The 57,671-nt window shown below is 35.1% G+C and carries 52 protein-coding genes and 3 tRNA genes (1 of these 55 running past the window's edge); 14 read left to right on the top strand and 41 right to left on the bottom strand.

The annotated features are described in order from the left end of the window. Positions 1 to 535, top strand: partial view of an elongation factor G gene (locus R2782_RS01620; RefSeq protein ID WP_371266314.1) — the 3' portion only. 1,595 nt of this gene lie to the left of the window's left edge; only the last 535 of its 2,130 coding nucleotides appear in the window; its start codon lies off the left edge, out of view; it ends in the stop codon at positions 533 to 535. 77 nt (positions 536 to 612) lie between these two features. On the opposite strand, the gene hemN is transcribed toward R2782_RS01620, so the two are convergent. Further along, on the bottom strand, positions 613 to 1,971 hold the full coding sequence (hemN, locus tag R2782_RS01615) for an oxygen-independent coproporphyrinogen III oxidase (protein ID WP_371266313.1): 1,359 nt from the start codon (positions 1,969 to 1,971) through the stop codon (positions 613 to 615). 237 nt (positions 1,972 to 2,208) lie between these two features. Here hemN and R2782_RS01610 point away from each other — a divergent pair, with 237 nt between their 5' ends. After that, positions 2,209 to 3,072, top strand: a complete 864-nt coding sequence (locus tag R2782_RS01610; RefSeq protein WP_371266312.1) for a hydroxymethylglutaryl-CoA lyase — start codon at positions 2,209 to 2,211, stop codon at positions 3,070 to 3,072. A 53-nt stretch (positions 3,073 to 3,125) separates the two neighbouring features. On the opposite strand, the gene rimK is transcribed toward R2782_RS01610, so the two are convergent. Further along, positions 3,126 to 4,502: a 30S ribosomal protein S6--L-glutamate ligase gene (rimK, locus tag R2782_RS01605; protein WP_371266311.1), complete on the bottom strand. Its 1,377-nt coding sequence runs from the start codon at positions 4,500 to 4,502 to the stop codon at positions 3,126 to 3,128. Positions 4,503 to 4,587: 85 nt separating this feature from the next. Continuing rightward, positions 4,588 to 7,137 carry an ATP-dependent Clp protease ATP-binding subunit gene (locus R2782_RS01600; protein ID WP_371266310.1) on the bottom strand — a complete coding sequence of 850 codons (2,550 nt, stop codon included), beginning with the start codon at positions 7,135 to 7,137 and terminating at the stop codon, positions 4,588 to 4,590. Between the two features lie 259 nt (positions 7,138 to 7,396). Between R2782_RS01600 and gyrA the strand changes: the two genes are divergently transcribed. Next, positions 7,397 to 9,958, top strand: coding sequence for a DNA gyrase subunit A (gyrA, locus tag R2782_RS01595; RefSeq protein ID WP_371266309.1), 2,562 nt, complete (start codon positions 7,397 to 7,399; stop codon positions 9,956 to 9,958). Between the two features lie 26 nt (positions 9,959 to 9,984). Further along, the gene (locus R2782_RS01590) at positions 9,985 to 11,256 is read left to right on the top strand and encodes a tetratricopeptide repeat protein (protein WP_371266308.1); all 1,272 of its coding nucleotides are present in this window, start codon (positions 9,985 to 9,987) and stop codon (positions 11,254 to 11,256) included. Between the two features lie 50 nt (positions 11,257 to 11,306). Here R2782_RS01590 and R2782_RS01585 read toward each other — a convergent pair whose 3' ends face one another. Then, complete coding sequence (locus tag R2782_RS01585; protein ID WP_371266307.1) at positions 11,307 to 12,068, bottom strand: NlpC/P60 family protein; 762 nt, start codon at positions 12,066 to 12,068, stop codon at positions 11,307 to 11,309. An 18-nt stretch (positions 12,069 to 12,086) separates the two neighbouring features. Next, a complete protein-coding gene (locus R2782_RS01580) occupies positions 12,087 to 13,265 on the bottom strand; it encodes an acetyl-CoA C-acyltransferase (RefSeq protein WP_371266306.1) in 1,179 nt (392 codons plus the stop codon). A gap of 284 nt (positions 13,266 to 13,549) precedes the next feature. Between R2782_RS01580 and R2782_RS01575 the strand changes: the two genes are divergently transcribed. The 3 genes from R2782_RS01575 (at position 13,550) to R2782_RS01565 (ending at position 13,793) form a co-directional block, all read left to right on the top strand. Then, a tRNA-Ser gene (locus tag R2782_RS01575) sits at positions 13,550 to 13,633 on the top strand. Positions 13,634 to 13,639: 6 nt separating this feature from the next. Continuing rightward, a tRNA-Pro gene (locus tag R2782_RS01570) sits at positions 13,640 to 13,717 on the top strand. A gap of 2 nt (positions 13,718 to 13,719) precedes the next feature. Further along, positions 13,720 to 13,793 (top strand) — tRNA-Arg (locus R2782_RS01565). Between the two features lie 179 nt (positions 13,794 to 13,972). Here R2782_RS01565 and R2782_RS01560 read toward each other — a convergent pair. Together R2782_RS01560 and R2782_RS01555 are read right to left on the bottom strand one after the other, a co-directional pair. Then, positions 13,973 to 14,350 (bottom strand): PUR family DNA/RNA-binding protein, encoded by a 378-nt coding sequence (locus tag R2782_RS01560; RefSeq protein ID WP_371266304.1) that lies wholly within the window; start codon positions 14,348 to 14,350, stop codon positions 13,973 to 13,975. 68 nt (positions 14,351 to 14,418) lie between these two features. Next, a complete protein-coding gene (locus R2782_RS01555; RefSeq protein WP_371266588.1) occupies positions 14,419 to 16,179 on the bottom strand; it encodes an ABC transporter ATP-binding protein in 1,761 nt (586 codons plus the stop codon). A 205-nt stretch (positions 16,180 to 16,384) separates the two neighbouring features. On the opposite strand from R2782_RS01555, the gene R2782_RS01550 reads away from it, so the two are divergent. The 4 genes from R2782_RS01550 (at position 16,385) to yajC (ending at position 19,368) form a co-directional block, all read left to right on the top strand. After that, positions 16,385 to 17,488, top strand: a complete 1,104-nt coding sequence (locus R2782_RS01550; protein WP_371266303.1) for a Glu/Leu/Phe/Val dehydrogenase — start codon at positions 16,385 to 16,387, stop codon at positions 17,486 to 17,488. Between the two features lie 108 nt (positions 17,489 to 17,596). Further along, positions 17,597 to 18,508, top strand: a complete 912-nt coding sequence (nusB, locus tag R2782_RS01545) for a transcription antitermination factor NusB (protein WP_371266587.1) — start codon at positions 17,597 to 17,599, stop codon at positions 18,506 to 18,508. 19 nt (positions 18,509 to 18,527) lie between these two features. Continuing rightward, positions 18,528 to 19,091, top strand: a complete 564-nt coding sequence (locus R2782_RS01540; RefSeq protein ID WP_371266302.1) for a DUF1573 domain-containing protein — start codon at positions 18,528 to 18,530, stop codon at positions 19,089 to 19,091. A 1-nt stretch (position 19,092) separates the two neighbouring features. Continuing rightward, entirely contained in the window at positions 19,093 to 19,368 is a 276-nt protein-coding gene (yajC, locus tag R2782_RS01535) for a preprotein translocase subunit YajC (RefSeq protein ID WP_371266301.1), read from the top strand. On the opposite strand, the gene R2782_RS01530 is transcribed toward yajC, so the two are convergent. The 8 genes from R2782_RS01530 to R2782_RS01495 form a co-directional block, all read right to left on the bottom strand. Further along, positions 19,369 to 19,947 carry a YdeI family protein gene (locus R2782_RS01530; protein ID WP_371266300.1) on the bottom strand — a complete coding sequence of 193 codons (579 nt, stop codon included), beginning with the start codon at positions 19,945 to 19,947 and terminating at the stop codon, positions 19,369 to 19,371. A gap of 68 nt (positions 19,948 to 20,015) precedes the next feature. Then, complete coding sequence (pepT, locus tag R2782_RS01525; protein WP_371266299.1) at positions 20,016 to 21,260, bottom strand: peptidase T; 1,245 nt, start codon at positions 21,258 to 21,260, stop codon at positions 20,016 to 20,018. A gap of 149 nt (positions 21,261 to 21,409) precedes the next feature. After that, complete coding sequence (locus tag R2782_RS01520) at positions 21,410 to 21,934, bottom strand: GNAT family N-acetyltransferase (protein WP_371266298.1); 525 nt, start codon at positions 21,932 to 21,934, stop codon at positions 21,410 to 21,412. Between the two features lie 173 nt (positions 21,935 to 22,107). Beyond that, on the bottom strand, positions 22,108 to 22,503 hold the full coding sequence (locus tag R2782_RS01515; protein WP_371266297.1) for a GldM family protein: 396 nt from the start codon (positions 22,501 to 22,503) through the stop codon (positions 22,108 to 22,110). Between the two features lie 64 nt (positions 22,504 to 22,567). After that, positions 22,568 to 23,473, bottom strand: coding sequence for a retropepsin-like aspartic protease (locus R2782_RS01510; RefSeq protein WP_371266296.1), 906 nt, complete (start codon positions 23,471 to 23,473; stop codon positions 22,568 to 22,570). Positions 23,474 to 23,705: 232 nt separating this feature from the next. Next, on the bottom strand, positions 23,706 to 25,052 hold the full coding sequence (locus R2782_RS01505; RefSeq protein ID WP_371266295.1) for an exonuclease domain-containing protein: 1,347 nt from the start codon (positions 25,050 to 25,052) through the stop codon (positions 23,706 to 23,708). 183 nt (positions 25,053 to 25,235) lie between these two features. Further along, on the bottom strand, positions 25,236 to 25,562 hold the full coding sequence (locus R2782_RS01500; protein ID WP_371266294.1) for a TfoX/Sxy family protein: 327 nt from the start codon (positions 25,560 to 25,562) through the stop codon (positions 25,236 to 25,238). Between the two features lie 4 nt (positions 25,563 to 25,566). Beyond that, positions 25,567 to 25,956 carry a nuclear transport factor 2 family protein gene (locus R2782_RS01495; RefSeq protein ID WP_371266293.1) on the bottom strand — a complete coding sequence of 130 codons (390 nt, stop codon included), beginning with the start codon at positions 25,954 to 25,956 and terminating at the stop codon, positions 25,567 to 25,569. 100 nt (positions 25,957 to 26,056) lie between these two features. Here R2782_RS01495 and R2782_RS01490 point away from each other — a divergent pair, with 100 nt between their 5' ends. Continuing rightward, the gene (locus R2782_RS01490) at positions 26,057 to 26,464 is read left to right on the top strand and encodes a winged helix-turn-helix transcriptional regulator (protein WP_371266292.1); all 408 of its coding nucleotides are present in this window, start codon (positions 26,057 to 26,059) and stop codon (positions 26,462 to 26,464) included. A 450-nt stretch (positions 26,465 to 26,914) separates the two neighbouring features. On the opposite strand, the gene R2782_RS01485 is transcribed toward R2782_RS01490, so the two are convergent. The 7 genes from R2782_RS01485 to R2782_RS01455 form a co-directional block, all read right to left on the bottom strand. Continuing rightward, positions 26,915 to 27,631 (bottom strand): hypothetical protein, encoded by a 717-nt coding sequence (locus R2782_RS01485; protein WP_371266291.1) that lies wholly within the window; start codon positions 27,629 to 27,631, stop codon positions 26,915 to 26,917. Positions 27,632 to 27,845: 214 nt separating this feature from the next. Next, a complete protein-coding gene (locus R2782_RS01480; protein ID WP_371266289.1) occupies positions 27,846 to 28,244 on the bottom strand; it encodes a hypothetical protein in 399 nt (132 codons plus the stop codon). 5 nt (positions 28,245 to 28,249) lie between these two features. After that, positions 28,250 to 28,864 carry a hypothetical protein gene (locus R2782_RS01475; protein ID WP_371266288.1) on the bottom strand — a complete coding sequence of 205 codons (615 nt, stop codon included), beginning with the start codon at positions 28,862 to 28,864 and terminating at the stop codon, positions 28,250 to 28,252. Next, entirely contained in the window at positions 28,861 to 29,505 is a 645-nt protein-coding gene (locus tag R2782_RS01470) for a hypothetical protein (protein ID WP_371266287.1), read from the bottom strand. Before R2782_RS01470 ends, R2782_RS01475 begins: the two co-directional genes overlap by 4 nt. A 281-nt stretch (positions 29,506 to 29,786) precedes the next feature. Further along, complete coding sequence (locus R2782_RS01465) at positions 29,787 to 33,542, bottom strand: Eco57I restriction-modification methylase domain-containing protein (RefSeq protein WP_371266286.1); 3,756 nt, start codon at positions 33,540 to 33,542, stop codon at positions 29,787 to 29,789. A gap of 74 nt (positions 33,543 to 33,616) precedes the next feature. Next, positions 33,617 to 34,141, bottom strand: coding sequence for a hypothetical protein (locus R2782_RS01460; protein ID WP_371266285.1), 525 nt, complete (start codon positions 34,139 to 34,141; stop codon positions 33,617 to 33,619). A 277-nt stretch (positions 34,142 to 34,418) separates the two neighbouring features. Next, positions 34,419 to 34,904, bottom strand: coding sequence for a hypothetical protein (locus tag R2782_RS01455; RefSeq protein ID WP_371266284.1), 486 nt, complete (start codon positions 34,902 to 34,904; stop codon positions 34,419 to 34,421). A gap of 945 nt (positions 34,905 to 35,849) precedes the next feature. On the opposite strand from R2782_RS01455, the gene R2782_RS01450 reads away from it, so the two are divergent. Next, a complete protein-coding gene (locus R2782_RS01450; RefSeq protein ID WP_371266283.1) occupies positions 35,850 to 36,068 on the top strand; it encodes a hypothetical protein in 219 nt (72 codons plus the stop codon). A gap of 49 nt (positions 36,069 to 36,117) precedes the next feature. On the opposite strand, the gene R2782_RS01445 is transcribed toward R2782_RS01450, so the two are convergent. The 19 genes from R2782_RS01445 to R2782_RS01355 form a co-directional block, all read right to left on the bottom strand. After that, complete coding sequence (locus tag R2782_RS01445) at positions 36,118 to 36,864, bottom strand: hypothetical protein (RefSeq protein ID WP_371266282.1); 747 nt, start codon at positions 36,862 to 36,864, stop codon at positions 36,118 to 36,120. Positions 36,865 to 37,521: 657 nt separating this feature from the next. Next, a complete protein-coding gene (locus R2782_RS01440) occupies positions 37,522 to 38,271 on the bottom strand; it encodes an Asp/Glu racemase (protein WP_371266281.1) in 750 nt (249 codons plus the stop codon). Between the two features lie 83 nt (positions 38,272 to 38,354). Next, positions 38,355 to 39,266: a fumarylacetoacetate hydrolase family protein gene (locus R2782_RS01435; protein WP_371266280.1), complete on the bottom strand. Its 912-nt coding sequence runs from the start codon at positions 39,264 to 39,266 to the stop codon at positions 38,355 to 38,357. A 41-nt stretch (positions 39,267 to 39,307) separates the two neighbouring features. Then, positions 39,308 to 40,414: a cupin domain-containing protein gene (locus R2782_RS01430; RefSeq protein ID WP_371266279.1), complete on the bottom strand. Its 1,107-nt coding sequence runs from the start codon at positions 40,412 to 40,414 to the stop codon at positions 39,308 to 39,310. A gap of 138 nt (positions 40,415 to 40,552) precedes the next feature. Continuing rightward, positions 40,553 to 41,818, bottom strand: coding sequence for a DUF418 domain-containing protein (locus R2782_RS01425; RefSeq protein WP_371266278.1), 1,266 nt, complete (start codon positions 41,816 to 41,818; stop codon positions 40,553 to 40,555). A 45-nt stretch (positions 41,819 to 41,863) separates the two neighbouring features. Continuing rightward, the gene (locus tag R2782_RS01420; RefSeq protein ID WP_371266277.1) at positions 41,864 to 42,916 is read right to left on the bottom strand and encodes a proline iminopeptidase-family hydrolase; all 1,053 of its coding nucleotides are present in this window, start codon (positions 42,914 to 42,916) and stop codon (positions 41,864 to 41,866) included. Between the two features lie 17 nt (positions 42,917 to 42,933). Further along, complete coding sequence (locus tag R2782_RS01415; protein ID WP_371266276.1) at positions 42,934 to 44,193, bottom strand: MFS transporter; 1,260 nt, start codon at positions 44,191 to 44,193, stop codon at positions 42,934 to 42,936. A gap of 115 nt (positions 44,194 to 44,308) precedes the next feature. After that, the gene (locus R2782_RS01410; RefSeq protein WP_371266274.1) at positions 44,309 to 45,178 is read right to left on the bottom strand and encodes an ester cyclase; all 870 of its coding nucleotides are present in this window, start codon (positions 45,176 to 45,178) and stop codon (positions 44,309 to 44,311) included. A 20-nt stretch (positions 45,179 to 45,198) separates the two neighbouring features. Then, positions 45,199 to 45,639 (bottom strand): nuclear transport factor 2 family protein, encoded by a 441-nt coding sequence (locus R2782_RS01405; RefSeq protein WP_371266273.1) that lies wholly within the window; start codon positions 45,637 to 45,639, stop codon positions 45,199 to 45,201. A gap of 56 nt (positions 45,640 to 45,695) precedes the next feature. After that, positions 45,696 to 46,625 (bottom strand): NAD-dependent epimerase/dehydratase family protein, encoded by a 930-nt coding sequence (locus R2782_RS01400; RefSeq protein WP_371266272.1) that lies wholly within the window; start codon positions 46,623 to 46,625, stop codon positions 45,696 to 45,698. 61 nt (positions 46,626 to 46,686) lie between these two features. Continuing rightward, on the bottom strand, positions 46,687 to 47,196 hold the full coding sequence (locus R2782_RS01395) for a nuclear transport factor 2 family protein (protein ID WP_371266271.1): 510 nt from the start codon (positions 47,194 to 47,196) through the stop codon (positions 46,687 to 46,689). A gap of 123 nt (positions 47,197 to 47,319) precedes the next feature. Beyond that, positions 47,320 to 48,042, bottom strand: a complete 723-nt coding sequence (locus R2782_RS01390; RefSeq protein WP_371266270.1) for a hypothetical protein — start codon at positions 48,040 to 48,042, stop codon at positions 47,320 to 47,322. Positions 48,043 to 48,215: 173 nt separating this feature from the next. Further along, positions 48,216 to 50,105: a tetratricopeptide repeat protein gene (locus R2782_RS01385; RefSeq protein WP_371266269.1), complete on the bottom strand. Its 1,890-nt coding sequence runs from the start codon at positions 50,103 to 50,105 to the stop codon at positions 48,216 to 48,218. Between the two features lie 14 nt (positions 50,106 to 50,119). Then, the gene (locus tag R2782_RS01380; protein ID WP_371266268.1) at positions 50,120 to 50,848 is read right to left on the bottom strand and encodes a LytR/AlgR family response regulator transcription factor; all 729 of its coding nucleotides are present in this window, start codon (positions 50,846 to 50,848) and stop codon (positions 50,120 to 50,122) included. Positions 50,849 to 50,940: 92 nt separating this feature from the next. Then, positions 50,941 to 51,921 (bottom strand): carbon-nitrogen hydrolase family protein, encoded by a 981-nt coding sequence (locus R2782_RS01375; RefSeq protein WP_371266267.1) that lies wholly within the window; start codon positions 51,919 to 51,921, stop codon positions 50,941 to 50,943. Between the two features lie 24 nt (positions 51,922 to 51,945). Beyond that, positions 51,946 to 52,371: an acyl-CoA thioesterase gene (locus R2782_RS01370; protein WP_371266266.1), complete on the bottom strand. Its 426-nt coding sequence runs from the start codon at positions 52,369 to 52,371 to the stop codon at positions 51,946 to 51,948. Between the two features lie 32 nt (positions 52,372 to 52,403). After that, positions 52,404 to 53,981 carry an AMP-binding protein gene (locus R2782_RS01365; protein WP_371266265.1) on the bottom strand — a complete coding sequence of 526 codons (1,578 nt, stop codon included), beginning with the start codon at positions 53,979 to 53,981 and terminating at the stop codon, positions 52,404 to 52,406. A 48-nt stretch (positions 53,982 to 54,029) separates the two neighbouring features. Continuing rightward, positions 54,030 to 56,333, bottom strand: a complete 2,304-nt coding sequence (locus R2782_RS01360) for a bifunctional salicylyl-CoA 5-hydroxylase/oxidoreductase (RefSeq protein ID WP_371266264.1) — start codon at positions 56,331 to 56,333, stop codon at positions 54,030 to 54,032. A 39-nt stretch (positions 56,334 to 56,372) separates the two neighbouring features. Further along, the gene (locus R2782_RS01355; protein WP_371266263.1) at positions 56,373 to 56,978 is read right to left on the bottom strand and encodes a flavin reductase family protein; all 606 of its coding nucleotides are present in this window, start codon (positions 56,976 to 56,978) and stop codon (positions 56,373 to 56,375) included. Positions 56,979 to 57,235: 257 nt separating this feature from the next. Here R2782_RS01355 and R2782_RS01350 point away from each other — a divergent pair, with 257 nt between their 5' ends. Continuing rightward, a complete protein-coding gene (locus tag R2782_RS01350) occupies positions 57,236 to 57,655 on the top strand; it encodes a helix-turn-helix domain-containing protein (protein WP_371266261.1) in 420 nt (139 codons plus the stop codon). The last annotated feature ends 16 nt before the right edge of the window (positions 57,656 to 57,671 follow it).

Raw genomic sequence — 57,671 nt, 5'->3', positions numbered from 1 at the left:
AAAATTAATCTATTACAATTGTATTGTGGGTGGAGCTATCGACGCTCGTTTTCATCCGTCTATTTTAAAAGGAATAATGGAAAAAATGCAAGAAGGACCACTCACCGGTTCCCATGTGCAAGATGTGGGAGTTTTGGTATATGATGGAAAAATGCATGCGGTTGACAGCAACGATTTGTCCTTTAAAATTGCCGGAATGATGGCTTTTAAAGAAAACTTTGTTAACGCTAATCCGCAATTGTTAGAACCTATTTATGAAGTTATCATCGTTACTCCGGATGATATTACCGGTTCAGTAATGAGTGCGATTCAATCCCATCGTTCTATCGTGGAAGGCATGGATGCTGAAGGTCATTTTACTAAAGTTAAAGCCTTAATTCCTATTGCGGAAATGCATGATTTTATGGGCACTATTCGTTCGTTATCACAAGGTAGAGCTAAATTAAATATGGAATTTTCACATTATGAAAAAGTACCTTATGAGATCCAACAAAATTTAATTCATACTTTTAAAGAGGAATTACAAGAAGTATAATTTAATTGCTTGTACAGATGAAGCCCGATTTGCATCGGGCTTTGTTACTTCTATAATTAAATTATTCCAAAATTTTTCTAAACCGTCATCGAAAACAATTTGGTTTCCGGTAATTTTCGTGTCATGCGTAAATCAAAAGCCATACAAATGTTGCGAATAAAGGCTTTTCCTTTTTCTGTTACGGTGAGCGAGTGATTGGTGATGATAACTAATCCGTCGTCTTCCATTTCATGTAGTCGGTCTAAGACTTGATTGATTTCTGAAAAATAATAACCGTATTCATGCCATGATGTGTGCAACTGACACATGATGTTTAAAATGTGTTTGCGAATGATTAAATCTTCATCCGTTAGAAGATGACCTCTAAAAACGGGCAATTCGTTTTGTACCAAAGCATCATAATATTCCTCAAGTGTTTTGACATTTTGAGCAAAACTGTACCAACTATCACTTATTGAAGAAACACCTAAACCAATCATCACTTGGGTTTTAGAGGAAGTATACCCCATAAAGTTGCGATGTAGTTTTCGTTCATTAAACGAATGATATAAACTATCAGTTTCTAAGGCAAAATGATCCATGCCAATTTCATGATAACCATTTTCAGAAAGACGTTTTTTACCAATTTCATACAACAGTCGTTTTTCCTCATCTTTGGGTAAATCCTCGTCTTTGAATCCGCGTTGACCATTTCCTTTGATCCACGGAACATGAGCATAACTATAAAAAGCCAAACGATCAGGCTGAAGCGAATTGGTTTTGTCAATCGTATCAATTACATCTTCAACAGTTTGAAAAGGTAATCCAAAAATCAAATCATGGCCAATTGAAGTATAACCGATTTCTCTTGCCCAAAAAGTAACTTTTGCCACATTATGAAACGATTGAATTCGATGTATTGCTTCTTGCACTTTTTGCGAATAATCTTGAACACCAAAACTCACTCTTCTAAAACCTAAATCAAATAATTTTTGGAGGTGTGCTCGGGTGGTATTGTTCGGATGGCCTTCAAAACTAAATTCATGTTCAGGATGAATAGCTGCATTTTCAAATAAACCATTCATCAATCGCTCTAAATTCTCAGGAGAAAAGAACGTTGGAGTGCCACCTCCTAAATGAATTTCTTTGATAATCGGTTTTTTGGGTAAGAGTTCACAATACAATTCCCATTCTTTTAAGACGGCGTCGATATACGGATGTTCCACATCATGCCGTTTGGTGATGCGTTTATTGCAACCGCAAAACGTGCATAAGCTTTCGCAAAAAGGCAAATGAATGTACAGACTGATTCCTTCAGAAGAATTAGATTCAGAAAAGGAGTGCACCAAGGTTTCTTTCCATTTAGAAAGCGAAAAATCACTTTCATTCCAATAGGGAACCGTAGGATAGCTAGTATACCTTGGGCCGGGAACATTATATTTTTGAATTAAAGTCATCCTTTGTCGCTTTTTTAATCGTAAAAAGTTAAGAATGAATGAGGACATTTTCTTCTTATCTTCTCACTATCAAAGTAAAAACATAGGTCAAAGATATTGTCAAGAGTAAAAAAAAAAAATGATAATTATCATAAGCTTTCTTTTGCTACATTTTTTCCAAATTTCTATATCCGTGATTCCTCATAAACTTTTAAACCTTTTTAAATTTCCAAAATTCTTCCCTATATTTGACCTTCTATGCAACCAATAAAAATTATTGAATGTCCACGCGATGCCATGCAAGGCATCAAAACCTTTATTCCCACTGAACGAAAGGTACTTTATTTACAATCACTTTTGCGGGTAGGTTTTGATACATTGGACTTTGGTAGTTTTGTTTCGCCCAAAGCGATTCCTCAAATGGTTGATACAGCTGAGGTGTTAGCTCGATTAGATTTATCGCAAACCCGTAGCAAATTATTGGCCATCATTGCCAATACCAAAGGAGCAGAATTGGCAGCGGTGCACAAAGAAATTCGGTATTTGGGTTTTCCGTTTTCGATTTCGGAGAATTTTCAAATGCGAAACACGCACAAAACCATAGCGGAATCCATCATCACACTACAAGAGATCCTCGAAATTGCCGACCAATCGAACAAAGAAGTCGTGGCGTATTTGTCGATGGGTTTCGGAAATCCGTATGGCGACCCATGGAACGTGGAAATCGTGGGGGAGTGGACCGAAAAACTGGCCGGTATGGGGGTGAAAATTTTATCATTATCCGACACTGTGGGAAGTTCAACCCCGGAAGTCATTGATTATTTATTTTCCAATCTCATTAGCAAATATCCCGAAATTGAGTTTGGAGCTCATTTGCACACCACACCTGATAAATGGTTTGAAAAAGTAGATGCGGCCTACAAAGCCGGTTGCCGCCGTTTTGATGGAGCCATTCAAGGATTTGGCGGTTGCCCCATGGCGAAAGACGATCTCACCGGAAACATGCCTACCGAAAAATTACTATCCTATTTTACTACTCAAAAAGAAAACACCAACACCAGCCCAATGAGCTTTGAAAGTGCATACAATGAAGCCACAAAGGTGTTTGGGGAGTTTCATTAAAAGTGTGTCTTTTTTGAAATTTAAAAAAGAGTAGGAGTGGAATTGATTAATAGCTATATTCTTCTCAGTTTAAAATTTTTCTCAATTGCCTTAATCATTTCGCCTGCGATATCTTTGTTGGTGGCCCCTTCAATTCCTTCTAAACCGGGAGAGGAATTAACTTCTAATAAAAGCGGTCCTTTACTCGAACGAATAATATCTACGCCGGCCACTTTTAAACCCATGGCTTTGGCAGCTTTAACAGCAATAATTTTTTCTTCTTTAGTGGGCTTGATGACAGATGCCGTTCCGCCCAAGTGAATGTTCGCTCTAAATTCTCCCGCTAAAGCTTCTCGTTGAATAGTAGCGACTACTTTTCCGTCTATAACAAACAAACGCAAGTCTTTTCCATTCGCTTCTTTAATAAATTCCTGAACTAAAATGTTGGCATTTAAACTTTTAAAAGCATTGATTACGCTTTCTGCAGCTTTTTTAGTTTCGGCCAAAACAACTCCTTTACCTTGTGTGCCCTCTAAAAGTTTTACAATTAACGGAGTGCCACCCACCATTTTAATTAAATCATTGGTATCTAAAGGAGAATTGGCAAACCCGGTGGTAGGAATATCAATGCCATTGTTTAAAAGCAATTGTAAGGAATACAATTTATCACGTGATTGCGTAATAGCAGAAGAAGAATTCAAACAAAAAATCTTTAAAGCCTCAAATTGCCTGGTCAAAGCACATCCGTAAAAAGTGATATTAGGACGAATTCTCGGAATAATCGCATCCAAATCATTCAAAATCTTACCACCGCGATAATGAATTTCCGGAGTATCGGCATCCAATTTCATATAACATTCTTTGATGTTGAGAAAATGCATTTCGTGCCCACGGCGTTCACCGGCTTCCATGATTCGTTTGTTACTGTATAATTCGGGATTGCTTGCTAAAAGTCCAATTTTTAATCCTGATCGTTCTTTCAAGACATCAGGATATAAATTGTTTAACGTATCAGTAGAATTATCACCCAACAAATATTTTTGTTCCGGGTCAACCAATGCTCTTCCACTCATGGCTTCGCGACCTAATAACATTCTAAAACCCATAGAATCTCTGTTAGTCAATGTCATTTCAATCGTCCAATTAGATTCGCCTAATTGCAGCTGTGTCTGAATAACAAAACGTTGTTCACGAAATCCGCTGGAGCTTTTAACAATACGTTTATCAATTAAGGGAGCTTGGCAGTGAATAATTGTTTTTACATTATTTTGTATCGGATTAATGTCAAATTTTACCCAGTGTTCACCCTCTTTGATAAACGGACTGATATTGATAGCATGTAGGGCAGAAGTTTTGGCTCCCGAATCTACTCTTGCTTTAATAGTTGGAATGCCCAATTCCGGAAAAGAACACCATTCTTCGCTACCTAAAATTAATTTGTTGTCTAACATAAAATTCAATTGAGGATAAAAAATAACCACGAATTCACAAAAAACAATTTATTTAGTGAATTCGTGGCTAACCAATAGATATTATTTAATTTGTTGGTTTTTTAGCTTTTTTAATGACCACGTTTAATTCCTGAGCGTTGTCTTCAATATCCATAAAAATTTCATCTCCCTCAGCTATTTTAGAGGTAATAATTTCTTCGGCTAATGAATCTTCCACATATTTTTGAATTGCCCTTTTCAAAGGTCTTGCACCAAATTGTTTATCAAAACCTTTTTCTGCAATAAATGCTTTGGCTTTATCTGACAAATTCAATGAATAACCTAAATCTTTAATTCGGGCATATAATTTCTTTAGTTCAATTTCTATAATTAAATTAATGTGCTCTTGTTCTAGCGGATTAAATACAATTACATCATCGATACGATTTAAGAATTCCGGAGCAAATGTTTTTTTCAACGCGTTTTCAACCACACTTTTAGAGTGTTCATCTGCTTGAGAAATTTTAGCAGACGTTCCAAAACCAACACCTTGGCCAAAATCTTTTAATTGTCTTGCACCTACATTGGAAGTCATAATGATAATAGTGTTTCTAAAATCAATTTTTCTACCTAAACTATCGGTTAAATAGCCATCGTCCAATACTTGTAACATCATATTAAAAACATCCGGATGAGCTTTTTCAATTTCATCTAACAAAACAACACAATAGGGTTTACGACGAACTTTTTCGGTTAACTGACCACCTTCTTCATAACCAACATAGCCCGGAGGAGCACCAACCAATCGGGAGATGGCGAATTTTTCCATATACTCACTCATGTCAATTCGAACCAAGGCATCTTCTGAATCAAATAATTCCTTGGCCAAAACTTTTGCTAGTTGTGTTTTTCCAACACCGGTTTGTCCTAAGAAAATAAATGAACCAATGGGTCGGTTTGGGTCTTTCAAACCGGCACGATTGCGTTGAATAGAGCGGGCTATTTTTAATACGGCCTCGTCTTGTCCAATTACTTTTCCTTTAATTAAATCAGGAAGGTGTGCTAATTTATTGCTTTCCGTTTGAGCAATTCGGTTAACCGGAATTCCGGTCATCATTGAAACGACATCGGCAACATTTTCTTCCGTAACAGTTATTCTATTATTTTTAGAATCAATTTCCCATTGCTCTTGGGCAATAGCCAATTCTTTTTCAATGCGTTTTTCATCATCTCTAAGTTTAGCCGCTTCTTCGTATTTTTGCTTTTTAACAACGGTGTTTTTAGATTCCCGAACATCTTCCAATTGTTTTTCTAGTTCCAAAATTTGTTTAGGCACTTCGATGTTAGTGATGTGAACTCGGGAACCGGCTTCGTCTAAAGCATCAATCGCTTTGTCGGGTAAGAATCGATCAGACATATAGCGACTGGTTAATTTTACACAGGCATCAATCGCTTCGGGCGTATAAAGAACACTATGATGATCTTCATATTTACCTTTGATATTATTTAAAATAGTGATTGTTTCTTCAATCGAAGTAGGTTCTACAATTACTTTTTGAAAGCGTCTTTCTAACGCACCGTCTTTTTCGATATACTGTCTGTATTCGTCTAATGTTGTAGCACCAATACATTGAATTTCACCTCTCGCTAGTGCAGGTTTAAACATATTGGATGCATCCAGGGAACCGGTGGCTCCTCCGGCACCAACAATAGTATGAATTTCATCAATGAACAAAATAATGTCATCATTTTTTTCCAATTCGTTCATTACTGCTTTCATCCGTTCTTCAAACTGACCTCGGTATTTTGTACCGGCAACTAAACTTGCCAAATCAAGTGTAACAACCCTTTTGTTAAATAATATTCGGGATACTTTCTTTTGTGTGATACGTAATGCTAAACCTTCTGCAATAGCCGATTTACCTACACCGGGTTCACCAATTAAAAGCGGATTGTTTTTCTTACGTCGACTTAAAATTTGCGAAACACGTTCAATTTCTTTTTCACGACCTACCACCGGGTCTAGTTTTCCTTCTTCCGCTAACTCAGTTAAATCTCGACCAAAATTATCTAAAACAGGAGTTTTTGATTTTTTATTGGTTTTATTTCCGGGATTACTAAAGTTGCCTTCTTTTAAACTGTCATCTTGTCCGGAATCATCATTAAACGATTCGTTTTTCGGATAGCTGTCAGTATATTCGTCTTCGTTGTTATTGGGTATCATATTCAAATATTGTTCTTTAGCTATATCGTAGTCGATTTTTAGCTTGTTTAGTAATTTTGTTGTCGGATCATTTTCGTTCCTTAAAATACAAAGCAAAAGGTGTGCCGTGCTGATGGAAGAACTCTGAAATACTTTGGCTTCAAGAAAAGTTGTTTTTAAGGCTCTTTCCGCTTGACGGGTGAGATGGAGATTCTTTTTTTCATTACTAACCTCCGTATTGGGATTAGGCGGACTCAAAATTTCTACCTTTTTACGTAAATATTCTAAATCAATATCTAAATTATTTAAGATAGTAATTGCTTTACCGTTTCCATCTCTTAATATTCCTAGCATTAAATGTTCAGTTCCAATAAAATCATGCCCTAATCGCAAGGCTTCTTCTTTACTGTAACTGATTACATCTTTGACTCTCGGAGAAAAATTATCATCCATAGCACATCTTTTTAGAGGTAAATTTAGTAATTATGGTTGGTATAAACAAAAACTATTCCTTTTCACAACTACTGTCAGCTAATTGACAAAAAATATTTGATATATAAAAGTGAAAGAGGGGTCTAATTATTAACCAAAAAGCACATCACTTTTGTTAATAAATCATTGAAATTAGTTGAAGAATCTGCTTTCAAAAAGGTCAAAAAAACGTATATTAGCACGTTTTGAAATAATTATAATTTTTAACAAATAAATACATATGTCTGAAGGAGAAAAGTTGATTCCTATTAACATTGAGGACGAAATGAAATCAGCTTACATCGATTATTCGATGTCAGTGATTGTTTCAAGAGCATTGCCGGATGTGCGAGATGGATTGAAGCCGGTACACCGTAGAGTGCTATACGGAATGTATGATTTAGGAGTTTTTTCGAATAGAGCTCATAAAAAATCTGCTAGAATTGTTGGAGAAGTTTTAGGTAAATACCACCCACACGGAGATTCATCTGTTTATGATGCAATGGTTCGTATGGCTCAAGAATGGAGCTTACGCTATCTTTTAGTGGATGGGCAAGGTAATTTTGGTTCAGTAGACGGTGATAGTCCGGCGGCCATGCGATATACCGAAGCCAGAATGCAGAAAATTTCTGAAGAAATTATGGCGGATATCGAAAAAGAAACAGTTGATTTTCAACTGAATTTTGACGATACCTTATATGAGCCAAAAGTAATGCCGACTAAAATACCAAATCTTTTGGTAAACGGGGCGTCCGGTATTGCTGTTGGTATGGCTACGAACATGCCGCCACACAATCTAACGGAGGTCATTGACGGTACGTTGGCCTATATTGACAATAATGAAATTGAGATAGATGAATTGATGAGTTTTGTCAAGGCACCTGATTTTCCTACAGGAGGAATTATTTATGGTTATGAGGGTGTTCGCGAAGCTTTTAAAACAGGAAGAGGACGTATTGTAATGCGTGCAAAAACTTCTTTTGAGGAAAGCAATGGAAAAGAAGCCATAATTGTAACAGAAATACCTTATCAAGTAAATAAGGCGGATATGATTAAGAAAACCGCTGATTTAGTTAATGAGAAAAAAATAGAAGGTATTTCAAATATCAGAGATGAATCTGATCGTAACGGGATGCGAATTGTATATGAATTAAAACGCGATGCCGTTCCTAATGTGGTATTAAATACCTTATTTAAATTTACTCAATTACAATCATCGTTTAGTGTCAATAATATCGCTTTGGTTAACGGTAGACCACAAATGTTGAACTTGAAAGAGTTGATTCATTATTTTGTGGAACACAGACATGATGTTGTGGTGAGGCGAGCTCAGTTCGATTTGCGTAAAGCGGAAGAAAGAGCACATATTTTAGAAGGATTAATCATTGCATCAGATAATATTGATGAAGTCATTGCTTTGATTCGTGGCTCTAAAGATGGAGATGAAGCTCGTGCAAAATTAATTGAGCGTTTTTCGTTGACCGAAATTCAAGCTCGAGCAATTGTTGAAATGCGTTTGCGTCAACTTACCGGATTAGAACAAGATAAATTAAGAGCGGAATACGAAGACATCATGAAATTAATTGCTCATTTAAAAGATTTATTAGCTAATAAAGACTTGAGAATGCAGGTAATTAAAGAAGAATTAATTGAAATTCGCGACAAGTATGGTGACGAAAGACGTTCTGTTATCGAATATTCCGGTGGTGATGTAAGTATCGAAGATTTAATTGCCGATGAAAATGTTGTAATCACAATCTCTCATGCGGGATATATTAAACGGACCAATCTATCGGAATACAAAACCCAAAATAGAGGTGGGGTAGGTCAAAAAAGTGCGGGAACCCGAGATCAAGATTTCTTAGAACATTTGTTTGTAGCCACTAATCACCAGTACATGTTATTCTTTACACAAAAAGGAAAATGTTTCTGGATGAGGGTTTATGAAATTCCGGAAGGAAGTAAAACATCAAAAGGAAGAGCGATTCAAAACTTGATAAATATTGAAAATGACGACAAAGTCAAAGCATTCATTTGTACACAAGATTTGAAAAATGAAGACTATATCAATAGTCATTACGTAATTATGGCGACTAAACAAGGACAAGTGAAGAAAACGTTGTTAGAACAATATTCGCGTCCGAGACAAAATGGTATTGCAGCCATAACCATTAAAGAAGACGATGAATTACTGGAAGCAAAATTAACCAACGGAAAAAGTCAAATTTTAGTTGCGGTTAAATCCGGAAAATTAGTTCGTTTCGAAGAAAGTAAAACCCGTCCTATGGGCAGAAATGCTTCAGGAGTTCGCGGAATCACTTTAGCCGATGAAAAAGATGAGGTTATTGGCATGGTTTCTGTAAATGATATGAACAGTGAAATTTTAGTGGTTTCAGAAAACGGCTATGGTAAGCGTTCAGCTTTGGAAGATTACCGAATCACCAATAGAGGAGGAAAAGGAGTTAAAACGCTCAATATCACAGATAAAACGGGACAATTAGTGTCGATTTCAAATGTTACCGATGCAGACGATTTGATGATTATTAACAAATCCGGTTTGACGATTCGAATGGAGGTGTCTGATTTAAGAGTAATGGGAAGAGCAACACAAGGTGTTCGTTTGATTAATATCAAAGGTAATGATTCAATTGCGGCGGTTACTAAAGTTATGAAAGAGGAAGCAGCTGAAGAGGTTGACTTTGAAGATGTTTCAGCAACTGTTGCCAATGACCTTTCAGTCAAAAATGTGTCCGATTTAAATGAGGATAGTAGTGCTGAGGAAGAGAATGAAGAAAACCAATAATAAATAGTAATTAAAATTGATTTAAAATGAAGAGTAGATACATTATCTCGGCCTTTGCCTTAATGTTGAGTTTGGGTGGTTACGCCCAAAAAGATCAATTGAAAGCATTGGAAAAAGCGATGAAAAATTTTGAACCTACTGCTGTTAAAAATGCCTTGTCTGCAGCAGAAAGTGTTATCAGTGGTGCTTCTGACCAAGAGAAAGCACAGTTTTATTTTCTAAAAGGAAATGCTTTATTAGAATTCGCTAATAAAAACATGGAAACCGGTAAGAATTTAAAAGAAGCTGCAAAAGCGTACCAGGAATTGATGGCAACTGAAAAGAAAATGGGAAAAAACAAATTTTCAGTCCAAGCAGAACAATCGTTAGCAACAGTGAAGCAAAAGTTAATTAGCTCAGCCATAGCAGATAGTGATGCAAAGCGTTTCAAAGAAAGTGCCGATAAGTTATACGAAGTATATAACTTAAGTCCTCAAGATACGATTTATTTGTATTATGCCGCAGGTAGTGCTGTAAATGCAAAAGATTATAACATGGCATTGAGTTATTACGAAAAACTAAAACAATTAAATTATTCCGGTCAGGGTATGGCTTATTATGCTAAAAGTGCCATTAACAATGAGGAACAATTATTTAATTCTAAAGAGGATAGAGATAAATCGGTTAAGCTAAAGGTGCATACGGAACCAAGAGATGAAAAAATTCCTTCTAAAAGAGGAGAAATTTACAGAAATTATGCTCTGATTTTAGTTGAAAAGGGAGAAAAGGATAAAGCGATGCAAGCTATTAAAGAAGCTAAAATGAATAATCCTGATGATACTTCGCTGGCCTTAACGGAAGCAAATCTTTACTTAGAAGCCAAAGATTATGCTTCGTACAAAAGAGTTATTGAAGAAGTTTTGCAAAAATCACCCAATGATGCCGATTTGTATTATAATCTGGGTGTAATTTCAGGTACTTCAGAAAACAAAGCCGATGCTGAAAAATACTATAAAAAAGCCATCGAAATTAATCCGAAATATTCAAATGCGTACCTCAATTTAGCGATTTTAAAATTGGATGCTGATACGAAGATTGTGGAGGAGATGAATAATTTAGGCAACTCAGCAAAAGACAATAAACGTTATGACGAATTAAAGTTGCAAAGGGAAAAGGTGTTCAAAGATGCACTTCCTTACTTAGAAAAGGTTGTTGAGTTTGACTCGGGCAACCTGGAAGCAAAACAGACTTTATTAAATGTCTATACTTCTTTGGATATGACTGAAAAATACAAAGCCTTGAAGGCGACCATGAATTAATATTCGTTTACTTTTTAGTGCATAAAAAATCCCGATACTATCGGGATTTTTTATATCACTTTTTTTATAACCCTTAACTTATGGGTGTGTCTGTTCATCTCAGCATTATAAATCCCTAAATGATCTAACCGGTCAATTCGTACCTTTCCGCTCGCATGAATGATATAATTGTCTTTCATAATGAGGCCAACATGAATAATTTTTCCTTCTTCATTGTCAAAAAAAGCTAAATCTCCCGGTTCACTTTCTTCGATAAAACTTAAGGCTTCTCCTTGTGAAGCTTGTTGAGACGCATCACGAAGCAGCTTATAACCGTTTAATTTGTAAACCATTTGGGTAAAACCCGAACAATCTATACCAAAAGGAGTCTTTCCACCCCATAGATAGGGGGCATTCAAATACAAGAACGCTGTTTTTATCAATTCATTTTTTGGCTTTACTCCGGTAACTTTCAAACCATCAAAATCAAATCTAGGGGTATTAACTCCATCTAAATTTAAAAAGGATAAGGAAGAACCAATTGGTATTGGAATCAGTAAATTGTCTTTGGTTGTGACATATTCTACCAAATCTTGGTTTAATATTTGTGCACTATTAGAAATTTCATTAAAGTCATTTTCAGCAATTAGCTGGCATTGTTTGGCGTCAATCCAACCCTCATAGTCATCATATTGCAGACGAATTTTTAACCACTGCTTGTATTGTTCAAGTATTTCAAAATGTTCTCCAAACAAAACTTGCGAAACTTGTTCGCTTCGGTCATTGGGTTCTATTCGAAGTGGAATAATAGCTAAATGGCAGATTCCGTGCATGAAAATGAATGTTTCTGGTTATGCTCTTTCTACTACAATTGCCGATGCACCACCTCCTCCATTACAAATAGCAGCCGCTCCAATTTTAGCATTATTTTGTTGTAAAACATGTAGCAAAGTAACAATAATTCTTGCACCTGAGCAACCTAGCGGATGACCTAATGAAACGGCACCACCATTCACATTTATTTTGGAAACATCAAGCCCCAATAGTTTTGCATTAGCCAATCCAACAACAGAAAACGCTTCATTAAATTCAAAATAGTCAACATCACTTATTGCAATGCCGGCCTTATCTAATGCTTTTGGTAATGCTTTGGCCGGAGCTGTTGTAAACCATTTTGGTTCTTGGGCTGCATCAGCAAAACTTTTAATATAGGCCAAAGGCTTTAATCCTAACGAAAGGGCTTTTTCTTCACTCATTAAAATAATTGCGGCAGCACCGTCATTTATAGTCGAAGCATTAGCAGCGGTCACGGTTCCTTCTTTCGTAAAAGCAGGGTTTAGAGAAGGAATCTTGTCAATTTTTACATTGCTGAATTCTTCGTCTTTTGAAATTATGATGGGTTCTCCTCTTCGTTGTGGAACAGCTACCGGTACAACTTCAGCATCAAATTTTCCATTAGACCAGGCATCAGCAGAACGTGTATAAGATGCAATAGCAAAAGCATCTTGTTCTTCTCGTGTAATTTTATATTCAGAAGCACATAAATCAGCACTTACACCCATTGCGTTATTATCATAGGCATCGGTCAATCCGTCTTTTTGCATACCATCTACCATTGTTGCCGGTCCAAATTTATTACCATTACGTAAATGCATGTAGTGTGGAATCAAACTCATATTTTCCATTCCTCCGGCTACAATTACGTCCGCATCACCGCATTGAATAGCTTGAGCACCCTGCATCACCGCCTTCATTCCTGAAGCACAAACTTTGTTCACTGTTGTACAAGGTACTGTGTTTGGTAAACCGGCTAATAGTGCAGCTTGTCTTGCCGGTGCTTGTCCAACTCCGGCTTGAACAACATTGCCCATTAAAACTTCATCAACTTCAGTTGGGTTTAAATTTATTTTAGATAATGCTCCTTGGATAGCAATAGCTCCTAACTGTGAGGCTGTTACTGTGGATAGACCACCCATAAAACTACCAATTGGTGTTCGTACAGCAGATACGATGACTACTTTTTTATTCATAACTAAGCGAATGTTTGTTTATGTTGCGAAATTAACTATTTTAAAGCTATTTTTAGTGGATAAATTATATTTTTTATAATTAAGGGAGTTAAGTTGTTCCGGTATAAAGAAGCTAAAGCAATTTTATTTTGATTTTTTGTGTTATTTTAAGCTATGTGTTTGACTACTAAGTCATTTTTTAAAATAACAAAAAAAATAGCAAAAAAAAAGTATAAATACTTGTAAACTAAAGAATGAAAAGTTACATTTGCAACCGCAAAAAAGTCAAGTTCATTTTCAATATAGGAGAGGTGCCGGAGTGGTAACGGAGCAGATTGCTAATCTGTCGACGGGTAACTGTCGCCAGGGTTCGAGTCCCTGTCTCTCCGCTTTTTCGGGGTGTAGCGTAGCCCGGTTATCGCGCCTGCTTTGGGAGCAGGAGGCCGCAGGTTCGAATCCTGCCACCCCGACCAATGGTCCAGTAGCTCAGCTGGATAGAGCAACTGCCTTCTAAGCAGTAGGTCTTAGGTTCGAATCCTAACTGGATCACTTTAGAAAGTCCGTATTTTACGGGCTTTTTTGGTTTTAGTCAATTTGTTGTTTTTATATTTACCGACACAAATGGTTAAATACACTAAAAACACAACTTTTTCAAAACAACTTTTAGAGATAGAATAAAAAAAACCTAAAGTTTTTACTTTAGGTTTTTTTTAAAAAGAAACTATTGATTAAATATCATCAAAATCAACATCCGTGAAACTGGCTTTAGGCGTTTCTTGGCTTTCATCAGATTCAAATGAATAGTCCTTTTTATAATCTTTTTGGTGTCTTTCAGAAATAACTTCTTCGCCTTTGTGATCCAAAACATAAGCAGTCATATCTTCTAAAATTTCTTTAAATGCTACAAAATCTTCTTTGTAAAGATAAATTTTGTGTTTTTTAAAGTGAAAAGATCCATCTTCTTCAGTGAATTTTTTACTTTCTGTGATGGTAATGTAATAATCGTCGGCTTTTGTAGCTCTAACATCAAAGAAATATGTTCTTCTACCAGCTCTTAAAACTTTAGAAAAAATTTCATCTTTTTCTAACATTTCATTTTCTCTCATAATCTGTCGCTCAAATTTAGTGTTGTAAGTGAACCAAAAATCTAAAAAATAATTGAATTATCAAAAAATTACAACAATTCTTTTTCAGAAAGTTGTTTCAAATACAACTCTTTATAGTAACCTTCTTCATTCAATAATTGATAATGAGTACCTTGTTGGATAATCTCACCATCATCAATAATAAGAATTTTATCGGCATTTTTAGCTGAAGAAACACGATGACTTACAATTATTGTAGTTTTATTTTTACAAATTTCAAATAAGTTGTTTAAAATTTGTTCTTCGGTCTCTGTATCAACTGCCGATAAACAATCATCAAAAAGTAAAATTTCCGGGTTTTTAATAATTGCCCTGGCAATCGAAACTCTTTGCTTTTGTCCTCCGGAAAGTGTTACACCTCGTTCTCCTAAAACGGTATCATACTTATTTTTAAATTGAATAATGTTTTCGTGTACAAACGATTTTTTTGCCGCTTCAATTACTTCTTCATCGGTGGCATCTTCTTTGCCAAACTTAATGTTGTTTTTTATACTATCCGAAAATAAAAAGGCATCTTGTGGCACAATGCCAATACTATTTCGTAAAACAGACAAGTTTAAATCGGCTAATTTTATGCCATCCATCGTAATTAAACCGTTTTCAATGTCATAAATTCTGCATATCAATGACAGGATGGTGGATTTACCGGACCCCGTTTTACCTAAAATGGCAATGGTTTCTCCTTTTTTAACTTCAAAAGAGATGTTTTTTAAGGCTTGGATGTTGGTGTCATCGTATGTAAAACTTACATTTTTAAAAGTTATAGTGCCATTAATGGTATGGTTATTAGGATTATGATTTTTAATTTCAGGTTCAATTTTCAAAAATTCGTTAATGCGTTTTTGCGAAGCTTCTGCCTCTTGTACTAAGGAAGAAACCCAACCAATCGATGCAACCGGCCATGTTAACATGTTTACATATAGAATAAATTCTGCTATTGTTCCAATGTTTTCAATACTTCCGTTAATGTACATCATTCCGCCAAAATAGATTACAACCAAATTACTTAGTCCAATCAACAAAATCATTAAGGGACCAAATAATGAGTTCACAAAGGCCAAGCTCATGTTTTTATCTCGACTTTCTTGCGATAAAGTATTGAATTTTTTCTGATTTTGGTTTTCCAATGCATACGCTTTAACGACTCTTATTCCGGAAAAAATCTCTTGTGAAAAACTCGATAATTTGGAAAGGTTTTCTTGATAAATTCTACTTCTGTTATTTATGGCAACACTCAGTTTAAAAATAAAATAAGACAATAGAGGTAGGGGAAGAATGGTATACCAAGTAAGCCTCGGCGAAACATTATACATATAGACAATTACAATAGCAAATCGAATGATTGTATTAATGGTATACATCAGAGCGGGTCCAACATACATTCTAACTTTACCTACATCTTCCGATATACGGTTCATCAAATCGCCGGTACGATTACTTTTATAAAAACGTTGCGATAAACGCTCGTAATGTTGAAATACTTCATTTTTTAAGTCATATTCAACATACCTCGACATAACTATTAATGTTTGTCGCATTAAAAAAGTTAAAAAACCTGATATTAGTGTGGCTCCAATAATCATTCCCAGACTGAGTAACAATTCATTTTTTATTAAAGAAGTGTCATTTATAGGGTTTTTAATATAGGCATCAATAAGGTTAATCGATTTACTGATTAACTTGGGTATAAATAGCGAGAAAATTTGGGCAACTATGGTGATAAGTATACCCAACAAAAAACGATATTTGTATTTGATAAAATATTTATTTAAATAATGTAATTCTTTCATAATATGTAATCCAAATTGGATGGTAAACAACTGAAATGTGTTAAAAAATCGCAAATTATATGGTTTAGACCGGATATTAAAATCTTAATCATTAATTAACAGATTGCTAAAATTATCTATTTTTATTGTGTTATTTTGATTTTAGTTCTACTTTTGCTAAGTCTTTTTAATAAAGTCGTAATTTTACTTAATAAATAATTCAACTATGATAGCAGAAGTAACAACCCCTAAAGAACTTCAAAAAATGGATCCTGTTTTTGGACAAGTATCCTTTGATAATCATGAGCAAATTGTTTTTTGCAATGACAAAGATACTGGATTAAAGGCAATAATTGGTATTCATAACACAGTTTTAGGACCGGCTTTGGGTGGAACCAGAATGTGGAATTACACCAATGAATGGGAAGCCTTAAACGATGTTTTACGTTTATCGCGTGGAATGACTTTTAAATCAGCTATTACGGGGTTGAATTTAGGTGGTGGTAAAGCAGTAATTATTGGTGATGCTAAAACTCAAAAAACACCCGAATTAATGAGAAAGTTCGGTGAATTTGTACATTCACTAAGTGGAAAATATATTACGGCGGAAGACGTAGGTATGAAAACGGAAGACATGGATACCGTGCGAGATGTTACACCTTACGTAACCGGAATATCAGAAGCCAGGGGTGGTTCAGGAAATCCTTCACCGGTAACCGCTTTTGGCGTGTACATGGGAATGAAGGCAGCTGCAAAATACAAATTTGGTTCAGATTCATTAGCCGGAAAAAAAGTATTGGTACAAGGAATTGGACATGTTGGTGAAACTTTAGTAGACTATCTTACAAAAGAAGGAGCTTTAGTGACAATTGCAGACATTAACGAAAAAAGATTAAATGAAATAGGTGCTCAATATGGTGCTAAAGTGTTTTCAGGTGCAGACTTATATAGTGCAGAAGTAGATATATATGCCCCCTGTGCTTTAGGTGCTACGATTAACGACGATACTGTGTATAAGTTAAACGCTGCCATTGTTGCCGGTGCAGCCAATAATCAACTGGCAAATGAAAACATTCATGGAAAAATATTGCAAGACAGAGGGATTTTATATGCTCCTGATTTCTTAATCAATGCAGGTGGTATTATTAATGTATATGCTGAAATTGAACATTATGACAAAGCAGAAGCAATGCGAAGAACAGAAAACATTTACAATACTACGTTAGAAATCTTTGACTATGCTGTAAAAAATAATTGTACAACACATCAAGCGGCATTAACTATTGCCCAAAATAGGATTAATCAACGTAAAAAAGAAATCGGTAAATAATTATTTTCTGATAAATAATAGTATTTTTGTGACGTCCCAATGGACGTCACTAATTTTTTTAAAAGTTCTTACAGCGTGTTAAACAGAAGACATATTCGGGTTAAAGTATTGCAAACCATTTATGCAATGCATCAAAGCGGTTCTGATCAATTAGAAAAAGAAGAAAAATTCTTATTCGAGAGCATTGAAAGTATTCAGGATTTATATTTGATTGTAATGTCTGCTTTAGTTGAAATCAGAAAAAAAGAAGAAGATTTTTTAGAAAAAGCTGCCAAGAAACATTTGGCTACAGAAAAAGACTTAAAGCCTAATAAAAAATTTATTTCTAATCGAATTTTAATGGCTTTAGAAGAAAACAATTCACTCGCTATTGCCTTAGAAAAGAGAAAAATTAACAATTGGAACCAAAATGACGATTTAATTTTGATTTTACTCGAAAACATCAAAAAGAGTGCACTATACTTAAATTATTTGGCAGATAAAACCAATTCCTTTGAGCACGATAAAAAATTCATCTTGGATTTATTTACCGAGTTGATTGCTGCTAATGAGAAACTGTATGATTACCTCGAAGATTACAAACTCACTTGGGTAGATGATATTCCTTTGGTTAACACCATGATTGTAAAGCAAATTAAACAAATGGAAGAGGGCGTGGCAAACACATTTGATGTGCTACCGCTTTACAAAGATGTGGAGGACAAAGATTTTGCCCGCGATTTGTTTCGACGAACACTACTCAATGAAGAAGAATTGGCGAAAGAATACATAGACAGAACTCCCAATTGGGATCCCGAACGTATTTCGGAAGTGGACACCATTATGCTAAAAATGGCTATTTGTGAATTTTTGCGTTTTCCTTCTATCCCTGTAAAAGTAACTATTAATGAATACCTGGAAATTGCCAAAGAATACGCTACACCCAAAAGTAGTATTTTTATCAATGGCGTGTTAGATAACCTGATAAAAGACTTTCAAAAAACAAATAAAATTAATAAAACCGGAAGAGGTTTAATGTAGAATCTAAATAATTATAAAAATGGTAAGAAAATCAATTGTAACTCTTTTAGTGGTCGTTGCTGTACTTGCTTGTAAAAAAGAAGATGCACTTTCTAAAATAGACCCGAACAGCAAAGATATTCCAATCAATGAATATTTTGGAAATCCACAAACGCAACCTACCGAAAACCCTGTAAAACAAAACACCAATTCGGAGGCAAATCAAGTAACGCCACCACCGGCAGACGGCAAGTATCCTACGATGACTTTCAATAAAAAAGAACATGATTTCGGCGTAATCAACGAAGGCGATAAAGTGGAAACTACGTTTACGTTTACCAATACCGGAGAAGCCGACTTAATCATAACCAATGCATCGGGTTCTTGTGGTTGTACCGTTCCGGAATATCCAAAAGAACCAATAAAACCGGGTAAAACAGGAAAAATGAAAGTGTCTTTTGACAGTAACGGAAAACCCGGTATGCAACAAAAATCGGTTAACATCACGGCCAATACGGCTTCCGGTAGAGATGTGTTGACCATCAAAGCAAACGTAACACCAAAAACTAAACCTGCAGAAAAACCTGCATTAACTACTCAATAATATGGAAAATTTTCAATCGTTGTTACCCTTTTTATTAATGTTTGTGGTCATCTATTTTTTTATGATCAGACCTCAACAAAAACGTGCCAAACAGGAAAAAGAATTTGAGAGCAACTTAAAAACAGGAGACAAAATTATTACCAAAAGTGGTATGCACGGCAAAGTAGCCGAGTTGTCTGAAGGTACTGTTGTGGTGGAAACAATGGCCGGAAAAATTAAAATGGAGCGTTCTGCCATTTCAATGGAATTGAGTGCCAAATTAAACGAAAAGAAATAATTATTTTCGATACTTATCATTTAAACCGATGTTTGCCAAAAGCATCGGTTTTATTTTTTCAAAACGGTCTAATTTTGTTTTCTCCTGTTTGGCAGAATCAATATATTCTATAAACTCTTTTTGCTTGTAAGGCGAAAATGCATTAAACTGTTCAACTAAGGCTTGATTCTCATTTAACTTAGCCAGAAAAAAACCGGAAGGTTCAACGGTTTTCTTTTCCGGTTTAATGGAAAGTCCGTTCTTTTCATTGGTTATGGCTTGATTCACGTAATGCAACACTAGTTTTTCCTCTACCTCTGCTTTCGAAGTAAATCGCCATTGGCGTAATCCTTTTGTTACACCTTCACCGGCATTCACTAAAACATTCTTTTCATCCGGAAGAAAGACGCCGTTAAAAAACCAAATCGTAAAATAGTTTTTAAATCCGCCAAGACCAATAATATTGCGATTGTTCCAAGTATAGACAATGCCTCCCCATTTGGTGGTTTCTACTAATTCTGTTTGGGCAATAATAGATTTTAGTAATTCAATTTCATCGCTCCATTGCTCGTTTCTGTTCCACGTTTTTTTGTCTTCCATGATTTAAATTATAAAAAAACAATTCGCAAATTTATCATTCGCAAAGTAGTGGTTTTTAAAAAAGTATACTATTTTTTCGGCTCCGCTGTTAACTCAGCAATCTTTACAATTACTTCCACTGCTTTTTGCATGCTTTCCACCGGAACATATTCATATTTTCCGTGAAAGTTATGTCCACCCGCAAAAATATTCGGACACGGTAAGCCTTTATAAGAAAGCTGACAGCCGTCTGTTCCACCGCGAATAGGTTTGATAATCGGTTTGATATTTAATTTTTTCATTGCCTTTTCGGCAATTTTAACAATATGAAAAACAGGCTCTACCTTTTCTTTCATGTTGTAGTATTGGTCTTTGATTTCAATGACCGCTATTTCATCTCCAAACTGTTTGCGGTATTTTTTATTGAATTTTGCTGTCAAATCATGCAAAAATTCTTTGCGTTTTTTAAATAGTTTTTTATCGTGGTCACGAACAATCAACGAAACCGTACTTTCTTCAATACTTCCCGTGATGCCTGTTACGTGAAAGAAACCTTCATATCCTTTGGTGTGCTCAGGTACCTCTTTTTTGGGTAATTTGGCAACAAATTTGGCTGCTAACAGCATCGAGTTAATCATTTTGCCTTTGGCATAACCGGGATGTACGCTTTTTCCTTTAAACGTAATTTTGGCTCCGGCCGCATTAAAGTTTTCGTATTCCAATTCACCAATTTGGCTGCCATCCATGGTATAGGCCCAATCAGCCCCAAATTTCTCCACATCAAAATGATGAGCACCTCTGCCGATTTCTTCATCCGGTGTAAAACCAACCCGAATTTTACCGTGTTGAATTTCAGGATGCTGAATCAGGTATTCCATCGCAGTAACAATTTCGGTAATACCGGCTTTGTCATCAGCCCCCAAAAGGGTAGTACCATCGGTTGTTATTAAGGTTTGCCCTGTGTATTGCAACAAATCTTTAAAATAAGAAGGCGATAAAACAATGTTTTGTTCCGCATTCAATACAATGTCTTTTCCATCATAGTTTTCAATCACTTGCGGTTTTACATTTGCACCTGTAAAATCCGGTGAGGTATCATAATGAGATATAAATCCTATTACCGGAACTTCATGCTCCACGTTGCTCGGTAAAGTAGCCATAATATAGCCTTTTTTGTCCATCGTTACGTCTTCCATACCAATGGCTTTGAGTTCTTTTACAAGGTTTCTTGCTAAGACCAATTGTTTTTTAGAACTGGGTGTTGTTTCAGCGTTTGGGTCAGATTCAGTATCAATGGTTACATAGCTGATGAATCGGTCAATAATAGGTTGCATAAAGAGGATGTTTTTATCAAAGTTAATTTAGCCCTATTGAGCTTTAACAAAGATACGGATTGATTTTATTTGACAATGTTAAGTTTTTTTGGTCAAGAAAAGAAAAATAATCTGCAAATCAAAAGGTTACAGCTAGAGGTGCATACCTTCTAAACTCCTGAGCAATTGTGGAGTAGTGCATAAATAGAGATGCTAACAAAAGTATCGTTTTTACGTTCACAATCCTGCATGGTTCCTTCATACACAAAGCCAGCTTTTGTGAGGGCATGAATACATTTTGCATTACGTGTGTCTACAAACCCTTCAATACGGTGCAGTCCCAACGTATCAAAACCATATTGACAAAGTACGGCGATAGCTTCTTGCATCAACCCTTTTCCCCAAAAATCAGGGAGTAGCCATAATCCAACCTCTGCTTTTTGATGTGTTAAATCGATAGTGTTTAAACCACATGCACCGTAAAAAGTACCATCTTTTAATGAGCAAATAGCAAACCATTTTTGTTCTTTTTGAGCAAACCATTTCATTTGTTCTTGCGTAGCAGCCAGGCTGTCAAAACTTACACCGTAGTATCGAATGACATCGGGGTTAGAAAGGCCTTGGTACACAGCGTTAATATCGTCCTCAGCGATGACTCGCAAAACAATTCGATTGGTTTTTAATTCAGTTTGCATAACACCCTACAAAGCGATTGGTACTTTTTTTTAAATGTGAGTATGAAGTCTTTAGACTTTTCAGCACACAATTTTGTTTAAAAATAATTAAAAATGTTGAACTAGCTTAATTTTATAATATCAATTCATAAAATGCTGAATAGTCGGGAGACTTTGCTTAGCGGTGGCGGTGGCTATAAAATTGTTATTATCATAGGGTCACGAATTTCAACACGATAATTTCCATCAGGGTTAGAGATAGCATCATAAATAGTTATTTTATCCCCACGTTTTAGTTTCGATAATCCACGAAGAGCTTCATCAGTTAATTTATTCCCGTTTATTATAATTTCTTTTTGCCCAGAATATTTAACGGTAAACCCTTTTAGACCAACGCGACCAACCATTTCTGGATAAAATGAATGCACTCCAAATGTGGCGGTTTTAAATTCTTCTTTAGTCATTGTTGCTTCGTGAAACTTCGAATTTACACTGACAGCAAATCCTTGTTTTTTAATTGTTTCTTGTGACTGGCAAAGAATAGAAATAAAACAAATTAGTAAAAGGTATTTTCTTGAAACGATTTTCATTTTTTCATTTTTTATGCTATTATTAATGTACTCCAATAAGATTTAATATCCGGCAAGTTAGCAATTAATTTCGCTTTTCCAAGTAGATAAGACCTTTACTCAAATCGTAAGTGATGTTGAAATCCAACAACATTTTTTGCCCAATAAGACCATGAGCTTTTCTGTCAGAACTCCTATTAAGTTCGTCAACTTCAAAAACAACCGGTATATTTTTCCACTTTTTTCCGGCAAAGCGTGTAGAAGTTATTTTTCCAGTAAGATTATGGGTAAGGGTTGAATCTGCCCCAAAGCCTATTTTGGTTTTGTACCTTTTATCCTTCTCAATAAGTCGGTATTCACTAACCGTGTGTTGATGGAATGTAAGGTAATTTTGAGCAGCAGTATCAATTTTAACAATCATGGCAATACTTTGTTTACTTCCTTTGGGAACTATTTCAATAGGTAAGCCTAAATGATTCGATTCCAACCCGATAAGTGCCATAGGTTTAGTCTGTCCTTGAAAGTAAAAATTGTCGGTAGAGTAGAGGATTAGCTGTTTTTTGTCCAAGTTGGTTTCAACTACTGCTTGTTGTAACAAATCGATTCCGATGATACCGTCAATTTTTACTTTTAAGTATTTACTTATGTGACTTAAATCGAGCAGGGCTACGTTCACGCTGTCAAGTTTAAACTTTTCACCAATTAAAAAAGTTTGATTTTCTGCTACTTTGGCTTGTAATGTTTTTCCTGATGTTCCTATTTTTATTTCGTTTGAGAAAGGTAATTTTAATCGCTCAGCTGTTTCTGTGTCCATTACTGTAATACCGGCTCCGGTATCAAACATAAAATGTAAAGGGTCAGCATTATACATCTTCACTTCAAGAAAAAGTAATCGGTCAATTACCACAATAGGGATTTTTTCGAGTACGTTTTGAGCAAAACCCAAACTACTCAACAAAGTTAAAATAATAAAGAAAGTAACATTTTTCATTTACTTTAACAGAGCAAAATGTATGCCAAGAAAACCCTTCGAGGGTTTAAAGCAACGGTTTAATTCAGCAAGGATTCAGGAGGCTTTCCGGAGCCGGGAGCTTGAGGTGGTTTTTCATTACTGGCAACGGTTTCGGCTATGAACAGTTACGTGGGTTAGCACGGAGATTAGCAGAGCGATGTTATTAATGATACCACGAAGTCGGGAGACTTCGCGGAGCGGGTTGCAGTAATTATATTAATTTTCTTCTTCTAAGTTCCCAAAAACAGTCTGCAGTAGCTTTAATATCAATTTCAGCATTATGGGCTTCTTCAAATTCTTCACCAAATAAATATTGATGAAGTTCTTGAAGCTTTGGCCATTTATAACCGAAATTACCTTCTATTTTGCAAATGTTGGTACTTTTTTCCATTGTGCATATTCTTTCTTTATTTTTGAATGGATTTAAAATGTTTAATCTGTAAAGTTCAGATGCAATTACTTTTTCATCAAAACTTAAATTGTGAGCAATAATTGTATTTGATTGTTTTACATAATGCATAAAACTTTCTAGTACTTCATTTAAATCTTTTCCTATATCATTTGCTAAACTTGTTGTGATACCATGAACTTGCGATGCTTCATGAGGAATTTCGAAATTTTCAGGTTTAATTATATCTGATTTTGATTCAATTAATTTTCCATTGTTATCATACACTTTCCATGCTATTTGAACTAATCTTGGCCAATTATCTAATTTAGATATAGGAGCTTTCCAATCTTTAGGCAAACCTGTTGTTTCAGTATCAAAAAAAAGCAATAACTTTTTTTCAGTTATAAATATTTCAGCATTTTGTTTAATTTCGTTTTTTGCAGGTTCAAAATTCATTTCTGCACTTTTTTGTATATCTGCCTTGTAGTTATCTAAATTTCCAATGTTCTTCTCACAAATACCTCTTTTATAAAAGAAAATGCCATGTGGTATCATTCTCAAACAAATTGTGAAATATTTTCTAGCAGTAGTGAAATCTTTTGAATCGAAAAGATTGTTTCCCATTGCTTGATAAGCCGTTAAATCATTCTCATTCAATTGAATCATTTTATTATAACAAATTAAAGCAGTTGTGTTCTGATTTAATTTTTCACAAATTTTGCCTTTTAAAAGATATGGTTCTCCGGTCTTTTTATTTTCTAAAACAGTGTTGATTGTTTTTAGAGCTTCATCAAAATTATTTATTTCATAAAGTGATTCAGAAAGCCAAAATAAACAATTTACATTTTCTGAATTTTGCTCCAAGCTTTTTTTGTAATTTATTACTGCATTATTAAAATCACGTTTCTTTTTGTAAATATTACCAATGAATAAATATAACCTTTCTAAATCGGTATTTGCATGCTTAGTTGTGTAAATTAGTTCTTTTAGAGCATTATCATATTCATTTAAAAAATAATAACAGTAACCAATCATGTGATTACAGGCAATAAAATCAAATGCAGGATTTTCATCTAATGCAGCTTTAAAAAATTCAATAGCTTTTCTATAGTCTTTCTCTTTAAATGCTTGATTTCCTTTATTAAATGAGTAAACGTTCATATTCATGTTTTTTTTGGACGATTTGTTTTGATATTATTGCAACCAACGGTCTTGTATATGAAAAGTTGCGTGTAAATAAGCACGAACCTTTCGGTTTATTACTGACCATAAATATATGAAAAAGCCAATGAATTAAGTACTTTGAAGCAATTTTTTATATACGTTGTTAGCCACAGTACTTTCTCCGTACTAATTGGAAATCAATTGTTTATTAAATTCCAATGCAAGTTTAATCCAATGGTTGAAGTCAGTTTCATTCTTTAGGTTTTCTTCTTTTACGTGAATGTAGCCTTTATAATCTCGACCTCTCATTACAACTGTTGAGCATCCATCTTTTTTGACTTCTTGTTCGTGCAATTTTGGGTCTATTCGGCACATTATTCTTTCAGTTCCAGCGGTTAGACACATTTTTCCGTTTACCAAAAAGGCAAGACTGCCAAACATTTTTTTCTCCTTGACTGGTAAATGTTCGACAGCTTTTCTTATTCTATTCGCTAATTCTTCGCTAAACGCCATTTGATTATTTATTTGGTTTTGGTGTATTCTTGTCAAATGTCAGCGTGTCGAAGAAAATGGTTAACGAAGTAAGTTTTCCGTCTTTAGCAGTCCAAATTTCCGCTACGTCTCCGTTTATTTTTTCGCCATTCGGAAATTGATAATCATAATTTCCAATCACACAGGCATTGTCTCCATCTACAATCATTGTTTTTACTCGCATTTCGTGAAAAATACGTGAAAAGCGACCAATTACCGCAATGTAACCATCTTTTCCTGTTATTGGAACTCGGTTTGTCATATCTCCGCCAACATATTTAAAGTCTTCTGCAATTACGCTTTCCCAACCTTCTTTTTTAGCAAAACCTTTGTAATAAGTTTCTAAAAGCTCTTTTGTTGTTTTTGAATTTTCCATTTTTTAGAAGTTTTAAGTTTATTATATTTGTTATTGCATTTTGCAACAACTACAAATATACAAATGTTATTGCAAATCGCAAGTGCTTAAAATTTTAGATATGAAAAAGAATAGGTCAGATTGTCCAATCAGTTGTTCGTTAGACGTTTTTGGTGATAAATGGTCATTATTAATAATCAGGGATATTATGCTCCGTGGGAAATTGTCGTACAGCGAATTTTTGAAATCAGAGGAAAAAATTGCCACAAATATTCTTGTCAATCGTTTAAATATTCTTGAAGCTGAAAATATTTTGTCCAAAAAGGTTTCGCCCGAAAATAAGTCGAAGTTTATATACAGTTTGACAGAAAAAGGAATTGATTTACTTCCGATTGTTATTGAGATAATGGATTGGGGTGCGAAATACAATGAAAATAGTCCAAGAAAGGAACTCGGTAAAAAAATCCTAAAGGATAAATCTAAAGTCGTTTCCGAATATCTTGAAAAGCTGAAGGTTGAATTAGGTTAGCCGTTCGTTTTTTTCGTATTGTGGCTAACTACTTAATATATTCAAGTTTATATAACTTTTAAAAAAGTCACATAATGTCATTATCCCGCTAAAACCCTTGGTATTTACATTCACCAACCCAAATCTAAAAAATTAATGCAACATTTCCTTAAACCCACAACATCTATTCCAACAACTTCCACAATACTACCCCCAACTTAGTCATGTCGACGGTAGGAGTCATCTCATCATCCTTTTTGCGTTTTACTATTCGAATATACGTTTTTTTAGCTTATTGCGGCGAAGTCAGTACCTATTGCTATCGGGATTCGCCGAGCGGGGTTTTTTAATGTTGCCACGAAGTCGGGTGACTTCGCGGAGCGGGGGACTTAGGTGAGCCTGTATGCTATTATAGAAGACTTTGGTGAGCAGGTTTTGTGTTATTCTATCTATTAAATATAAAATTACTTTCTACAGAATTCGATTACCACTCCATGTACCATCACCATATTGTGTAGTAGAATATAAACCATTTATAAAATTTTCTTCCACTAATCCACTAAAACTTCCCAGTGAAAGCCCTAAAATCATTGAGCCGTTAGAAATTGTTCCATTTGATTCAGTTCCTTGTCCCAAAATAATACCATTATTAACTGATATTGAACTTGACTTTCCTATAATTTCTACTTTTCCATCGCCAAGTACAGTACAGAGTATTCCATTATCTTCTCCATCATATGTACCATTAAAGCACTTAATTAACGCATTTGATTTTTCTTTTAATATTATACCTCTCATAGAGACATTATTAAATTCTATAGCAATAATCTCAGGTAATAGTCCATTTTCTAAAACATTAAAGTTAAACTCTTTATCACCAGAGTGAAATATGTAACTCATATTTATATTTTCATTTGGAAAAAAATCATCCGTTTCAAATAAAAATTCTTCATTATTAATTTCCATTTTGGCCCAAACCGAGCCGTCATTGTATATATTAACGATCAAACTTGCTTCACCCATTGGCCCCAAAATTATACCTTTATAAATTCCTTGAGAAGAATTGTCAAATTCATTAAGAGCAATGGGAATATCTGAAAATGATGGATTAGTATTATTTGAGTTTTCATCGTTTGAACAGGAAAAATTTAGGCATCCGACTACGAAAATTAAAAATAGTTTTTTCATTATATACGTTATAAATTAGAATGTAAATATATTAAAATTTTAAAAAAAACCTGCTACCGCAAAAATTACTTTCATGTAGATTAATATTTGGAATTTACCAATCAATAAAAAGAACAAAGTATTTTTTGTGCGTTTTCTCGATGAAATATTAGGTGTTTGTAGCGGGGGGGGTATTAATGATACCACGAGGTCGGGAGACTTCGCGGAGCGGGTTTTAAGCTTGTTGAATTTCAATTTCCCAGTTACACATGTCTCTTAACATTATTCTGGTAGCCAATTTACTTGGATTTTTTGGAGGTATGCCAATTATTAAAGAATGTGCTCTGTTATCAATTTCTTCTGTTAATATTGGGTCATGTTTTGCGTCTAAAGAAACGCTACGAATATTTTTGACGTTAATTGATACGACTCCATTCATTTGAGGATTTTTATTCGTTTGAAAAGGATTAGAATATTTTGACCAATTGACCGATAATCCATCGTCCCCCTTAATGTTAAAAGCTCCAATAAGAATTTTTTCATTTGGGTTTTCTATGGAATTATCAATATTGTTCTTGTGAATTCTTAGATATACTGAATCCTCATCAGGTATGTATTCAACAGGATAACTCATTAAAATTAAAAAATTATTGGATGTGGAATCATCGAAAAATGAAAATCACTTAAAATGTCAAAAATACCTTCAGAAACCTGCTTTTTATTGTAATCGCTGTAATAATGAGCCTTTGCTCCATTTTTTTCTATATTAATAAATAATCTAAAATTATTCTCTGACCAACTTAAGTCGATACTTCCGTTTGGACCATGATAAATTCTAGGTTTAATCATATTTTTATTATATGTTTTTTTGATAAAAAGTGCAAACTTGATTATGAAATCAATGGCAACTTTTAGAGTTTCTGAAGTATAAGCTTCAGAATTATTATCATCCCAATTAGGTTCTAATTCCAAAATATATTTTGATCTAATAATCTCTTCAGAAAGATAATCCAAAGAAATGGGTAGATTAATTATTAAATTTGGACTAATGTTCAGAGATTTTGATGATGGTAAAACTAAAATATATTCTGATGGAGATAAATCTCTATCTACAGAAGGATTATACCAAGCCTCTACCGGATCGTGTGAACCCAAAACATGATGTCTTGAATGTATACGAGAAATATCTTGATGTTTTGACTTTATGCCCCAAGTAGTTAGGAATGTTTTGTCACAAGTTCTATCTTTTATCATTTAAAATCAAATATTTTAATTTTATCGGAAGATTTTAATAGGTTTAATTCTTTCTCAGCTTTTTCTATATTATCCTTTAAATTTTTTAAATCATCTAAATCTAAAGAAATATAGAAAAATTTATTTTCATCATTCTCTCTGTACTCTAGTTTTAAAACATGAATACATAAATTTCCTTCATGCAAGTTATTTATGAAAACAGGTCTTATCTCACTATGAAATTTAGAATCAATATATATTCTAGAATTGTCACCATTAATTTTTAACGCCTCTAGAGTTATATAAATGTTTTCATTAGAATTTTCTGTAAATGATTTTAATATTTCTATTATGTCAAGTGACTCTAAAGGTAAATCTTCTTCTCTGTTTAGAGAAGCTAATATCATATCGTAAAAATCATTTTCATTTAAGTCAATTGTCTTTTTTGAATTGACAAGGCTCATTACGGTTGAGAATAACTCAGCGATTTCATTATTTGGAATTCCTAAATCATCGGAAACAGTCTCAATGAAAGTTTTAGGCATCGTACCTAATTCAAAATTACGCAGATGTTCTAAAAACTTATTTTGTGTTTCTTTCGAAAGTTCAGAAAAATACTTAACTTTTCTTATATCTCTTTTCGGGATACTTATAGAATCCATATTTTTTTATTTCAAAGTTAAATTATTTATAGCAAATATATCTTAAATATAATACAAAAATAGTTTATTTTTCAAAAGTTTAAATAGTCTACATAAAACATAATTTCAATATTTTAAATTTCGTCTGAAACTTACTGCCAACTAGTAAATATATTCATGTTTATATAACTTTTAAAAAAGTCACATAATTCAATCATTCCGTTAAAATCTGTGGTATTTGTATTCAGAAACCCAAATCTAAAAAATTAATTTAACATTTCCTACAAACCCTATCATTTTCCTTAACTGTTTTCCACAATCCCAATCTCCTCCTCACTCAACCCATACAACCCATACACCATCCAATCAATCTCCCGCTCTAATAAACGCGTGTCCGCCATAGGATTGTCTTTTTTTATGGCTAAGATTTGATCGACTTTTTTAATGAAAGGTTGTTGGTCGGAATCTGATATTTCTTTGATTGGAAATTCATCAATAGTTGCTTTTTTCAATGTAAATGCACCACCAGCTGTCATTACTCCAATTTTTGAAAAAATGTATTTCATTAAATTTGAATTGAGTATCGCCAACAGATAATTAATATCCAAAGATTCACTTATAAGCAAAAAACCACCACTTGATAAATAATGTTTTTCTTTATCTAATGCAAAACCCCAATTTGCAGCTGTTAATGGCCAAACAATTTTTACCTTTTCGAAATTTTTGTAATAAGCAATATTATCTTGTATTTCAAACCATTTGTAAGTTCCAGGTTTTCTTCCTTTTAATTCATTGTTAATTTTTGGTTTTAGGTCATCATAAAATTGAAGAAGATGATTTTTTATTAATTCATTTTTGTCAATATTATAGCCCCTTTTTGTAAAAATAAGATTTATATTTGAAGAAATTACGTTGTATTTTTTAATGTGAGAACCTTTTAAAAGTGGTTTAATGATTTCATCATTATTTAATTCAAATTTAATTTCATCTGAAATTATAAATGCTGGATCAAATCCAGTTGTAACTCCTCTTTTAATATCAATAGTAGAAATATCTTTAATTTTTTTACTATTCAAATATAACTTAGAAAGTAAAGTGTTTTCATCTTGATTAGAGAAACTCCAACTTTCTTCACTAATTGAATTCGCAGATAAATTAGAGTTTCTTAATTGAAGTATTTCTTCAAAGTTATTGCTAGGTGAAGGTTCCTTATTGAATTCTACAAATTGAAAATCTTTTTTAGCTGTATTTTTTTCAAATACAATAATTAAACTTGAAACCAATGCTTCATCAAAAATTGGTACTTGTTCAAAATTAATAATTGAATTTACTTTATATTTAGAGATAAATGCTCTCAAAGGTTTACCGTATTCGGTTTTAAAAAACTTATTTGTATTTATAAATGAAAAAACTCCCTTATTTTTTAGAACATTGATTCCCAATTCAAAAAAATAACTGCTTAAATCTGCACTACTAAAATAAACCTGATATTTTTCTCTTAATAAAGAACTTATACTTGCTAATTTTTTTGCATCTACATACGGCGGATTCCCAATCACCACATCAAACCCCACAAAATCCCCTTGGTCATTCAGCACCTCCGGAAACTCAAACCGCCACTCAAACGCATTTTCGTAGATCTTGTTGCTCTTAATTTCTTCCAGTTCGGTTTCCAGTTTTTTCACGTCGGCACTCAGCGTGTTTACCTTTTTGTTCCACTCCGTTTGCTCTTTTTTGCTGCGTTCAAACAAACCCACTTGCTGCGTATAATTAAATAACTCGCCTTTTAACTTTTCTAACCGCAGTTTCTTCGGGTCGTTCACCGCAATTTCACTCCTAAAATTCCCTTTGATGTCGGCTATCAATTGCTCCATCTCCCGTTTTTGCTCCTTGTTCTCCGCATTGCGGTACGTGGCAACCGCCAACTTATAACTCTCAATGTTCCACTTGCTTTGCTTCAAGGCTTTCTTCAAATCCGCCTCCAACCCAAAACGGCTAATCAATGAATTCCCGCATTTGATGTTGATGTCAATATTGGGCAAGGTTTCGAGTTCTCTATTTTCTATATTCTTTTCTCTATTCTCTACATAATAAGCATTCTTCAACAACTCAATCCACAACCGCAATCGGCAAATCTTCACCGAGTTCGGGTTAATGTCCACGCCAAACAAACAGTTTTCAATAATCGTCTGCTTTTCGTGAAACAAGGTTTCCTGTATGCGTTGGCTTTCTTTGTTGTTGGGGTTATACACAAACGGCAAACCGTCTTCATCGGTCACAATCAATTCGTCGTTTACAATGTCAATGTGGTACTCTTTCAAGCGTTTGCCATCGCGGTCTACCAACACTTTTAAATCGTGTTTAATGGCAATCATCTCATTCAACGCCGAAACCAAAAAGTGTCCCGAACCCACTGCCGGGTCACAAATTTTAATGCTGTTGATGATGGTATTGGCTTCTTTGGTATCGTCAATTTTGTTGTATAATTGGTCAAAATCGGCACAATCCCAACCTTTCACTTCGTTGAACTTTTGCAACACCGCCCGGCGAATGGTTTCTTTACACATATACATCGTAATGAAACTGGGCGTGTAAAACGAACCGTCTTTGTAGCCGTTTATTTTTTCGAAAATCAAGCCCAACACCGAGGCGTTAATCAAGGTTTTGTTGTCTTCCTGAATGTCTTCGCTGCCTTCACTCGCAAAATCATAGGCCTCTAAAAACGAGAAGAAATAGGGCAATGCTCCTTGCTCTCCCGTTTTTTTCTTTCCGTTGGCATCTTTAATCACCGTGCCGCTCAAATAGGGCAGGGGAACATGGTCTTCCAACCCGGAAATAAACAAGGTGTGGTGTTCCAAATCGGTGGGTTCAAACAGCGAACTGTTTAAATACGGCACGTTAGCAAAAGGGATTTTCACACGGTCGTTGCGGTCTTCCGGTTTTTTGGCCAAGACCATAAAAAACAACGCATTGAGCTGGTCATAATCCGGAATCAAGTCGGCATGTAAAAACGCATAACGTTTGTCGCCTTTGTGGTAGGCAATCAATTGAGCTTCCAACAGTTTGAGAAACAAAATCCGGTTCACCCACGTGATGCACAATTCCAGGGCAACGGTAAACAAGCGTTCGTCATAGGTATCGCCATATTGTTTTACGTTGGGCAATCGGTTGATTTTATCCAAACTATCCAATTGATTCATCGTATTTTCCAACAACGAACCCGCCAGTCGCTGACCTGCTTTGGGGCGTTCGATGAGTTTTTTGCCGCCTTCTTTGGTTTCGGTTAAGCCAATCAAATGCAACAATTCGTTATAAAAGTTTTTGTCTAACGAGTTGCTGTCATTGGCAAACGAAAGTTTAAGCAAATGCTCCGGCGAAAGCAATTTATATAGCACGATGAGTTTGGTATCGTCGGTTTTGTCGTCGTTGCGAAGAATTTTATCGTAGGAAGCCAAATCAAAATAGGTGTATTCAATTTTGTCTAAAAGCGTCTCGATAAAGGGTTTAGCCATCTCCCGATAAAAGAAATCGGTAGAGGTACCGGAAAGTTTTCCTTCTTCAAATTCCTGAAATTGTTTAACAAACGCTTTGTTTTGAGCAAATAATTTATCGAACAATTGTCCGTCAAAAATAAACCACTCATTCAAGTTGGTCGCCACCAAGTGTTTGATTTCAAGGTTTTTGTGCGTAATACGTTCCCGCAAAAAGTAGAGCACCAATTCCTGCAAGGCTTTGCTGTTGAGGTTTTTCTTAGAAAGCATTTCGGCCTTATTCGCCGGACTTTTCGCTTCAATAATCACGCCCACAGGACTAGAGGCTTCCTTTCCGGTGTGAATAACCAAATCATTTCTCCCTTTGGTATTGATAAAATGGTTGGGGGAGTAGTAGGTATTTTTTAGAAAGTCGGCAATGAGGTTTTTGTGAAACTCCTCCGATTCCTTTTCAGAGCAACTATTCAAAAGCAAAATCAAATTGCTTTTAAACAGTTCAATCCCCGAGCGGTTGGGTTTTATTTTCAAAAAGGCTTTGTTGAGAGCTTTGCGAGGTTCGATGTGCATGTAGGAAATATTAGTTTTTCAAAATTAGGTAAATTTAAATATAGATAGATTTTATTTTTCTAATCCAAGTTAATTTATTCGCCTTCTAATTCAAAAACATCATAATCTAAATTATCAATTAAAATAAAAATCCAAGAGGCTGTAGCTTCACCAAAAAAATTTTCAGATGTTGTTGCTGTAATTATGAATGTTGTTGTTTTTCCTTGATATACTTTTATTAAATTTCCATTTTTTACTTTAGATGATATCATTTTACAACCAAAACTTTTAATAGTATTTAAATATTCATTGTACTTTTCTTTTTTGCTAACCTGAATGGAAACTCGTGTAGTAGTAGAATAATCACTGTAATAATAAAGCAAAAACGATTGTGCTCTATCGGACATATTATCTTTATTGTAGGAAAAAGTCACCGTTCCTAAATACGCTATTGTTGGTTCTTCGGCACTCATAAATTCCCATCCTTTAAGGGTTAAGTACTCCTCTGCTTCACCTAAATTTTTAGATTTAACTTCTAATAATTGTGATATAGATAAGTTTTGAGAAAAACCATAAATACTGATTAACAGCATTATAAAGAGTATATTAAGTTTATACATAAAGTTTCATTTTTATTAATGAATTCATTTTTGGTTCAGTAGATTTCATAAACAACCTATTGAACTACAAAAAATTATAGACATCTAATAGATATTCCGATAAATAAGTGTGGTATTTGTGTAATGGAAAAGCTAAGATAAGAAAAAAGTAGTAAAAAAAAAGAAAATTAAGCAGCCCCACCATCCTCCCAACTCCACACTCCCAATCGTCCCCACCGTCCCCCAAAAAAACAAAAAAACCCCGCCGAAGCAGGGTTCTCCCATCAAAAAAACAACTTTAAACCACCTCCACAATCTGAAGCACATTAAACGCTCCATTGTTCAAAGAATAGTTCACACCGTTAATCGCTTGATAAAATTCAATCAACAGCATATAAAGCTGTGTACCGCTACCTGACGGCACTGCACTCGGTGTTAAAACAGTCGCCACAGGGGTAGCTCCATAAACAAACACCTCCTCAGGACTAAAAGTAATGTCCGAAACACCCGTTTCAAAATCCAAGTTCAAAAACGCACTCTGCATCGAAAAATGAGTGGTTCCCTCAGGAATTCGCAATTGAACTTCAGGCACAAATGAATTAACAGTTAATGCTCCGGTAGCAGTATCCAAATCAAGTGTACCAAAAAATACACTCGATAACGAAGCTTTACTGTTAAAATCAAAACCTTTCAAAAGCTCCTTGCCGGCTACTGTTTGAAGTCCCAACGCAACCTGACGCTCACCACGTGCACTCGTGCTGTCCATGTTCTTCAGTGTACTCATTACCTTCACAAGTCTACTCGACAATCGCTTGTCTTTCACTTTAAATACCAATTGCCCTGCGGCTTTACGTAACATCCTACCCGCACTGGCACTGTGCCCAAATTCCGAACCGTTCTCACGAGTGCGTACAAACGCCGGGTCGTTCATAATACGTTGTTTGCTCACACCACCTTTGGTGCGAACCAAGAGTCCGTCTTGACTCTTATAGAAAGTAAGGTCCTCCAAGGTACCGTTTACTTTCAAAAGGCTAATTTGCTTTGCCATAATTAAAAAAATTAAATTGTTAATAATGAGGCAAAGCTAAAGAGCCAAAAAAGGACCAATTACCGTTTAAGTCCTTTCAGGTAGCAACCTGTCCAACAAAGTATAAAGTTTCTGAAACACGAACCAAAATGAAATAAAGAGTGCAAAACTTCCATTTTTTAACATTTGAAGTGAATAAAGTAAAAACGAAAAAAAAGCATGAAAAAGAAGTAATAAGAAGCACAAAAATGAATGAAATCAAAAAATAAAGTACAAAAGTGACAATTTAGGCATAAAAGTGTCAAAAACAAGATGTAAATCATTGATTAACAATTTATTAATAAATAGTATAAAGCATGGCTAAAATCATAAAAATAGGAAGTAATAAAATTATTGCTTAAAAAACAGCAGACTTATTAACAAATTTCACATACCAAACAATGATAAGTTTTTTTGTTAAGCCTTTATATTGCTATTATAAGGTAGGATAATTTATTTTTTAAGAAAAAAAATGTTCAGAATTCAGAATTTTATGTTAATAACTTCTTTTTTTTCGAATTATGAGTTTGTTTATTTTTGGAGTAAGTTTTTTAGTATTAATATACTTGCGTCAAGAATTAACTTAAACAATGAAAATATGAAATCAAACAATGGAAGAATGGCCACGAATCTTTTTAATAACTTATTATTGTATAATGATAAATGGAAAAAGTCAAGAATAAAATCCCAATTCGGATAAGGGTAGAGGAAGCAGCTGACATATTGAAGATTTCGCAACGTGCAGCCAGTAAAGTTTTGAGAGAAATCTCAGCTAAAAGTAATAAACCAAACAAAAAAGTAGTTACGCTAAAGGAATTTTGCGACCACAACGGCTTTTCAATGGAAGAAATAAAATTACATTTTCTAGGTGTTGAAGAATAATAAAAACACTTCCGTATGCGGTTTAACATATACAAAAGCTATTCGAATACTATCGAACAGCAACTACTTCAAAATACACCGACTGTTTTAACTGTAAAGGTTGAAGCACACCTTGATATTCTTCATACTGTTGCAAAACAACAAATACCAAATCACCACTAGATTTTTCCGCAGGCTCTGGCACCGATAGAGTAGTAGGAAATAATTCCTTTTCTAAAACCATTTCCTTTTCTCCCAAAATCATCTCAAAGGTCAAGGCCTCAGCATTCAATCGAATCACCCCAATAGTAAAAGAAATAGCTTTAACAGTAGTAGGAAAATAATTGGCTACCTGAAAATTCGAACCGAAGGTCAAAATAGAACTAGACCAATCCATGGAAACATGTTCATGCAAAGTGACTCCTTTAGGTCCATCATGAGGTATGGAAAAACCTATCAACAAAGGGTGTGAAGCTTCTTGTTGTATACCAACAGAAACACATCTTTTTCCTCTTTCAGACGTAACATCCAAATTTTTTATCCCACTAAATAATTTAACCAAACGATTGTGCAAACCACCCGAATAGGAGGTAGGAAACAAAGGTTCTACCATCAACCGAAATGCCCTGGATAGCTTAGACACCCTCCCAAACTCTTCACCATTTTGACGTACTTTTATCATGCTTGGGTCTGACTTAATTTTTTTACCGTTAAATCCGCCTCCCGCTTTCCGCACATATTGTTGCCCGTTAACCACATAAAAGTTCATACCGTCAATTGTTCCGTTAAATTGAATAAAACTTTTTACTTTTCCCATATTTTTGATATATTTGTAATGCTTTAAGTTAAATACATGCACTACTAGCAATTCTCCGGTAAATATAATGAAAATAATCAATTGCAATACTACTATTATAGTACAAGCATAGTAGAGGTATAGTACTAGTATAGCATACCAAAGCCTGATAAAAGCCTGATAAAAGCCGTATCAAAGCTATATCAAACCCAACCCAAAAGCGATAAACACTTCATCCCTTCACAATCCACCCAAAATAACAAGCATGATCCCATTACTCACCGTCTTCAATCATCCTCAACCGTCCCAATTGTCCCCACCGTCCCAATCCTCCCAACTCCATACTCCACACTCCCAATCGTCCCCGCTCCCGCACGAATCCCTTCGTGTGGTTATAACTTAGAGAACTTTTGTTGTTTTTGAATGTAAGAAGCAACATAAGTAGGAACTATACTTTTCCCCGCTCCCGCACGAATCCCTTCGTGTGGTTATAACTTAGAGAACTTTTGCTGTTTTTGAATGTAAGAAGTAACATAAGTAGGAACTATACTTTTCATAATTTAGACCGACTTTATTTTGTTGTTAAGCCACACGAAGGGATTCGTGCGGGAGCAGTGTTTTTTTAATGGTACCACGAAGTCGGGAAACTTCGCGGAGGGTCACCTCAAGAGTAGGCTGTTAATACTTCCCACTCAACAATTCTCCACCAATGGTTGATTTGGCTTCGATACCTAACTTTTTCATCATTTCATAGGTCGTACAAACCGCTGCAGAAGTCACGGGAATACCACATTCGGCTTGAATTAAATCAATGGCTTCCAACGAAGGCATTTGCACGCAAGCCGAAGCCACCAAAACATCTACATCCGTTAAATCCAATTGTTTGTAGATTTCCATTAAATTCATCGGGTTTTGAGCCGCTACTTCTAAATTATCCGGAATTTCCAAAGCGATACTCTCCTTTACTTTGATGCCTTGGTGCTCAATGTAATCCACTACTTTATCGGTAAGCGGACGCATATATGGTGTGATGATAGAGATTTGTTTGGCTCCCAATACTTTTAACCCGTTAATCAACGCACCGGCAGAGGTGACAATTGGCGTAGGGAAGTCGTTGGCAATGGTTTCCTGATGTAAATTTACTTCAGAAACACAATGATAACCGCGACCCATACTCATAATGGCCACCAAACACGCATAGCCCATGACATCTACATGCGCATCAGATAGTTCTTGAGCACATTTGAGACTCATGGCATCCATGGCTTCGAGCTCTTCTTTGGTTACTTTTTTCATCCGCATTCTACTGGAATGAAAGGTGAATCGTTCGGGTAAAATGGTTTCCCTGGCTCTAAAAATGGCAGGAATTTCGGTTTCCATGGTGATGTTGGAAGAGGGAACGATTTGGCCTATTTTGTATTTTTTCATAGTATTTTTTTTAACCGCGAAGAGCACAATGGTTTACGCAAAGTTCGCAAAGGTGATAACTGATTACTGAAAGCGGAGACTGTTTACTGGATTTCTTTCACCGTATTCACAATGGTTCCAATACCTTCTACAGTAGCTTCCACCACATCGCCATCCCACATCCATTCTTGCGGACTACGACCGGCACCCACGCCGGCAGGCGTACCCGTAGCAATAATATCACCGGGTTCTAAGGTAAAAACCGTACTTAAATCTTCAATTAAATCATGGATGTTAAACAGCATGAATTGGGTATTGGAATTTTGTTTTTCCACACCGTTCACTTTCAAAGACAAATTCAAGTTATGCGGATTTGGAATTTCATCTTTGGTTACCAAATAAGGACCCATTGGGGCAAACGTATCTTGTCCTTTAGACACAATCCATTGCCCTTCACGGCGGCAATCACGAGCAGAAATGTCGTTGATGACCGTATAACCAAAAACATAATCTAATGCACTTTCTTTGGGAACATATTTACCGTATTCACCAATCACCACAGCCAATTCCACTTCCCAGTCCAATTGTTGGGTTAGTTTGGGATTTAAAAGAATATTGGTATTTGTTCCGGTAACTGTGGTAGGTGGTTTGGAGAAAATAATCGGTTTTTGAGGAAGTTTTCCGGTTGTGTCGAGCGTTCTTGCACTTTCGGCTACGTGTTCGGTATAATTTAAACCAATTCCGATGATGTTTTTTCGAGGACGTTGAATAGGAGCAAGGATTTCGACTTCGTCTAACGAATACCCAATTTGTTCAAAGTCGATTTCGCGGGTTTCTTTAATCATTTCGGTGATTTCTTCAATAATTTCAAAGCCTAAATCGATTAAATCCAACATATCAATCGGTAAAGGAAAATTGGATATTTCGCCAAAGTCTTCCATGTCGATGATAAGATTGTTGTGTAGAAAACCTAAGCGAGGTTCGGTGTCTTTTGTTTTGTAGGTGAGTAGTTTCATGTATAAAGGTGCTGCGTATTGTAATAGATAATTATTGGTTTTTAATAGGATTGATTACCCTTGTTTTCAGTTAATGCACGTTCTTGATATAACCCCAATGATTCAATCGTAGGCAAATCATTAAACGCAAACAAACACGCATCTTCTGTATCCGAAAGGTTATGATGTTCGTGCCAAGCCCAAGATGGTATGCAGAATATATCGCGTTCCTTCCAATCAAATCGTTGCCCGTTAATGATAGAATAGCCTTTTCCTTTGGCACATTGGTACACAAACGAACCGGTGTGTTTATGGGCTTTTCCTTTAAATCCGGCCGGAAGCAATTGCATAGAAGCTCCCATCGTTTGCATCACGTGTCCACCCGTTAACGGATTGGAATATTTCATAAAGATACCATCAAACGGATTGGGTTCATTCACTTTTTGAGCTTCTAACAAAGCGGGATATACTTTTGACCAAGAATATTTAAACAATGGAGAATACGGTTTGTCCCACGTTTTATCCGCAGGAATGAGTCCGGCACAACCATAGGTTATAGGCGAATAATTTAACGGAGCCACCAATTCTTGTTTACCATCCAAGACGGCATAATCATTGGCTTCTAAAGCATTTACAAGCGGAATATCGAGTCCGTCTTGCCAAATACAGGTTTTACCGCCTTCTTCTACACCGTGTTCGTGCCAAGTAGAGTTGGGTGTAATCACAAAATCATTCACTTCCAACATTATTTTATTGCCATCTACAACGGTATAGCCTTTTTCACCTTCCATAATAAAGCGTAGGGCAGAAGCCCGATGGCGATGAGCGGAGGTAAATTCACCCGGACGAGTCACTTGAATGCCGGTGTATAACCAACCCACAGCGGCGGCTACGTCTTTTCGTTTATCATTAACCAAATAGACTACGCGACGTCCGGCTTGTTCCGGTGTAACGAGTTCGGATGATTTAAGTACTAATTCCCGTAAATCGGCATATTTCCACAACATCGGAACAGAATTGGCCCTTGGTTCCCAGGGTTCAATATCGTTGGCAACTGTCCATAAAGCACCGGCTCCCAGGTTTTCTAATTCTTTGTAATAAGCTTTCAATTCCTCAGAATCTTGCACTCTTGCTCTTCCGTAAACGTCGTCTGAATGTTTTGCGTCCATGTTAAATTGTCAAAGTATAAAAGCGTAAATTTACAATTATTCTTTGAATTTTTCAACGCTGGGTTTTAACGTTAAAATTGATATTTGGTTGAAACTTTTATTCATTGCTTTGTAATGATTAAAAGAAATCATTAATACCTAAGCAGAAGGCGTACTAAGTTGTTGTACACGAAACGGTTGTTTCTTTTTATAGGTTAATGACCGCCAAACCCATTCGGCAGGGCCATACTGAAAATAGCGTAGCCAAATGGTACTAAAAATAATCTGAATAACAAATATTGTAATTCCGAAAAGTGTTAAATAAACCGGACCAACTTTTCCCATCATATCTAATCCTGCTCCAAGAAAAACAAAATTACCAATAAGGGAATGCGTAATATAATTGGTAAATGCCATTCTGCCGACCGGTGCTACAATTTGAAGAAGTTTATGCCCGAAAGAAGTTTGAAAACTAAACATTAATAAGCCAACATAAGCCAACGCCAATGGAGCAACTCCTAAAGCGTAATAAAGGGTTAATTTTAAACCACTTGGTTGTAAGTTGTAATATTCTCCGCTAATTGAAGAAGACATATATTTTGCAAGTAAATAATTAAATGGAAGACCAACCAGTATACCAACGATGATAATTTTGACAGCTTTTTTCTTGTGAAGCATTAATTTCTTATAAAAATCAGAGCGACCAATAACATAGCCAATTAAAAACATACCAACTACTTTTGAAATTCTGCTTACATAAAAAAGGTAGCCGTATCGGTAGAAAACTCCGGCTACATTTGATTTCAATTGATCTAACCATGAACCTTCATGCATTAGAACTATGAATTTTTCGTTAGATATTTCTCCAAAGAAAAACTCGGTTACTTGATCGCCCGTATCAAAAAGAAATAGGGCAGGAAAATTAAGTATAGGAAAATGCATTTTTACAGCGTATAAAAGAATGGGGGAGAGCAGCAATATTGAGCCAACAACAAGGAGTGTTTTATTTGAAAATTTCAACAAGGGCAATATCATAAAACCAAGCAAAGCATAGAAAAAGACAATATCACCTGACCAGATTAATAAATGTATTCCGCCTAACAGAAGCATAAAGAATAATCGTCTTTTCAGTAGAGGAATTGCGTCTGTTCCTCTTTCAATGCCACGTTTTATTTGTAGAGCAATTCCCCATCCAAAGAGCAAACTAAAAATAGAATAGAACTTTCCTTCGATAAATAAATACTGAAGAAACCGAACAGAAATGTCCCAACTTTCAACAATCCAAGGACTTATCACTTTGGTAGTTTCGCTATAAAAGCTCATATGAGCCAAATTGGCTATAAAAATTCCTAGGATGGCAAAGCCACGAAGAGCATCCATAAAGATTTCCCGTTCGTGATTTTGGGTTGGTTTTGTTACTGACATTGAAAATGGAATTTGGTTAAATGCTATTCAAAAATTGTTTCAGCTTTATTTAAAACTTCCGTCGTTGACCTCTTTTATAAATTTGATTAATCCTGTAAAATAGGTTTTAGGATCGTCATAGAAAGCACAATGACTACCATTAGGGCAAAGTAATAATTGGCCATTTTGCAGTTCTTTGGAAACCCATTCCATGTGTTTTGGGTCCATAGTGTCGTGTGTACCTGCAATAACTAACGTGGGGGTTTTAATGTTTTTAAGTTGACCGGTAACATCCCAATTTTTGAGTGTTGCATTTCCTGTCATTCCAAATTCGCTGTGACCTTGCATGTACACATAGATTGAAGGATTCAAGTGACGAAACATTCGGTTAATGGGTTCCGGCCATTTTTCGAGAGGCATCCGTAAAATATGCTCCGTGTAGTAATGATTCATCAATAACTCGCTGTAGCGAGGGTTATTAAAGTCATTTTTGGCTTCTAAGTCTTTGATTTCTTTTAAAATTTCCGGTTTCAATTTAGGACCTAGCACTTCAGTGGCATATTTGCCATATTCAGGGGCACTCATCATCATATTAGAAATGATTAATCCTTTTAAATTGTCTTGGTATTTTAAGGCATATTCCATAGCTAAAATTCCACCCCAGGAATGACCTAACAGATAGAAATTATCTTTGGTAAGGTTCAAGGCTTTCCGCACTTGTTCTACTTCTTCTACAAAACGTTCGGTTGTCCAGAGGGTTGAATCATTTGGTTTGTCGCTATAATACGAATCCAATTGATCATAATAGATGTATTCAATTTCTTCGTTTGGGAGGTATCCATCAAAGGCTTCAAAGGCTTCGTGTGTTCCACCCGGACCACCATGCAATAAAAGCACTCGCATTTTTGGATTATTTCCTACGCGTTTTGTCCACACATTAAAAGTTCCTTTTGGCGTGGTGATTGGAATCATTTTAATGCCTCCTGTGAGTTGATCATCGCTAGTTGAATAGTCAAAATACGAAGAAGTTTTATTGTTTTCTGTTAAGGAATTTTGTTTGTTCGTACAAGAAGTAAAAATCAATACGATTATAACAAAGAGGATATCTTTTGTTTTCATAATTATTTGGTAGTGTGTTAATTGACTAAAGATACATTTTTTTCTTCAAGTACAAATCTATCAATACTTTTTTGGTGTTTAATAAAATTAATGAATTGAATGAGTAGGAGCATGACAAAAGGAATAATAGCAATGGTAATATAAATTTGACTCCAGTTCATATTTTCTTTCATAGGTCCCACAAGTCCTGCCCCCCAAGCTCTGCCCAAATTACACAGAGCCATGAATAAGGTAAAATGTGTGGCCGCAATTGTTTTCCAACACAATTTCATACAAATAGCAAAAATGGCAATATTCAGAAAAGTGTAAACCGTATTGTAGAAAATAATAAATAAGTAAATTAAAATATCATTTTTCCAAAACTGTGGTAAAAAAGCAAAACTAATGATTGCAATAATTAAAAAAATAAGGTAAATAGAAGCCATTCTTCTTTTGCCAAAAAAATCAACAAGTGCTCCACCTATAAAAAGCCCTAAAAAACCACCAATAATTGTGCTTGTTGCATAAATTTCTGAATAAGTGGTATTTGTCCATCCTAATTCCTGAATCGTAAAAATGGGCAAAATGGTATCCATCAAGCCAAACATAAGACCGATTATTAAAACTGCAATTCCCATCACTACACTACCACGAAGCGGAATAACTTTAAAAATATTTTTTACAATTTGTTTCCAATTATCCAACTGATTTGCCTTTGCTTCTGAAGAAGCTTCTCCTTTTGTCCAAGGCAGTATTTTTTCTCCGGGTCGTTCCCTAAAAAACAGAGGTACTAACATTATCAGTGAAACGGCAACAGATAAAGATGCTATGGCCATTGAAAACCCAACAGTATTAATTAAGGTCGTACCAATCATTAATGATAGTGCGATACCCACAGTTTTGGAACCCCACATGATGCCATTGGCTCGAGCTTGCTCGTTTTCCGGTACAACATCAATGGCCATTCCATCAGTAGCCACATCTTGAAAGGCTCCAAAAAAACTGATAAAAAATCCGGCAATCATTAATCCTGATAAATTATTTAGCGGATCTTTAATAAAAATAAAACTCAGAAAACTTAAAATCAAACCCAATTGACCCAAAATTACCCATGGTCGTTTGCGACCCATTGCTAAAATGGTGTAGCGATCCATTATTGGAGCAATTATAATTTTAAAACTCCATGGGATTCCGATTACTGCAACAAAACTACCAATTTCCATAGGTGTTTTTCCGTTCATGGCTAACCAAGCCGGAATTGCAAAAAAAGTAATGCCTTCCGGGATGCCTTGTGCCACATATAGAGCAGAAAAATTTAGATATCTTAGTATTGTGTTCTCTGTTAAAAACAGTTTACTTTTTTTTATGTAGTTCTTTAGTGATTCCATAAGCAGAAAAATTAATTTTATTTACTTATTTAGTCATTGCATCATCTAATTTTTTTGTATCAACAAATTGTTGAAAGGCAATTATTTTTCCCTCTTTTAATGTCCAAAAATGAGCAACTTGAGCATTGTACTCGTTGCCATTTTTGTGTTTTGCTTTGTAACGCAAGGTGGCCAATACTTTATTGTTTGCCATTTCATGCAATTGAATTTTATCTAAATTAAAATACTCATGTTCAGCTAAAACTCTAGCAAAAACACCATTTAAAATAGCCTCAGGTCCTTTGTAGGGGTTGCCATCGGCAAATTTATTTCCTTCAGCTTCATACCAAACTATATTAGCATCCATCGCACCCAAAACAGCAGGTACATCACCTCTAGTAAACGCTTTGTAAAGGTTGTCAATTGTAGTTACATTTTCCGGATTGGATACAATACCCAATTGTTGTTGAAAAATCATACTATCCATAAAATCCTGTTCCTGAGCAATTTTACCTTTTTTCATTACGGCAATGGTTACGCCGGATAAATCGACAGACTTTCCAGTTGGTGGAATGCCGAAAAACGTACCGGTATGTCTTCCTTTAAAATTCCAATGTTTTACAATCTTATTTCCTTGACCTAAAATTTCAACAATTGTGAATTGTTTTTCAGAAAATCCAGTGATGTAATTTTGATAATAGGATTTGAAAGCCTCTATTCCAACAACGTTTTCTGGTTTAGATATAAGTGTAATTTTTTCATCAAAGTTTTTAGCATTTATTAAGTCAATTTGACCTTTATTGACAATGTTATCCCAAACTTGTTCGTACATTTTAATATCATTTTCAATCGAATTTTTTTGAGCAAATGTCACATTCGTAAGCATTAAAGCTATCAGTATAATTGATTTTTTCATTTTATAAATAGTTAATTAAATTATTCATTTTTAATTGCAATTCCATCGGTTAATAGCCACGAATTTTCACTTTTAATCCATGTATGTGAAAAACTGAATGTTTCGCTTTTGTAGATGTTATGCTGTTTATCTGTCCAAAATTTATCAACATCGTAGAGAATTATAACTGTGTTTTCTGCTATTTCGATTGCTTTTTTATGCAATGCACAACTAAATTCCAAACTACTATCTTCATTGAGTTCATTCATCCAATACGAACACTTTTTTACATCAGAAAGATTTATTACGTCCGACTGATAATTGATTTGATTATAAATCCAAAGTTTTTTATAAGCAGTTGTATCACTTCTTTCAAGATAATTCCAATACTGACGCTCCAATTGCCAAATTTCTTTTTCAATTTCATTTTGAGCAAAAGCAGGATTAACCTTCGATTGAAAAACAATTATAATCACTGCCATTAACCATTTTTGTTGAAACCGTTGATATGTTTTAATGAAGCAGTTCATCTTTAATTCTATTGTGTTAAGGTTTGTAAAACCGGTCTAAACGAAATGTTCAAATCTTTCTTAGCTAAATCATTTTTGTAAATTATTGTTGCGGATGATTTAGGCTTTCTGTCATTCAGCATTTCGTGCACATCAGATACTTTGTAGGTTTCACTTGTTAAGAGATAATCTTTTCCGTGCAAATTGTTTGTAGTTGCTGCTTTGAATGTTGCCAATGCCACGTCGTTCACATCTACAATGGCAAAGGGTACATCATTATCAAACAAGGCTTGAACAAATTCGTCGGGAGCAATTTTATTTTTGATTAAAAATTGCATTCCGGTTGAAGTGGAATCGGCTCTATCCGACATTGATTTTCCCATCACCATAACAGGTGAAACGGAACTGATTTCGAAAGAAAGTTTCGGATTGTTTTTTATAAATTGCTCCACCACTTGATTAGCGATGAATTTTGCTTGACAATATGGATGACTCGTTTCGCTGGTAAATCGTTTGTCATTTTCATCAAATGTATCGCTAAAACTTTTACCATCTGCCGGCATCGGAAAATTGGTGTTCCACGCCGCCACAGAGGCAAGCAAAACCACTTTTTTTACACTTGGCGTTGCTTTTATTACATCCAAAAAGTTTTCTGTGCCTTTGATAGTAGGAGTAAATAGTTCTTTTTCCGGATCGGTAATTGTCAGTTGAAACGGTGTTCCACTGTGAATGACAAAATCACATTCACTGACAAATTCTTTCAGTTGCGCTTTATCTTCAACATTAAGTTCTTCGATGTATAAATGATCGGCATTTTTTAAATTCATTAAATGCCGGTATTTTTCTTCTTTAGAAATATTAGTCGTAGAAACTTTTACTTCAAAACCATTGTCTAAAAATTGCTTCGTGATATAGCTTCCTATAAAACCGGAACCACCAATGATGCCTACTTTTCTCATTTCGATTCTTTTAAAGAAACCTGCAAAGCTTTTGAGTTCCTTGCAGGTTTTGAATTAATAATTATTCTGTTGCTTGCATCATTTCAGGTTCAGGCTTTTCAGTTTGATTGAGCATATCGGTTACAATTTCAGAATTGTCCCAGTAGCCGTATTCCTCTACAATTTTTCCATCCACAAAACGTGCAGTATTGTGAAAAGGAATTTCATACATTTTTTTGGTTGATTTCATGGTTCCTTTCCATAGTCCCCAAAAATTCACCCAGGTTTCGCCTTCATCGGTAATAACCATTTCATACTCTTCTTTTTCCACCACCCAAGTAAAAAGTGTTGCATCCTCTTTATTTTTTTCTAAAGCTTGTGCTACTGTTATTGCTTTTTCTTTAGTGACGTTATTACAGATTTTTGCTGTATCGGCATAAGGTGCTGCAAAATTTTCCCAATCCATATTTTTATAAACCTCCATTGATTTTTTATAGGTATCAATTTCAGGAGATTGTTGGGTGTAACGCTTATTTTCTTGACAGGATGCCAAAGCAAATAATCCCATAACTAGAATTGCTATTTTTTTCATGATTGTATTATTTTTTAGTTAATTTGTTCTATTACATGTCTGAATAGATTCTTTTTGATTGGTTTAAGAATTAGTAAACATGTAAATTGAATTTATTAAGTGTTATTGAAAAGTGTTCTATTATTATTTGCTAAGCTCTTTATTTAGGATATAAGTATATTCCCATGATGCTTCTACCGAACTTCTAAAATCGTTTCGCATTTGTTCGGCTTTTTTTACTCCGAGTTTATTTTCCATGACTTTCCAAACACCTTCCTTTTCAATATCCAGTTCCGCTAAATTTTTAAATGAAGTTGATACCATATAATCAGGTGCATCTTCGGCACCTCCCATAAACGAGTACCATGAACCTCTTACATCTCCTTCAACTGCTTTTAATACATTGTGTACTTCTTTAACCGTGGCATTAAAAACAGTAGAGTTTTTTACTCTAAAGTAACTTACCCAAACAACGGTACGATCGGGGTTTACTTTTTTAGTGCTCATTTCCGGCATAGTAGAGGCCAAATGATAGACATTTTTTTCGATGTGCGGCATAATCATATTAATAACAATATCTCTACACGCCTTGCCCGCTTCATCATCTTTGTCTAATTCTGCCCAATTTTTAACCATTCCTGTTAAAACATATACGGTTCCTTCTCCTTGTAATCTTGACCAAAGGTTCCAAGAATCAGTTCCGTTGTTTTTTTCATAACATTCTTTATACATTTTTACACCTGCCTTAAATTGATCACGGTGACCCTGCTTGATCGTTAATTCAGACATTGTTAAAATTTGACTTTCTGAAACCTGTGCTACTGCTAAAAATGGTAATAGCAGAACTAAAAAGAATAATTTTTTCATGTTTAATTAGATTTAAATTAGTAAAAATGAATATAAATTCAAGACTAAGTAAATCTTAATTATTTGATTATGAAATGGTTTTAGGACGAAATAGGCAGAATAATGTCCGAAGAAGGGGTTTTGTTTATCGGAATCTTTTAATTAGTTAATGAGGAAATGTATCAATTTGAAAATTAAGCGGCTTTTCGTAGTTTGAAATCAAAGATATGGGTTGTTCCATTTTCTGATTCTTCTTGCATTGTACCGTTTAATTGTTGGGTGAGGAGTGAGACCAACTGAGTTCCGAAACCGGTTCCGTGTGTAATTCCGGATTTTCCGACACCATTATCCGTAACAACCAAATGAAGATGGTGGTCGTTTTGTTTTTCTAATTTAATGGTAATGGTTCCTTTATCACCCTCAGGGAATGCATATTTAATGGTATTTGTCAGCAGTTCATTGATGATTAAACCTAAGGGAACGGCAGTATCAATGTCTAAATCAAGTTTTTCCATAGCTAAATTCAAGGTCACCTTATTTTCAGCCCCAAAACTATCGAGTATATTTTCGGAAAGATTTAAAAAGTAATCTTTCATTTCTATTGAACCTAAATTTGTGCCTTGATACAGTTTTTGGTGAACGATGCTAATCGAATTCACCCGATTTTGTCCTTCTGTCATCGCTTCTTTGGTAGTTGGATCATCTATTTGAGCCGATTGCAAAGCGAGTAAACTGGATACAATTTCCAGATTATTTTTTACCCGATGATGAATTTCTTTCATCAACAATTCGTTCTCAGCATTTTTTTGAGCTAATAAACGGTTGCTTTTACTCCGGTTTCGATAGCTGATAAAGGCAAAAATCAATAATCCTAGCAGCAAACAAAGTACTACAATTCCTAAATATTGTACTAGTTTTTGTTGGGCTATTTTAGTTTCTTGAAACGCAATGGTTTCCTCTTTTTTCTCCGTTTCGTATTTAGTGAGTAGTTCCGACATTTTTGCATCGCTTTCAATTGAACCAATACTGTCTCTTAAATCATATGCTTTTTGTTTGTAGGCCAAAGCCGATTCAAAATCATTTAATTTTTTATAAATTGTACTTGCATGGTGATAATTTTCAATTAAATTACTGTAATCATTATTTGCCTCTTGCAATTGAATCGTTTCTAATTGGTATTTAAGGGCTTCTTTATAATTTCCTAAGAGCAAGTTTACCTCGCCTAAATTTGCGGTTACGGTATTCATTGCATTAGGGTAGTTGGCTTCTTTTGCAAAACGGTAACAATCATTATAATATTTTATTGCTTCGGAATATCTTCCTAATCTTTTAAGGGCATTTCCTTGACTATTGGTTATATCAGCCAAATATATTGGACCAAAGTTCTGTTTTCTTGCAATCGAGGCGGCTTTATTGAAATATTCTAATGATAGTTCGTTTTTTTTCATGGAAATGGCAACATCACCTGCGTTATTGTAAACAAAATAAAACTCAGAAGTTAAGTTATTTTTTTCTGCCATTTCAATTGCTTTTTCTGCATAATCTAAAGCCTCTACCATTCTGTTCTGGTTAGTTAAATCATGGGAAATTCTGGTTAATGCATCGCAGATTCCGGCTTTGTCATCAATGCTTTCCATTAGTTTGAGAGCATGAATATCTTTCTGCATCGCTTTTTCATATTCACCATACTTTTTTAAAACCCAAGCGATTTTAAATGATGTAGACGCTTGTCCTTTAACATCATTAATCCCTTCATATCCTTTCATTGCTTTCTCAAAGAAAATAGTAGCCGAGTCTAATTGAAGTAAATTTGCGTGCATTCTGCCTTCCATTTCATAAAATTTTGGTTGCCAGTTTTTATCATTGAGTTGATCGGCAAGGTGCACGCCTTTTTTTGCAATTTCTAAAGCTTTTTTCATGTCGTTTTGAAAAACAACATCTACCATATCAGCGAGGATTGCTAGTTTTTTAGTTTGATTTTTTTCGGAAACTAATTTCAATTCCAATGCATCCAACGTGGATTCTTGACTATGAATAACGATAGGAGATAGAAATAGAAGAAGAATGAGTAGTTTAAACTTCATAGTATTGTTTTGTATTAAACCTTTTGGATGTGAAGTAAGAGTTGTTTCTTTAATTCCTGACTCACGGGGATGGCTTTTTTTGCTATGACTAAATGGCTGGTGGCGATTTCATCAATGTGGTGCATGTTAATAATGAAAGAACGATGAATTCGCATCAGGTTTTTGACGGATAATTTTTCTTCTAAATCTTTTAACGTACTAACAATGAGGGTTTCTTTCTCTTTGCAATGTATTTTGCAGTAATTCCGTTCAGCTTCAATATAAAGAATATCGTTTATGTTTATTTTTATCATTTTATCATAACTCCGCACAAAAATGGAATCACTCATTACAAATGTTTCTAGTTCTTCAATTTCTTTCTTTTTTTCTTCTTCAATGCGAAGAATGGAAAGTTCGATGGCGTGTTGTAAATCTAATTTTTTAAAAGGTTTGGATATAAAAGCGTAAGGATTTGTTGCTTTGGCTCTATTAAAATGAACTTCATCAGCATTTGCAGTCAAGTAAATAATTGGGATATTATATTCTTTCTGAATAGTGTGTGCCAACTCAATACCATCTAAATCTCCTTTTAAATAGATATCTAACAAAATAATATCAGGTACATTTTGACGAATTTGTGGCAAAACTTCTTCTGCACGTGGGATGACTCCCATTACTTGATAACCAAGATTCGTTAATTGAAGTGCAATGTTGGCACCTATGATCATCTCGTCTTCTACAACAAGAATATTAATTTTTTCCATAAAGAATGTAACTTATATATGAACAATTTCAATAATAATCTTAAAATTCTGTATGGTAAATTGATTCAGGATTATAAAAGTAATAAAAATATTTAACTTTTGTTAAAATCTTCGTGATTATCTATAAAAGTAATTTTTCGGGTAGGAGCGGTATTTACGCGTAAATCAAAGATATCAAAGCGATTATAATGTCCCAAAATATCGTGCATTTGTTTTGGTTGAATGCATTTTTCCAAATCGATGTCGGCATACACAATTCCTTCTTCATCAATTAAAGGTTCGCCCACAACCGCTCCGTTTGGACCGATAATTCCGGAGAAAGCGGAACTTTTACGAGTCAATAACTCTTCAATATTCGGAACATCTGGTTTTAACACGTCCATAATTTCTTTTGAAATCGTGGAACACGAAACAATGGTAAATAATTTCCCTTCAAATGAATGAGCAGCAGCACGAATTTTAATCGCCTCCGCCATATTGTAGTCAGGTGGAGCGACCGGAAGTGAAATGTAATTGGCTATGTGAATCAATTCGCCTTGCGATAATAACGTAAATCGAGCTAATGTATTGGTGTTTTCGCCACAGGCTAAGGTACCAATTGGACCGATTTCTGTTTTATACACTTTTAAGGATGAACCATCACCGCTTGTCCATGTTAGTTTTTCTGCCCAAGTGGGGACTAACTTTCTGTGTTTTCCGATTAACTTTCCTTGGTTGTCGATGATGAGATTGGTATTGTAAATTTCGCCATAACTATCGCCACGTTCGTTGATTCCGATGACAATATGCATATTGAAATCTTTTGCAGCTTTGAATAACGGTTTCATTGCTTCATCCGTTACAGCGACTGATTTTTTATATAATTGTTCATACCATTTACTACCTTGAACGGGAGTCATAATCCAGTTCCAATAGGGATAACCGGCCACAAAAACTTCCGGAAAAGCAATTAATTGAGCTCCGTTTGAACTGGCTTCTTTGATGAAAGAAATCGCTTTTTCAATGGTTTTCTCTACGTTTAAAAAAACAGGGGAGGTTTGAACGGCGGCAGCTTTGAATTTTGGAAAGGTCATTGTGATAGTATTAAAATGGAAGTATTAAGTAGTTTGACTGATGAATTTCGAAATTTTCTCTTTCATTTCCTCCGAAAAACCTTCGGCTTTAATTTTCTCACGGTCTTCGGCGATTTTTACGTTGACAAGAGTTACTTCGCCTTCTAAAACGGTTACTTCTTTTTCGTTAACAAATTGAAATCCGCATAAAACTGATGCAAAACCAATGTCTTTTACCCATAATTTTTTGGTTAACACTTCTCCCAATCGAGCCGGATTTTTGAATTGAATTTTCAAATCTACAGTTGGAATACCATTCGTTTCATGCATTTTTGAAAACGGTCGGTCGAGAGCCTCTTCAAACCAATCTTCTACTAAATCGTTAAGCATTTCCAAAAATCGTGGATAGAAAACGATTCCTGCATAGTCAATGTGTTTGAATTTTATTTTTTCTTGTTTGGTGAAAATCATACTTCTTGTTTTGTCTTAATACTTAATACTTTTTACTTCAATTTAAACCGCTGAATTTTCCCCGTCTCCGTTTTAGGTAAAGCCTCTGTAAAATAAATCACTCTTGGGTATTTATAAGGAGCGGCTACTTCTTTGAACCAGTGTTGAATATGGTTTTTCATGTTATCGGTTGCTTTAGAAGTATCTTTTAGAACAATATGAGCACAAACTAACATCCCACGTTCATCATCAGGTAAACCAACTACGGCACATTCCAGAATTTCTTCGTGGGTTAAAAGTACGGATTCTACTTCAATTGCGGCAATATTATAGCCGGAAGAAATAATCATATCGTCGCCCCGAGCCACAAACCAAAAGTAACCATCTTCGTCTTGTTTAAAAATATCGCCGGTAATGTTCCAACCGTTTTGTACATATTCTCGTTGTTTTTCAGTCCGATTTAAGTATTTACAACCCGTGATTCCACGAACGGCTAATCGTCCGGGTTCGTTTCTGGAAACTTCATTACCATTCGCATCAATAATTTTTGCTTCATAACCTGTAATTGCTAATCCTGTTGCACCGGGTTTCATGTTTTCTTCGTTGGAGGAAATAAAAATATGCAACATTTCAGTGGCTCCAATGCCGTCAATGATTTTTAATCCGGTGGCGTTGTACCAATCTTCCCAAACTTTTAACGGCAAGGTTTCTCCGGCTGAGACACATTTGCGTAAGCTGGAAATATCATAATCCTTGACTTTGGTTGTAATGATTCGCCAAGCCGTTGGAGCCGTAAAACAAATGGTGATTTTATGGTCTTGAATGGCTTGCAACAAAATATCCGGCGTTGGTTTTTCAATTAAAAATGTGGAAGCACCAAAATACATTGGGAACAAAACCAATCCACCTAAGCCGAAAGTAAAACCAATGGGCGGACTTCCTGTAAATATATCATTTGCAGCGGGTTGAAGCGAATAAGTTGGGAATGCTTCGCAAATATTCAAAATATCTTTGTGGTAATGAGCCGTCATTTTAGGTAAACCGGTTGTTCCCGAAGTAAAACCGATTAATGCGACACTGTCTGCTTTGGAATGGAAATTATCAAAAGTTTTCGGTTTAGAAGCCATCAATTGCTCCAATTGAGCATTGCCATAAAAACAGGTTTTTTGAAGGAAATTCGATTTTACCAAATGCATTTCTTCTTCCAATTCTTTGTCGCACAAGGCAATGGAAATCTCCGCACAATCGATAATGGTAGTTAATTCTTTCGAACGAAGTAGGGGCATAGTCGCCACTACAATGCCGCCCGCCTTTAAAACAGCAAACCAGCAAGCCACCATCATGGGATTGTTGGCCGAACGCAACAAAACCCGATTACCGGATTGCAGACCTAAATCGTCAATCAATACATGAGCCATTTGATTCGCTTTTTCATATAAATCGTAATACGTCCACGTTTCTTCAAACGTACGAAGGCATGGAGCATTACCATGACCATTTTGAATGCGAACATCTAAAAGACATTCGACACAATTAAGTAGTTCGGTTTCATGCTTTCCTTTTAAATAGGTTGGTTGCAAGTCGATGCTTGGTAAGGAATTGTGAGCGAAATTGTCGGTGTAGTGTTTCATTTTTTGAGTTACTGAGTTGCTGAGAAACTGAGCTGCTGAGATTTTAATTTAATCCTTTTTATTGCTTTTTGGTTTTAAAGCTTTCTTCATACTTTCTATCTGTTTTCGTTCTGAAGCTTTCAACGGATATAAATGCGAACTTCCCATTTTATATTGCAATGGAATATCTTCCGTTTGTACATTTTCATACGCTTGAGCGTTTCTAACAAAATTCGCATCCGCTAATAAAGGTCGGCCTAACGCCACTAAATCAGCTCTTCCGTTTAAAATAATGGTGTTGATTTGATCAATGTCTTGAATGTAACCTGCTGTAATCGTTGGAATATGAACCGTATTTCGAACTAAATCCGAAAAAGGCGTTTGCCACATTCTGCCCATTTGAGGTTTTTGGTTTTCTACTGTATTTCCGGTGGAAACATTGATGATGTCTGCTCCGGCTGATTTGAAAGTATTGGCAACATAGATAACATCTTCTTCCGAAATTCCGTTTTCAGCCCAATCGGAAGCTGATATTCGAACCGACATGGGTTTGTGTTGTGGAAAAACATTTCGCATTGCTGAAAATACACGTAAAGGAAATTTGATACGGTTTTCAATACTTCCTCCGAATTCATCTTTCCGACTATTGGTCAACGGCGATAAAAACGAAGCCAATAAAAATCCGTGATGGGCTTGTAATTCTATTAAATCAAAACCGGCTTGTTCAGCGTTTTTGGTAGCTTGGACAAATTCAGTAGTGATTTGATCCATATCTTCCAAAGTCATTTCCTTCGGAGTTGCCATGTTGGAATGGAAGGGAATAGGGGAAGCAGAGAGTAATTCCCAAGCCTTATCAATCGGTTCATTTTGTCCTTCCCACGGTTTTTTAATTGCTCCTTTTCTACCGGAATGTCCGAGTTGAATTCCGATTTTTGTTTGTGTATTTTGATGAATGAAATTTGTTATTTTTTTCCATTCAACTACTTGATTTTCATTATAAATACCGGCACAACCTAAAGTAATACGTCCGGTTGCTGAAACCGCTGTCATTTCAGTTAAAATCAATCCTACTCCGCCGGTTGCTCGACTACCGTAATGCACCAAATGCCAATTATTCACCAAACCGTTTTCGGCAAAATATTGTCCCATCGAAGCCATCACAATTCGGTTAACCAATTCTAAATCTCTTAATTTAAAAGTAGAAAAAGCCGCCGATTGATTTTTGTCATTTACATTGTTATTGTCATTGAATTCATTCAAAACTTTATCCGTAAACGATTTGTCTCGAATTTGTAAATTTTCAAATGTTACTTTTTTAGATCGTGTCATACAGCCAAAAGCAAATTGATAAAACGGATGTTGGATATGACGATTCATGTTTTCAAACCAATCCAATGAAACCAGTGCGGCATATTGAATCATTTCTACCGTATTTCGTCGGGATTTGTCGTATTGTTCAAAAGCGGCTTGCACATTATTAGGATTGGCAATCACAGCATCGGACAAGCCAATTGCGGAATCCATCGCCAATTTGGTTCCGGAACCAATGGAGTAGTGGGCCGTAGCTTTCGCATCACCCAATAAAACGATATTGTTGTAAAACCATTTTTCGTTCGTTACGTGCGGAAATTGTCGCCAATGTGATTTGTTAGAAATAAGCGGATGTCCGTCTAATTCATCTTTGAAGATTTCAGCGATTTTTTGAATGGTATCTTCTTCGTTAGTGACTTCAAAACCAAATTTTTGCCAAGTTTCATCACTACATTCAAAAATCCAAGTGCTCATGCCTTCTTCGTATTGATAGGTATGAGCCACGATGGTTCCAAATGGTGTAGTTCTGAAAAAATAAGTAAATGCATCCAAGGGTTTGGTGGAACCCATCCAAACAAAACGGTTCTTTTTAAGTTCGATTTTTGTCCCGAATTCATTAGCAAATTGTGTTCGAATGGCACTTCCAATTCCATCACTAGCCACAATAATATCTGAATCAGCAAACTGACTTAAATCGTCCACATTTTGTTCGAAATGCAGATTAACTCCTTCTTCACGACAACGTTGGTGCAATAATTTTAATAACGTTTTTCGCGAACAGCCGCAAAAACCGTTTCCGGAAATGTTTACAGTTTGACCATCTCGTGCGATAATAATATCATCCCAATAGGCAAATTCACTTCGAATGAGTTCATACGATTGTACATCACGCATCAAGAATTCGCCTAACGTTTCATCGGAGAATACCACACCAAAACCAAAACTATCGTCGGGTTTATTGCGTTCGTACACATCGATTTGGCAATTGGGCATTGCTTTTTTGGTTAATATGGAAAAGTAGAGTCCACCGGGACCGCCACCGATTACTGTTATTTTTTTCATTTTATTTTTACTCAGATTTCACTGATTTTTTTATACTAATTAAGCCCTTTTAATCGAAAAAAGTTCTCCCAACGTACTATAGTTCGAACCTGCTAAGCGGGCTACAGGTTTGTATACATCTAAGTTGATATGATTGTTTTCTAACAAAATAGCATCATCAATATGAATGGTTTTTATTTTTCCAATAACAATGCAAGCACCGCCACCGTCATTATTATCCATAAAATAGTGATGAATCATTTCACATTCCAAATGAATCGGACTTTCTTTGACGCGTTTGGGTTTGATGAAAACAGAGTCGATAGGCGTGAGGTGGGTCAATTTAAATTCATCTACATCGGATGGAACTGATGCAGAAGTGGCATTCATTTGTTCGACAACCTCCATAGTTACCAAATTCACAACAAATTCCCCATTGTGCAACACATTATTAAGCGTGTCTTTGTATTGATTATTATCTCTTCGGGTGGAAAACATCACGCAAGGCGGATCACTCGAAACCATATTAAAATAAGAAAAAGGGGCGAGATTATTGATACCGTCTTTGTCAATGGTAGAAATCCAACCAATTGGTCTGGGAATGATGGTTCCTGTCAGGAGTTTGTACAAAACAGAAGGATCTGTTTCATTCGTTTTAAATTGCATAGTTTTAGTGTTGTTTCTACAAATTAAAGAAAATAGCTTGAATATTTATATATCCTACCTACTAAATGTTACTATTAAATGGAGATTCGATTTGATTTCGTTCAGATTTCTTGTTTTGGTACTAAATATATATAAATTATAAATTTTTAAATTTTAAGTCAAAAAAATTAGGTAGTTGATAATTTTTTCTAAATTAAATTGCATAATATGTTTTTATATAATTGCTAATTTAATATATTTATGCAAATTTTTTATATATGGAGATTTTAGCATGCCCAAAGTGTCAAAGTAATCAAATCGTTAAAAGCGGTATAATCAAAGATAGACAGCGGTATTTGTGTAAAAAATGTAACTATTATTTTACAGTAAATAAATTAGGAAAAAAGATAGATGATTACTATGTAACGAAAGCACTTCAGTTGTATTTAGAAGGCCTTAGTTATCGTGAAATTGAACGAATAATTGGTGTTTCGCATGTTACTGTGAGTAATTGGGTGAAAGAATTCAAAATTAAAAAACCCGCACATACTGATTATCATCCTACTTATAAGATTTATAATCATTTAGAATTAGTAGAATTCTTAAAAAACAAAGATCAACTCAAAGGAGCCGGAATGATTATAACCGAATTAGGGGATAAGTTTATGCTTATAAAATGGGAGCGTTTCAAGGATTAACTATACTAATTAACAA

The organism is Flavobacterium sp. (genome assembly GCF_041392085.1).
GTDB lineage: Bacteria > Bacteroidota > Bacteroidia > Flavobacteriales > Flavobacteriaceae > Flavobacterium.
Note: the sequence above shows the minus strand (reverse complement) of the source record. Positions and strands in the feature narration are given on the sequence as shown.

What these genes read in the sequence shown, in the direction of transcription:
- hemN (WP_371266313.1), bottom strand. Translation starts at nt 1,971, where the DNA reads ATGACTTTAATTCAAAAATATAATGTTCCCGGCCCAAGGTATACTAGC.
- R2782_RS01610 (WP_371266312.1), top strand. Translation starts at nt 2,209, where the DNA reads ATGCAACCAATAAAAATTATTGAATGTCCACGCGATGCCATGCAAGGC.
- rimK (WP_371266311.1), bottom strand. Translation starts at nt 4,502, where the DNA reads ATGTTAGACAACAAATTAATTTTAGGTAGCGAAGAATGGTGTTCTTTT.
- R2782_RS01600 (WP_371266310.1), bottom strand. Translation starts at nt 7,137, where the DNA reads ATGGATGATAATTTTTCTCCGAGAGTCAAAGATGTAATCAGTTACAGT.
- gyrA (WP_371266309.1), top strand. Translation starts at nt 7,397, where the DNA reads ATGTCTGAAGGAGAAAAGTTGATTCCTATTAACATTGAGGACGAAATG.
- R2782_RS01590 (WP_371266308.1), top strand. Translation starts at nt 9,985, where the DNA reads ATGAAGAGTAGATACATTATCTCGGCCTTTGCCTTAATGTTGAGTTTG.
- R2782_RS01585 (WP_371266307.1), bottom strand. Translation starts at nt 12,068, where the DNA reads ATGCACGGAATCTGCCATTTAGCTATTATTCCACTTCGAATAGAACCC.
- R2782_RS01580 (WP_371266306.1), bottom strand. Translation starts at nt 13,265, where the DNA reads ATGAATAAAAAAGTAGTCATCGTATCTGCTGTACGAACACCAATTGGT.
- R2782_RS01560 (WP_371266304.1), bottom strand. Translation starts at nt 14,350, where the DNA reads ATGAGAGAAAATGAAATGTTAGAAAAAGATGAAATTTTTTCTAAAGTT.
- R2782_RS01555 (WP_371266588.1), bottom strand. Translation starts at nt 16,179, where the DNA reads ATGAAAGAATTACATTATTTAAATAAATATTTTATCAAATACAAATAT.
- R2782_RS01550 (WP_371266303.1), top strand. Translation starts at nt 16,385, where the DNA reads ATGATAGCAGAAGTAACAACCCCTAAAGAACTTCAAAAAATGGATCCT.
- R2782_RS01540 (WP_371266302.1), top strand. Translation starts at nt 18,528, where the DNA reads ATGGTAAGAAAATCAATTGTAACTCTTTTAGTGGTCGTTGCTGTACTT.
- yajC (WP_371266301.1), top strand. Translation starts at nt 19,093, where the DNA reads ATGGAAAATTTTCAATCGTTGTTACCCTTTTTATTAATGTTTGTGGTC.
- R2782_RS01530 (WP_371266300.1), bottom strand. Translation starts at nt 19,947, where the DNA reads ATGGAAGACAAAAAAACGTGGAACAGAAACGAGCAATGGAGCGATGAA.
- pepT (WP_371266299.1), bottom strand. Translation starts at nt 21,260, where the DNA reads ATGCAACCTATTATTGACCGATTCATCAGCTATGTAACCATTGATACT.
- R2782_RS01520 (WP_371266298.1), bottom strand. Translation starts at nt 21,934, where the DNA reads ATGCAAACTGAATTAAAAACCAATCGAATTGTTTTGCGAGTCATCGCT.
- R2782_RS01515 (WP_371266297.1), bottom strand. Translation starts at nt 22,503, where the DNA reads ATGAAAATCGTTTCAAGAAAATACCTTTTACTAATTTGTTTTATTTCT.
- R2782_RS01510 (WP_371266296.1), bottom strand. Translation starts at nt 23,473, where the DNA reads ATGAAAAATGTTACTTTCTTTATTATTTTAACTTTGTTGAGTAGTTTG.
- R2782_RS01505 (WP_371266295.1), bottom strand. Translation starts at nt 25,052, where the DNA reads ATGAATATGAACGTTTACTCATTTAATAAAGGAAATCAAGCATTTAAA.
- R2782_RS01500 (WP_371266294.1), bottom strand. Translation starts at nt 25,562, where the DNA reads ATGGCGTTTAGCGAAGAATTAGCGAATAGAATAAGAAAAGCTGTCGAA.
- R2782_RS01495 (WP_371266293.1), bottom strand. Translation starts at nt 25,956, where the DNA reads ATGGAAAATTCAAAAACAACAAAAGAGCTTTTAGAAACTTATTACAAA.
- R2782_RS01490 (WP_371266292.1), top strand. Translation starts at nt 26,057, where the DNA reads ATGAAAAAGAATAGGTCAGATTGTCCAATCAGTTGTTCGTTAGACGTT.
- R2782_RS01485 (WP_371266291.1), bottom strand. Translation starts at nt 27,631, where the DNA reads ATGAAAAAACTATTTTTAATTTTCGTAGTCGGATGCCTAAATTTTTCC.
- R2782_RS01480 (WP_371266289.1), bottom strand. Translation starts at nt 28,244, where the DNA reads ATGAGTTATCCTGTTGAATACATACCTGATGAGGATTCAGTATATCTA.
- R2782_RS01475 (WP_371266288.1), bottom strand. Translation starts at nt 28,864, where the DNA reads ATGATAAAAGATAGAACTTGTGACAAAACATTCCTAACTACTTGGGGC.
- R2782_RS01470 (WP_371266287.1), bottom strand. Translation starts at nt 29,505, where the DNA reads ATGGATTCTATAAGTATCCCGAAAAGAGATATAAGAAAAGTTAAGTAT.
- R2782_RS01465 (WP_371266286.1), bottom strand. Translation starts at nt 33,542, where the DNA reads ATGCACATCGAACCTCGCAAAGCTCTCAACAAAGCCTTTTTGAAAATA.
- R2782_RS01460 (WP_371266285.1), bottom strand. Translation starts at nt 34,141, where the DNA reads ATGTATAAACTTAATATACTCTTTATAATGCTGTTAATCAGTATTTAT.
- R2782_RS01455 (WP_371266284.1), bottom strand. Translation starts at nt 34,904, where the DNA reads ATGAGTACACTGAAGAACATGGACAGCACGAGTGCACGTGGTGAGCGT.
- R2782_RS01450 (WP_371266283.1), top strand. Translation starts at nt 35,850, where the DNA reads ATGGAAAAAGTCAAGAATAAAATCCCAATTCGGATAAGGGTAGAGGAA.
- R2782_RS01445 (WP_371266282.1), bottom strand. Translation starts at nt 36,864, where the DNA reads ATGGGAAAAGTAAAAAGTTTTATTCAATTTAACGGAACAATTGACGGT.
- R2782_RS01440 (WP_371266281.1), bottom strand. Translation starts at nt 38,271, where the DNA reads ATGAAAAAATACAAAATAGGCCAAATCGTTCCCTCTTCCAACATCACC.
- R2782_RS01435 (WP_371266280.1), bottom strand. Translation starts at nt 39,266, where the DNA reads ATGAAACTACTCACCTACAAAACAAAAGACACCGAACCTCGCTTAGGT.
- R2782_RS01430 (WP_371266279.1), bottom strand. Translation starts at nt 40,414, where the DNA reads ATGGACGCAAAACATTCAGACGACGTTTACGGAAGAGCAAGAGTGCAA.
- R2782_RS01425 (WP_371266278.1), bottom strand. Translation starts at nt 41,818, where the DNA reads ATGTCAGTAACAAAACCAACCCAAAATCACGAACGGGAAATCTTTATG.
- R2782_RS01420 (WP_371266277.1), bottom strand. Translation starts at nt 42,916, where the DNA reads ATGAAAACAAAAGATATCCTCTTTGTTATAATCGTATTGATTTTTACT.
- R2782_RS01410 (WP_371266274.1), bottom strand. Translation starts at nt 45,178, where the DNA reads ATGAAAAAATCAATTATACTGATAGCTTTAATGCTTACGAATGTGACA.
- R2782_RS01405 (WP_371266273.1), bottom strand. Translation starts at nt 45,639, where the DNA reads ATGGCAGTGATTATAATTGTTTTTCAATCGAAGGTTAATCCTGCTTTT.
- R2782_RS01400 (WP_371266272.1), bottom strand. Translation starts at nt 46,625, where the DNA reads ATGAGAAAAGTAGGCATCATTGGTGGTTCCGGTTTTATAGGAAGCTAT.
- R2782_RS01395 (WP_371266271.1), bottom strand. Translation starts at nt 47,196, where the DNA reads ATGAAAAAAATAGCAATTCTAGTTATGGGATTATTTGCTTTGGCATCC.
- R2782_RS01390 (WP_371266270.1), bottom strand. Translation starts at nt 48,042, where the DNA reads ATGAAAAAATTATTCTTTTTAGTTCTGCTATTACCATTTTTAGCAGTA.
- R2782_RS01385 (WP_371266269.1), bottom strand. Translation starts at nt 50,105, where the DNA reads ATGAAGTTTAAACTACTCATTCTTCTTCTATTTCTATCTCCTATCGTT.
- R2782_RS01380 (WP_371266268.1), bottom strand. Translation starts at nt 50,848, where the DNA reads ATGGAAAAAATTAATATTCTTGTTGTAGAAGACGAGATGATCATAGGT.
- R2782_RS01375 (WP_371266267.1), bottom strand. Translation starts at nt 51,921, where the DNA reads ATGACCTTTCCAAAATTCAAAGCTGCCGCCGTTCAAACCTCCCCTGTT.
- R2782_RS01370 (WP_371266266.1), bottom strand. Translation starts at nt 52,371, where the DNA reads ATGATTTTCACCAAACAAGAAAAAATAAAATTCAAACACATTGACTAT.
- R2782_RS01365 (WP_371266265.1), bottom strand. Translation starts at nt 53,981, where the DNA reads ATGAAACACTACACCGACAATTTCGCTCACAATTCCTTACCAAGCATC.
- R2782_RS01360 (WP_371266264.1), bottom strand. Translation starts at nt 56,333, where the DNA reads ATGAAAAAAATAACAGTAATCGGTGGCGGTCCCGGTGGACTCTACTTT.
- R2782_RS01355 (WP_371266263.1), bottom strand. Translation starts at nt 56,978, where the DNA reads ATGCAATTTAAAACGAATGAAACAGATCCTTCTGTTTTGTACAAACTC.
- R2782_RS01350 (WP_371266261.1), top strand. Translation starts at nt 57,236, where the DNA reads ATGGAGATTTTAGCATGCCCAAAGTGTCAAAGTAATCAAATCGTTAAA.